Genomic DNA, 57,671 nt, shown 5'->3' with positions numbered 1-57,671 from the left:
CCCGCATGTTCAGCAGTGATCACAAAACACGGGATGGCTTCGGCAACTTGGCAAAAACGTCCTTTATGTTCAAAACGTGCACGAAAATTTGATGTCGCCATAAGTTGCATCAACTTTGGTACCACGCCGCCGGCAATATAAACGCCGCCATAGGTGTTCAGGTTTAGCGCTAAGTTGCCAGCAAAACTACCAAGACTCGCAAAAAATTGGTTCACGGTTTCAAGCGCCAAAGTATCGATGCCACTTAGCGCTCGCTGACCAATTTTCGCCGCACTCAAAGGCACCACATTACGTCCATGATAATCCGCTAGCGCTAAATACAACGTTTCCAGCCCCGGTCCCGATAACACACGCTCCGCCGAGACCCGCCCTACCCGATTATGGATAAAACGATGAATAGCCCATTCTTTCTCGTTGGTAGGCGCCCAATCGACGTGACCGCCTTCTCCCGGCAGCGGCATTACGCTCCCATCAGGCATGGTAATTAAATGGCCGACACCCAGCCCAGTACCCGCACCAAGTACCGCTTTTGGCGCTTTGGGCGTGATCTTTCCCCCGCCAATTTGCTTAAGCTCGTGAGGTTGTAAAGTCACGATACTCATGGCTGCCGCAGCAAAGTCATTCAATACTTTAAAGGTTTTCAAACCCATCGATTTACGTACACCGCGAATCGAGAACTGCCAATGATGATTCGTCATGTTAATTTCATCGGAATCCACGGGACAGGCAATCGCAATCGCGACATGTTCTAAAGGCACATCTTGTTCACGGCTATAGGCGGTCATAACATCGGTCAACGTCGGGTAATCCGCACAAGCGAACACCTGCACGCGATCGAGTTCAAAGGTGGTCAAGTTGATCCGGCAAAACCGCGCATTCGTCCCACCAATGTCCGCCACTACGGCACAGGTATCAGTTGGTAAGGTCTCAGTTTCATTTACCATATTGCTTCTTCTTGTTTTTATTGGTCTGAAAACAGTACACAAGCGCCCTCTTCGGCACCACTATAGTTCGCGCGGAATACCCCGAAAAGTTCACGTCCCATACCTTGGTGGCTATCACTAAGATCAAGTGTCGCTTGCGGACGTTGTGCAAGCTCATCGCGATCCACCAACACATCTAAGGTGCCGTTTAGCGCATCAAGACGCACCAGATCGCCGTCTTGAATCTTACCAATTACGCCGCCATCGACAGCTTCCGGAGTTACGTGAATGGCCGCAGGCACCTTACCAGATGCGCCTGACATGCGACCGTCAGTAACCAACGCCACTTTATAACCGCGTTTTTGGAGAACCCCAAGCGGCGGGGTCAATTTATGTAACTCAGGCATACCAATCGCCTGTGGACCTTGAAAACGTACCACGACCACACAGTCGCGATTCAATTCGCCAGCCTTAAAGCGTTGTTCAAGCTCGTGTTGGCTCGACATGACCACCGCCGGTGCGGTAATCATCTCGGTCCCTTCCGGAATCGCCGAAGTCTTCATTACCGCACGGCCTAAGTTGCCCGCTAAAACGGCAAGCCCACCATGGCTACTAAACGGTGCCTCGGCGCCGCGTAAAACATCGGTATCGTGTGATTCGGTTGGTCCATCACGCCATACTACTTTGCCATTTTCGAGTTCTGGCTTTTGCGTGTACCGGCGTAAGCCCGGGCCTGCTACCGTTTTTACATCTTCATGCAGGAGACCTGCATCGAGTAACGTGCGCACTAAAAAGGCCATCCCGCCAGCGCGTTGAAAATGGTTAATATCGGCGTCGCCATTCGGATAAATACGCGTTACCAAAGGTGTTACGCTGGAAATTTCGGCAAAATCATCCCAGTCAATCCGATAACCTGCCGCCCGTGCTATCGCAATCAAGTGCATAGTGTGATTCGTTGAGCCACCGGTCGCTAACAAACCAACGAGGCCATTAACAATACTCTTGGCGGTCACAATTTCACTGATCGGCGTGTAGTCTGTACCCAAATCGGTAATCCGCGTGACTTGCTGCCCCGCAATACGCGTCAAGGCCTCACGAAGTTCACTCCCCGGGTTCACAAATGAGGAACCAGGCAACTGTAAGCCCATGATTTCGACCACCAATTGATTTGAATTAGCGGTGCCATAAAAGGTGCAGGTACCTGGGCTATGATAAGACGCTGCTTCGGCCTCTAATAAATCGTCCTTGCTAACTTTGCCTTCAGCATAAAGTTCTCGTACACGGGCTTTTTCTTTATTGGTGATTCCTGAAGGCATCGGCCCTGCAGGAACAAATACGAAGGGTAAGTGGCCAAACCGCAGGGCTGCGATCAATAACCCCGGAACGATCTTGTCGCAAATGCCAAGCATTAAACCGCCGTCAAACATGTTATGTGACAAGCTTACCGCTGTGGCCATGGCGATCACGTCACGACTAATAAGACTAAGCTCCATGCCCGGTTGGCCCTGCGTTACGCCGTCACACATGGCGGGAACGCCACCAGCGACTTGCGCAACACTACCTACTTCACGAATGGCTGCTTTAAGCTTATCCGGATAATCATGGTACGGTTGATGCGCTGAAAGCATGTCGTTGTAAGCAGTTACGATGCCAATATTCGCTTTCGTTAAACTACGCAGTTCGCCTTTATCTTCTTTACCACAGGCGGCAAAACCGTGAGCGAGATTGCCGCACGACAACGCCCCGCGATGGGGGCCCTTGCTGCGCGCTGCAGCCATATGCTCAAGGTAGCGCTGACGATCCGCAGCACTGCGTTCTTCGATACGTTGGGTAACGCGCTCAATAACGGGATGCATAATTTACTCCTCTGGCACTGCCAGCATAACCTCAACCGGAACTTGCTGTTGCTGCAAAAAACGACTTACTGGAAAATCAGCTTCAGGCTGCATCGCCTGCTCAAGCACAGTTGCCTTGTTCGTTCCGGAAAGATGAAAATAAATGTGACGGCTGTTCAGCAAGCGCGCCAAACTTAAGGACATACGTTGATGCGGTGCTGTTGTAGGGGTTACCGCGGCCACCGAGTCAGCAGTCGAAAGCGCATGCTCAAGTTCCGCACTACAGGGGAACAGCGAAGCTGTGTGGCCGTCTTCGCCCATACCTAAGATCACCACATCGAAGCGTGGTAAGTCCGCCAACCGCTCGTTAACCTCGGTGACGGCTTGGTGTGCATCGCTCGCATCGGTCAATAAACTAATAAAGTTAGCCGCAGCTGCTTGGTGTTGTAAGAGATGTTGACGTACCAAACGCTCGTTACTTTGTGCATCAGTTGCCGGTAACCAACGTTCATCGGCTAACACGATAGTTATCCGCGGCCATGGCAGCACTTGCTTACTCAGTCGCTCGAACAACGGCACCGGCGTACGACCGCCAGATACCACTAAATAAGCGTGCCCGCGCTCAGCTACTGCACGCTCAAGTTCGCGACAAAGCTGCCGTGAGAACTGATCAATTAGGTCACTATCATGGTGAAATTTCTTTACTGCAACAGTCATGGTTAATCTCATTTACTACGTTGTATTTTGTTGCCGCTGATGCGCCGCTTCAATTACGCGTCGTCATCCCACTCACGGCCATCTTGCGCGAGTAAGGTTACTGAGGCGACCGGCCCCCATGTTCCAGCTTGGTAACTCTTCGGCAATTCACCTAAATGCGCCCATGCATCACGAATACCGTCGATCCAACGCCAGGCGTGTTCCACCTCTTCGCGCGACACGAACAAGTATTGGTTACCTTGAATAGCCTCAAGTAACAGGCGTTCATAGGCATCAGCGATACGCTTGTTCTCAAAGGTCTCGTAGAAACTTAGATCCAACGTGGTCGGCTTGAGTTGCATTTGCTTACCGAGTCCCGGAACCTTATTCATCATTTGAATTTCAACACCCTCATCAGGCTGCAAGCGAATGATCAAACGGTTTGGCGGAAGCTGAGTTAAGCTCTCATGAAAAATGTTGTGCGGCTGCCGCTTAAAGGTAATAACGACTTCGGTGCGCTTCTCGGGCATACGTTTACCTGTACGTAAGTAAAACGGTACTCCCGACCAACGCCAGTTATCGATGTGAGCTTTGAGCGCCACGAAGGTTTCGGTGGAGCTTTGTGGACGTGCACCCTCTTCTTCAAGATAACCGGGCACTTTGCTGTCGCCCACAAAGCCTGCTGTGTATTGCCCGCGAACGGTATCTTCTTGTACGTTTTCGGGCGTCACCGGCCGTAGCGAACGGAGAACTTTTAGCTTTTCTTCGCGAATATTCTCGGTATCTAAGCGCGTTGGAGGTTCCATCGCGATCAATGACAGCACTTGCAATAAATGGTTTTGTACCATGTCACGCAATTGTCCTGCGTCATCGTAATAGCTCCAACGCCCCTCAACACCTACCTGTTCCGCGGCGGTGATCTGAATGTGGTCAATCGTGTTGTGATTCCACTGATCCGAAAAAATCGAATTGGCAAAGCGCAGCGCTAATAAGTTCAGTACCGTTTCTTTACCAAGGTAGTGATCAATTCGGTAAACCTGAGATTCGTCAAAGTATTCGCCGACTTGCTTATTAATCGCGCAAGAGGATGGTAAGTCTTCGCCTAACGGTTTCTCGAGCACCACCCGTGCGGGTTGCTGAGTTAGACCGATGCTACTTAAGCCGTCGCAAATGGTAGAAAACAACTGCGGCGGCGTTGCCAGGTAACTAATCGGCGTGCGACCTTCGGTAACTTGCACTACGTCGGCAATGGCCTGATAAGCATCGATATTTTGCAAATCCACGTGGCAGTATTTTAGTTTTGCCGCAAAGCGTTCCCAAACCGCATCATCCACAGCTTCTTTGGTCATAAACTTTTGCAAGCTCGCGTGGACTTGTTGGCGATAGGCGTCATCATCCATGGCATCACGCGCCACACCCACCACTCGCGCTTTGGCGTGCAATAAGCCCGATTTTTCTAACTGGTAAAGCGCGGGCAACAACTTGCGACGAGCAAGATCACCTAAGGTTCCGAATAGAATCAAATCGCAACAGGCTGCGGATGTGGTCATTGGCTACCTCTTTAATGGGTCGTTTATTTTGTAATTTTCCAACAATTTGACGAAGATGCTAGCAATCTATTGCTATAAAATCCAATAAAATGTAATTTAATTACAAAACGAACTAGGATTAAGCTATGAATCTTCTCGAACAGTTGCAGCAAAGCTTACTTGAACTTAGTAAGTCCGAACGCAAGGTCGCCCAAGTTATCTTGGCCGACCCACAGTCGGCTATTCACCAAAGCATAGCAAGTTTGGCAGAACAAGCAGACGTTAGCGAACCCACAGTTAATCGATTTTGTCGCACCATGGGCGCTAAAGGTTATCCTGATTTTAAGCTGCTGCTTGCGCAGAGCTTGGTCAAGGGAACGCCCTACGTCAATCGCCATGTGGAACAAAATGACACCCTCGCCGACTATACCGCTAAAATTTTTGAATCCACGATGGCGGCGCTAAACGTCACCCGTAATCACGTTGACAATGAAGGCTTACAGCAGGCGATTGACGCACTTAATCAGGCGCAGAAGATCGCTTTTTTTGGATTAGGCGCATCGGCTTCAGTAGCACACGATGCCCACAATAAATTTCTTCGCTTCGAAACACCCGTACAATTTTCCGACGACGTATTGATGCAACGTATGGCGGCGATCAACGCCAAGGCTGGCGATGTGCTGATCTTTATTAGTCACACTGGTCGCACCAAGGCGCTGTGCGAAGTTGCTGCGCTGGCGAAGGCGAGCGACGCGACGGTTATAGGCTTAACCGCCGCAGATAGTCCATTAGCACGAGAAAGCAACATCGTGCTTTCAACTCAGGTTCCTGAAGACACCGACGTTTACATGCCAATGGCTTCTCGCATCGCACAATTGGTCATCATTGATGTCCTCGTAACCGGTTTTACCCTCGACAAGGGCCCTGCATTCCGCGACAAGCTGCGTCGCATTAAGGCCAGCTTACGTGATTCGCGTTACCAGAAAACGATAAAAGATAAGGAGTAATTATGACTATTCGCGTGGCCATTAATGGATTCGGGCGTATTGGTAAGAATATTGTACGCGCATGGCTTGAACGTAAGCTCGACGGCCAAATCCAAATCGTTGCGATCAACGACTTAGGAGACCCTAACGTACACGCTCACCTGCTGAAATTTGACTCTGTTCATGGTCCACTGGGTTATGAAGTCACCAGCAAGGACGACGCGTTACGGATTGGGGGCCATGAAATAAAGATGCTTAGCGAGCGCGACCCAAGCCAGTTACCGTGGCAACAACTTGGCATTGACGTGGTGTTCGAGTGTACCGGCTTGTTTACAGCGCGCGACAAAGCGGCGTTACATTTGCAAGCAGGTGCCCAAAAAGTTTTAGTTTCGGCACCAGCGAAAGGCGCAGATGCCACCATTGTATTTGGCGTCAACGAGCACTTATTAAATGCTACCCATGAAGTGATTTCGAACGCTTCATGCACAACTAACTGCTTAGCTCCTGTGGCAAAACCCCTGCATGATGCCCTCGGTATCGAAAACGGGTTGATGACCACCGTGCACGCCTATACCAATGATCAAAATCTCAACGATGCTTACCACAGCGATCCGCAACGCGCTCGCGCTGCTGCGCTATCGATGATTCCCTCAAAGACCGGTGCAGCAGCAGCTGTTGGCTTAGTCATTCCTGAACTGCACGGTAAGGTTGATGGTCTTGCCGTGCGCGTACCAACACCTAATGTTTCATTGGTTGATTTATCTTTTATTGCACAGCGCGATACCAGCGTTGAAGAAGTCAACCAGATCATTCGCGAAGCAGCGCAAGGCAAGCTGGGCAAAGTACTGAGCATCAACACCTTGCCATTAGTTTCCACGGACTTTAATCACAACCCAAGCTCTGCTGTCTTTGACGCAAGTCAAACGCGTGTGAGTGGCCGTCTGGTCAAGGTCATGGCCTGGTACGACAACGAATGGGGCTTTAGCCAACGCATGTTAGACACCACCCTCGCTTGGCTAAGCCAATCAAAACAAGCCCACCAGCCCGACGCTTACGCAGACTCGGCAGCACTCATTAACAATTAAATAAGGAAATTTATGCTTTCGTGATTGACGCAAAAAACTTCTTGTTCTATGTTATGAAAGCGCTTTCATAGAGCAGCTTAAAAAAGCATCAAAAGCTAATAATTACAAAAAGCAGTACAACATGAGTAATCAACCAGGAACTCAGTTATGTCTAACAGAACTCTAACCAAGAGCCCCATTGCGGCGCTCTTTTTGACCTTCGGCCTAGTCGGCTGTGGCGGTGGTGATGTCAAAACAACTTCAGATTTTGACGCCGTCGACACAACGGCTCCGGTAGATGATTGGCAACTTGTCTGGAGCGATGAATTCTCTGGCTCGAGTATCGACACCAATAAATGGAACTTTGAAGTGAACTGCGCGGGCGGCGGTAACCAAGAGCAACAGTGTTACACCGACAGCTCAGACAATGCCTACGTTTCCGATGATACCCTTAAGATTGTTGCCCTCCCCGCTGAAGAAGGTGCAGAAAAGCCTTACACCTCTGCACGGTTAAACAGCAAATATAAAGGTGACTTCACTTACGGTCGTATCGAAGTGCGCGCGAAAATGCCTTTCGGACAAGGCTCTTGGCCAGCAGTTTGGATGTTCCCGACCGATGAAGTTTATGGCGGATGGCCGAAGTCAGGCGAGATTGACATTGTTGAAGCGGTTAACCTGAAAGCTGCTGACGCTGACGGCAACCCCGAAGCGCACGTTTATGGTACGTTGCATTACGGCCGCGACGCGCCACAAAATTCTTCATCAGGTAAAGCGTATGCGCTCCCTGATGGTGCCAACCCAGCTGACGACTTCCATACCTACACCATCGAATGGCAGGAAGGCGAAATCCGTTGGTACGTTGACGGTTATCTGTATCAAACACAGATGGAGTCAAAAGTTCGTTACAACAGTAAAGGCGAGGCAGTTGGTTTAAGTCATCGCGGCTGGTTCGCTGAATTTTATGATCAAGCAACCGGTGAACTCGAAACGGTCTACAACGCAGCGCCGTTTGACCAACGCTTCCATCTGATCATGAACCTTGCCGTCGGTGGTACTTGGCCAGAGAACGTGAACGAGCTTGGTGTTGACCCTGAAGCGTTTGCGAACGGACAAACCTTTGAAATTGACTACGTTCGCGTTTACGAATGTGCCGCGAACCCAGATACTGGCCGTGGTTGTGAGACCATTCGCGCCGGTTACAAAGACGAAGAAACACTAGTTGAAGGCGAAGCTCCTATTCCATCACCTCCTTCAAGTGGTGTCGCAGAAAACCTTACGATTTTCGCTGGCACGCCTAACCCGAACTGGCCTGCATGGGATTGCTGTGGCGGTTCAACTCCAGAAATCGTAGATGATGCCGAAAAAGGCCCATCCTATCGTTTCACGGTTGGTGCAACTCCTACGGTTAACGGCTTTGTTTCACGTTCAGCATTTATCACCGATCCAAATGGCCAACCTTCGCCGTTTGACGCCTCGCCAATTATTGAAAATGGCTCGATTTCTTTTGACTTGAAAGTTGTATCGCAACCAGCTGCGGCAACAACCTGGTTGTTCAAAGTTGAAAGTAACGAAGGCTCGACTGCGGTTGAACTACCGATTAGCTCGAGTGAAGAAGGCGTTGCTCCGGTCGCCGGCGAGTGGCAAACCGTCACTTACCCATTACAAGCACTGGCAGATGCTGGTCTTGATGTGTCGGCCATTGACGTCATTATGGTGTTCCCAGCATGGGGCACTGGTGAAGGCGCTGAATACTTACTCAACAACGTTGAAATTGCGGCACCGGAAGGTCCATCACCAGAGTTAGTTCTGTTCGGTGATGCCGAAAATCCTGAGTGGCCTTTGTGGGATTGCTGTGGCGGAACTAATCCTGAAGTCGTGACTGATGAAGACCGTGGCCCCGTTGCTGAGTTCTCAATCGGCGCAACCCCAACCGTCATGGGCTTTAAACCAGCCGACGGCAGTGGCATTCAGTTTGACGCCAGCGATATTTTGATTGAAGGCGTGGTGCAATTCGACATGAAAGTCGTCAACCCACCAGCTAGCCAAGATGCGGTTTGGAAGTTCAAAATTGAAAGTGACGGCGCGTCAACCGCAGTTGAAGTAGATCTTGCCACTGGCAATGCCGGTAACTCACCTACTACGGGTGAATGGCAGACCTATACTTTTGGCCTGCAAGAGCTCGCTGACCTAGGTCTCGACGTTTCGGCAATTGACGTCATCATGATTTTCCCAGCTTGGGGCACGGGTGATGGCGCTGTCTATCGTGTCGACGAGGCGCGCATCTATAATCCGAGCGCTGGTAACGATGGTTTGACCGTTTTTGAAAACAACATCGCTAGCGGTTGGTCACTTTGGGACTGCTGTGCTGGCACCGAACCTAGCATCGTATCTGCTGATGCTCCGTACGGTTCTGTTGCACAATTTGAAATCCCTGGCTGGCCTGAGACGGTTCTTGGTTTCTTAGCTGACGAAGGCGTGAGCTACGATGCCTCGCCACTGGTTGCGAATGGTGCGATTAGTTTTGATATGCGTATTGTTTCGCAGCCTACTGCTGGGCCAACCGATTGGTTCTTTAAAGTTGAATCTACCGGTGCAGCTACTGCCGTCGAACTACCGCTGGCGTCAGGTAACTACGATACCGCACCAGTTGCTGGTGAATGGGCGCGTTACAACTTCCCGTTACAAGAGCTGTTTGACGCCGGACTCGATATTAGTGATATCAACGTACTCATGATCTTCCCTGCGTGGGGCACAGGTCAGGGCGTGGTGTATCAAATCGACAACGTGCAGATTGCTAACTTTTAACGCGTACAGCGCAAAAACGGACGATGATTAAAATGAAAAAAACAACGTTTATGAAAAGCCCTGTCGCGGCAGCTGTGTCAGTAGTTCTAACCGCTGGTTTGATGGCACCGCTCTATGCGCAAGAGGCTGATGCGAATCAGAACGAACAAGAGCAAGCGCAACAAGAGAATGTCGAAGTTCTAGAAGTCCGCGGTATCCGCGGTAGTCTTGCTCGCTCAACCGATTTTAAACGCAATAGCGATGGCGTCGTCGACGCCATTTCTGCCGAAGAAATCGGTAAGTTCCCAGATACTAACCTTGCGGAGTCGTTGCAACGTATTACCGGTGTTTCGGTAAGTCGAGTGAACGGCGAAGGTAGCCAAATCACCGTGCGTGGTTTTGGTCCTGATTTTAACTTGGTGACCCTTAACGGGCGCCAAATGCCAGGCACTGGTTATACCCGCTCGTACAACTTAGAAAACCTTTCATCGGTAGGTGTTCGCTCGCTTGAAGTTTATAAAACTGCCCGAGCGGCGACCCCTAGTGGCGGTTTAGGTGCGACGGTCAACATCGTGACCCGTCGTCCATTGGCCAGCCCAGGCCAAAACTTTACGGTCATGGGAAAAGGTATTCACGATAGCTCGGTCGAAACCGGTGATGACGTCACACCGGAAATCGCTGCGATTTACAGTGATACTTTTGCTGACGATCGTGTCGGTGTTGCCTTCACGGTTTCTCAATCGCGTCGTGACTTTCGCGTGCAGCAAGCCAATATTCAAGGTTGGCAGGCCAACGTAGGTCTACCCGACGATCTTGACCCAAGTAAAGTCATCGACCCACGCCCAATCGACGAAGAAGGTAACCGCGTTGGTAACCACTTCTTCCCGAAAGACATGAACTATGGCTTTGCTGATTTAGCCACAGAGCGTACGAACGGACAGTTGACCCTACAGTTCGCTCCGGTTGACGATTTGGTCATTACCACTGATTACACAGCTAGCCGCGCCCTCACCGGCCGTGAAGCCTTTGGTTGGGGGATTTGGAATGAATTCGGCGGCAACATTAATGCCTACGAACTCGACGAAAACGGTACGGCGGTATACGCCGATATCGCCGGTAACGATGCTTCGTTCACGGCAGAAAAAGGCACCACTGAAGTTAAAGCCAAATCCATTGGCCTCAATATCACTTATGATGTGAATGACGACTTGCGGCTCTGGTTTGACGCCCACGATTCAAGTAACTCGACCGACGACGGTGCTGACCCTGGCAGCGGCATGTTTGGTCAAGTGATCTTGGGCTCAGACCAGCTGCGTTCGAAGATCTACGATTTCCGTACCGGCGATATTCCACAAATGTTGGTCAACTGGAACAACGGTACCAATGTTCTTGCGCCGAGCGAAATCGACTCGAACTTCAGCCAGTTCTTCCGTCGCGAAGGTGAATCAAACGTCAAGCAGTACCAGTTGAAAGGTGATTGGTACAATTACAATACCTTTGATGTACCTTTAGTTAAGATTACTGCTGGTTTGTCACGCACCGATCAGGATCTTTCTGGTTACACCGCATGGAGTGGACTGCGTGGTGGTCCTGGCTTTAATCCATCGTTCACCGAGATTTTCCCTGATGGCATGTTTACGCTTAACCGCACTGGCGACTTCTTAGACCAGTTTGCCGGTGGCGGTAACAACTTGCTGACCAACTATTACTACACCTATGACTACGACGAAGCCGTCGCACGTCAAGCAGCGTATCTAACCGAAGAGTTGATGGGCAGTGACGCCTATATGCCGAACCCGTTCTTCGACGGTATCGACAGCAACAATTCACTGCGCGAAGTGACCGATGCGATTTTCATCCAGTCAGACTGGGAGTTTGAAATTGGTCGCTACCCTGTCGAGTTAAACTTTGGTTTGCGCTATGAACAAACGGACGTTACCAGCAACGTGGCACAACGTGTCGAGCGTCAAGTGAACTGGGTAAGTGCATCTGAATGGATCATGCAGTACGAGCCTTCCGACCAGGTAAACTTCCTCACCTTAACCGGTGAACATGATGTATTGCTTCCGATGCTCGATCTCAAAGTCGAATTTACCGATGAGCTAGTCGGCCGTTTCTCAACCGGCAAAACCATCGCTCGTGCACCACTTGGTGCATTAGCAGGAGGTCGCTCGTTGAGTGGTAGCCCGAAACCTGGTTCACGTTCAGGTTCAACAGGTAACCCTAACCTACTTCCGTACGAATCGACCAATATCGATTTAGCCCTTGAGTACTATTACGCTCCCGGTAGCTATGCGTCGGTAGGTTACTTCCGTAAGGAAGTCGACAACTTTGTTCAGAACACAATTACCGAGATCACTGTTGATGGACTTCGTGACATCTTCGAAGGACCGCGTTATCAACAAGCAGTTGCTTCTCTAGAAGGTCGTGGCGAACAAGCTACCAGTACAGCCATCTTTGACGAGATGATTGCGCTTGGCTTCGGTAATGGTGAAGGCGTGATTGAGCCAGCTGCGGACGATCCTTTGATTGTTTGGCAGGTGAGCCAGCCGTCAAATACCGATAGTAAAACTGTCGATGGTTTTGAGGTTGCAGTACAGCACCTATTCGGTGAGTCAGGCTTTGGTTTTGGCGTCAATGCCACTGTCGTTGACGGTGACGTGAAATTTGACGTGGATAGCTTAACTCAGCAAGCACCACTGACAGGTTTAAGTGACTCAGCTAACCTCCAGGCCTTCTACGAAGACCACGGTTGGTCAGTGAAACTCACCTATGCGTGGCGTGATAGTTACCTCATTGGTGTCGGCCAAGCTCAAGGCTCAGCCGATGCTCCACCACAATTCGCCAAATCTTATGGCCAGTGGGACATGAGCATTAACTATGACGTTACCGATAAATTTACGGTCTTTTTGGAAGGTATTAACCTGACGAACGAGACCGAAGAAGGGTACGGGCGCTACGAAGAACAGTTCCTCTTCGCACGCCAGTACGGTCCCCGTTATGTGTTTGGAGCGCGTTACAGCTTCTAACCACAACGGTGAGCAAACGAAACGAAACGGAAAAGGAACTACGAAAAAGCCCGCTTTATGCGGGCTTTTTTTATTGCTACTAAAGTTACAAACGAAGCGCTACAGACAGAGCGCTTCGTTGTCAGTGGTGGGTACAAGTCGAATGTCGTTGAAGCTTACCGACCATTCGTTTGCCGTGCTTAGACCAAAAATACCGCTGGCCTTCGCTAAATCAAAACCCTGCTCTTGCAAGCATTGAATGCTGAAATCAAGGGTCTGCCATTCGCTCTGAGGCAATACTTGAAGTGTCTCGCTAAGCGCTACAGATACACCGCATTGTTCGCCACAATACAGCTCCAGAGCTACATCATTCGGCACCTGAGCATCAACACGCAAGGTCACCTGTAAGGCACTATTTGCGGCGTCATAGGCACGTAAATCGCGTGGAAATGGCGTAACAAGGTTAAACCCTGCCAGCGCATCGCCACTGAACACGAACTGCCGTGCGTCTTCCTGCACCTGATCATCGAAGGTTTCACTGCGTATCGCGCCAAGTTCTTGAATACTGCTTTCCACGGCAGCACGTTGTTCACCACTGCGTAGTTCAAGCAACCAAGGCGACTTTACCGCGCGTTCAAACACCACAAGAGGGTCAACTTCACCAGTGCTTGCTAACTGCTCATTGAGAGCATCCGCAAGTAGCGCTTCGTCACCATAACTAAGCCCTGCTCCCACAGGCAGCAATGCTGAGCTGTCCTGAGGATCTGCGGGCCATGCGAACGGCAAACGACCGGTAACGTCATATTGCACGGCACCATCAGCGTCACGCAGCAACACATCTGCCACGCCTTGCCCTTCACTCCCAGGTAGCCACACCGCCATAAAAGCGTCAGAGGCATTAAGCTCAGGGTTTACCCACAGTGGCCGCCCAGAAATAAATAAGGTCACGACAGGGATGCCCTGCTCTTTCAGCTTTTGCAATAGCGCCAAGTCAGTAGCGTTGCCGCGCTGGTAATCAAGGTTATCAAGGTCACCATTACCTTCAGCATAAGGCTGCTCGCCAAACACGACGACAGCGACGTCGGGTTTTTCGCTAAACTCACCGTTCTCGCTGAGTACCGCTTCGCCACCGGCAGCAGCGACTTGGTCAGCGATACCTTGATAGATCGAAGTACCACCCGGGAAGTCTTCATTGGTGTTACCAGTACCTTGCCAGCTAATAGTCCAACCACCCGATTGCTGGCCGATATTATCTGCACCTGTGCCGGCAACCAAAATACGTTGGCTAGGATCTAATGGCAGTAACTGCCCTTCGTTTTTCAACAGAACCAGCGATTGACGCACCGCTTCACGCGCTACCGCACGATGGTCGTCAGCACCAATTAAATCCATACGCCCTGCTAACGGACGCTCGGCTGGGCTAGGTTTATCGAATAAACCAGCACGCATCTTCACCCGTAATATACGACGCACCGCATCATCAACGCGGCTTTGTGCAATCACACCGTCACGGACTTGTTGAATCAAGTTCTCATATAAGGGCTTCCATGCATCGGTTGGTACCATATACACATCAAGGCCTGCGTTAGCAGCCTGTGGACAATCGTAATTGCTACAGCCAGGAATTTGGCCGTGACCATTCCAGTCGCCTACTACGAAGCCATCAAAACCCATTTTGCCTTTTAATACGTCGGTTAACAGGTATTCATGACCGTGGATTTTTTCACTGTTCCAACTATTAAAGCTTGCCATAACGGTTTGTGCGCCGGCGTTTAAGCCGCCTACATAGCCTTGCGCATGCACGTCAAACAAGGTTTGTTCATCAACCTCGGTATTACCCTGATCGATGCCTGCAGTGGTACCACCGTCACCCACAAAGTGTTTCACCGTGCTGATCACATGTTGGTCGTCGAGAAAATTCTCGCCAACTTTACCTTGCAAACCCGTGACAATCGCCGCGGCATAATCACGCACAATAGCTGGATCTTCGGAGTAACTTTCATAGGTACGGCCCCAACGCAAGTCTTGCGCGGCAGCGACAGTTGGAGCGAACACCCAGTCAATGCCAGTCGCCATCACTTCACGCGCGGTGACATGGGCAATTTGCTCAATGAGGTCGGGGTTATTCGCAGCCCCTAAGCCGATATTGTGTGGGAAAATCGTTGCGCCAATAACGTTATTATGACCATGAACCGCATCGGTACCCCACATGGTAGGAATACTGGAGCCATCAAGACTGTCATCAACCGATGCCTGATACATCGCATCAGCTAAATCGATCCAGTCTTGCGGCGTAGCGTATTTATCGTTATTTGGGAAAGCCCCGCCACCATTCAAATACGAGCCAAAACCGTAACGCCGCATATCTTCTACGGTAATGTCCCGAATTTCTGGCTGGATCATTTGCGCAATTTTCTGCTCTAACGTCATTTGCTTGAGCATTTCTGTAATACGCGCTTCAGTTGCTTGGTCTAAAACAACCGGCGACTCAATTTTCGGCCAAATTGCATTAGCGTCCGCCGTTGCGTCGCTTGGCGCCTCTACTTTTTGTTCAGCGCAGCCACCTAAAGCTAAAACGATGGCTGCTGCGAGTAACTTCTTTGGGAATGGGCCCTGTGCCATTATGCTGCCTCCTGTGCCACTTTAAGCGCTCGTGGCTGGTAACCGCGCATGCCGTAGTAAGCGATGTACACGTAGCACAATAACGGAATGATGAACGACATTTGTACGCCCACTTGGTCGGCTAAGAAGCCTTGCGCAAGCGGTACCACTGCGCCACCAACAATCGCTAAACACAGAATGCCTGAGCCTTGACCACGACTTTGACCAAGATCCTGCAACGCCAAACTGAAAATAGTTGGGAACATGATTGAGTTACATAACCCGACAAATAGCAATGACCACATCGCCAAGGTGCCAGAGCTCGTCATTGTGGTTGCCACCAGCAGCACAGCCGCGACTGCATTAAATGCTAACACGCGGTTGCCGCTGAGTTTTTGCATAATCGCCGCACCTAAGAAGCGTCCAACCATAGCGCCACCGAAGTACCAAGAAATATAATGCGAAGCTTTCGAGGTACTCATGTCGCCAATCTCTGGCATTGCAATGTACATGGCCAAGAAGCTACCGATACCTACTTCTGCGCCAACATAAACAAAAATACCTAATGCACCCAGAACCAAATGCTTTTGCTTCCAAGCTGAGCCTTCTTTCGGTAATGCGAGTGCTGGGTCGACTTTACCCATGTCAGGTAGTTTGAGGCGCAAGAAGATAACTGCCATCAACACCAATGCACCAGCCAAAATAAAGTAAGGCAAACTCACGGTGTCTTTGGACACGCCTGTAACTTCCGGATCAGCTACCCCACCAAAAATGAGCCATGCACCAAAAAACGGTGCAACAGTTGTACCAAGAGAGTTAAAAGCTTGCGTCATTGTTAACCGGCTTGAGGCGGTTTTCTCGCTACCAAGCACAGTCACATAAGGATTTGCTGCTACTTGTAAAATGGTTACCCCGGAAGCCAAGACGAACAAGGCAAGTAAGAATAAACCATATACCTCGGCTTGCGCGGCAGGATAGAACAGTACGCAACCCGCACCGGCAATCATTAATCCCGTAACAATCCCCGACTTGTAGCCGATCTTACCAATCAGATACCCTGCCGGAACAGAAACAATAAAGTAAGCGCCGAAGAAACAGAACTGTATCAACATCGACTGCGCGTAGTTCAAATCAAACAGTAAGCGTAAATAAGGAATAAGAATGTCATTCAAGCAGGTAATAAAGCCCCACATGAAAAAAAGTGTGGTCAGCGCAGTCAACGCAAACCTGTAATTCGTGTTCTGTTGGGTCATAATCGCCTCAATCGTTATAATTTTTTGACCTTAGGCCGAATTATGGCCTATGATGAAAGCGCTTTCATTTATAGCATAATTGGACGGTTTCGCAATCCTTATGAAAAAAATAAGCCTACCACAGCATTCAAAAATGCTTACCTCAGACTTCGTCTTCGGCGTAGCCACTTCGTCATTCCAAATTGAGGGCGCAGCTAATGATCGCGAACCGAGCATTTGGGATACCTTCTGTGCCGAACCAGGCCGCATCAAAGATGCATCCAATGGCTTAGTTGCCTGTGAACATGTGAAGCATTGGCGCGACGACGTTGAACTGATTGCGAGCCTTGGTGTTGACGCCTATCGCTTCTCAGTAGCTTGGGGCCGAGTAATGAATGCCGATGGCAGTGTGAACCAAGCCGGTTTACAGTTTTATATCGACCTAGTGGACACTCTCATCAGTAAAGGTATTGCGCCTCACGTGACGCTCTATCACTGGGACCTTCCGCAATATCTGCAAGATCAGGGCGGCTGGTTAAATCGCGAAACTGCCCAGCGCTTTGCTGACTACGCCGAAGTCATGGCCAAAGCTTTGGGGAATAAAGTGGCGAGCTATGCCACTTTAAATGAGCCGTTTTGCAGTGCGTATTTGAGTTATGAAGCTGGTATTCATGCACCAGGCGTAAAAAACCGTCAACAAGGACGCCAAGCAGCTCATTATTTATTACTCGCTCATGGCCTTGCCCTACCACGATTGCGCAAACATGCGCCAAAAGCAGAACATGGCATCGTGCTTAATTTTAGCCCCTGTTTCGCGGCGACCGACGCCCCAGAGGACATTGCTGCGGCCAAACTCGCTCACAACTATCACAACTTGTGGTATCTACAGCCATTGCTAACTGGTAGTTATCCTGACTTGCGTCATGCTTTGCAAGCAGAGGACATGCCGGCGATTTCCGCTGGTGATATGGAGCTAATATCGCAACCAATCGATTTTCTTGGCGTCAATTACTACACCCGCACAGTTTTCCGAGAGAAAAATGGCTGGTTCTCAGATGTTCCGCCCACCACTCCACCGTTGACCACCATGGGCTGGGAAATCTACCCACAAGGCCTTACGGAAGTACTGGTTGACTTAAAGCGAAGTTTCACGAACTTTCCACCAATTTACATTACTGAAAACGGTGCAGCTTTTGCTGATAAATTAGTCAATAATGCAGTACACGATGAAGCCAGAATCGATTACTATCAGCAACATCTACTTGCGGTTCACAACTGTATTGAAGCAGGACTCGATATGCGCGGCTACTTTGCCTGGAGCTTACTCGATAACTTTGAATGGGCGGAAGGCTATACGCAACGCTTCGGTATCGTCTATGTCGACTACGCCACGCAACAGCGCATACTTAAAGACAGCGCTAAAGCACTGCAAAGTTTCTGGCGTAACCGCGCGGCGCAACTGCAAACGGTAGACGCAGTATGATTTCTCGGCGTGAAAAAGTAGCTTACGGGCTGGGTGACACCGCAAGTAACCTGATTTTTCAAACGGTGATGTTATTCCTCGCCTTTTTCTATACTGATATCTTTGGCATTTCGGCTGGCACGGTCGGCACCATGTTTTTGGTAGTGCGCCTGATCGATGCGATCACCGACCCGCTTATGGGGTTACTCGCTGACAAAACAAATACGCGCTGGGGGCAATTTCGCCCCTACTTGTTATGGCTCGTTATACCTTTCGCCGTCTGCAGCATCTTGGCCTTTACGACGCCGGATTTAGGCGCTACAGGCAAGGTCGTGTACGCCTATGTTACCTATACTCTACTGATGCTTGCCTACACAGCGATTAATATCCCCTACTCGGCGCTTGGCGGCGTATTAACCAAAGATCCCGACGAGCGCGTTTCAGTGCAATCCTATCGCTTTGTTTTCGGCATGTTAGGTGGCCTCATTGTTACATTACTCACCCTCCCTTTGGTCGATTGGTTTGGGCAAGGTGACAAAGCACAAGGGTATCAGTTAACGATTGCAGCCATGAGCGTACTAGGCGTATTGTTGTTTCTCCTCTGCTTTGCTGGCACCAAGGAACGCGTTCATCCGCCACATGACCAACAGCTTAATTTCGGCTCAGGGCTGAAAACACTTTGGCAAAATGACGCATTACGTACCCTAGCGATTGTCGCCGTCTTATTGCTGATTGGTATTGCGATTAAAAACACCCTCGCCATTTATTACGTCAAATATTATCTAATGCGCGAAGATTTGATTACCACGTTTGTGTCGATTGGCATGGTAGGCAATATTTTAGGTTGTGCGCTGGCCAACCCCTTAACGCGACGCATTGATAAAGTACAAGCCTATAAAGCCCTACAAATTATCGCTGCGGTGCTGTCAGCAGCGGCGTTCTTTGTGCCCGCTTCACAGTTAACTCTAGCTATTGTGCTCTATTTCTTCTGGAGTTTTTTCCTGCAAATGGCCACACCGATGTTGTGGGCGAAGATTGCCGATGTAGTCGACTTTGGCCAACGTGAATCTGGGTTACGAGCCAACGGCTTAGTCTACGCCTCGGTGGTGTTCTTTATTAAAATCGGCATCGCGCTTGGTGGCGCTATTGCCGGCTGGTGGTTAGCTATTTACAACTACCAAGCTGGACAAGCACAAACCGAACATACCCAACTGGGTATTCTGATTGCCTTCACATGGTTACCTGCCATAGCATCATTGCTTGTTGCTTGGGTCATGCGCGGGTACACTTTGAATCGTGCGCGCGTACAACAAATTGCCCGCGAATTAGAACAAAGTGCATAACGAGAATAACAAAGCATGGCAACCATCTATGAAGTCTCAAAATTAGCAGGCGTATCGTTAGCCACCGTTTCACGGGTGATTAACAATACGGCACCGGTCCGTGCATCAACAAAGGAAAAAGTTGAAGCGGCCATGCAAGAACTAGGCTACCGGCCAAATTCGGTTGCCCAATCACTGGCGAGTAATCGCTCCAATAGTATCGGCATCTTGGTTTCTGAGCTAGGCGGCCCATTTTATGGCGAACTATTGAGTCGCATCGAAAGTGAATTCCGCGCAGTTGGTAAACACGTTATTGTCGCTGCTGGACACAGTGACGCCGAACTCGAACGCGAAAGCATTGAGTTTCTGCGCAGCCGTAATTGCGATGCTTTAATTTTACATGTCGAGTCGGTAAGCGACGATTATCTGCGCGGGCTAGCCGACAGTGGCACGCCTTTTGTCGTGATTAACCGTCACGTCGCAGCCGTTGCGGACCGTTGTATTACCCTCGACAACGAACTAGGCGGTTATCTTGCCACCCACCACTTATTGGAACGCGGCCATCGCAGTATTGCCTATGTTTCAGGGCCGATGTGGAAACACGACGCAAGTGAACGTTACAAAGGCCACTTGCGAGCATTAAAAGAATTTTCCTTAGCTGAAGATAAAAGCTTGTTCTTCGAAGGTGACTTCCAAGAAACTGGGGGCGTACACGCGCTACACCACTTCCTTGATGCAAAAGCCAAGTTCACGGCGCTGGTTTGTGCTAACGACGAGATGGCATCAGGTGCAATTACTGTCGCCCACGAAGTCGGCCTTGAAGTACCTGCAGAGTTAGCAGTGGTCGGCTTCGATAACGTCAATTTTTCACATTACACGTATCCAAAGCTAACCACCGTCGATTATCCCATTGAGGCGATCGGTCAAATGGCTGCACGCTGGGTGCTCAAACACGTGTACCAACAACCTGTACCGGATTTAAAAGCGGTATTTCAGCCACAATTGATTCCACGCGACTCGGCATAGCACAAAAAAGCCCCGCATTGCATGCGGGGCTAAACGTCGTGCCGGGGGGGGCACTCACTGTGCGACCTTGCGGTGCGCGAGGTGACTAAATTAAGAAGCGTCTGACTTCTTTACTTTGATGTCATTTTCGACATCTTTGACACCGTCGATTCCACGAACAATTTTTTCTGCCGTATCAATGTCTTCTTCTTGCTCAACAAAGCCACTTAGTTGCACGACTCCGTCTTTCGTTTCAACATTGATTTCAAGCACATTCAAGGCATCACTTGCCAATATCGTCGCTTTTACTTTGGTTGTGAGCGCGGCATCACTCACGTACTCACCAGTTTCTTCCATGGCTTGCTCAGCTTTATTCTGCTGATCTTGAATCGCATCAAGATTCATCGCAAATACCGCAGGACCGAATGTCAAAGCAAAAACTGACGAAATAACTGTAGCTAAACGTAAGTTTTTCATGGGAACACCTCCAGTTGGTGACAAATTAAAATTTACTTACGCTTTCACTATAGCGAGCAAATTTTAACGTTGAAGGCGCTTTTCTGAGCTTTTACAAGCTCAAGTTTTTGTAAAGATGGTAGTTTTGAGTTAACGATAGGCGGGACTAGCTTCATTTATCGTCGCGGTGGGCGGTTGTTCTAGCCAGTTCTCCACAAGAAGGCCATCAACTCGATCAAATTCGCGACGGTTATTCGTAACTACCGTTAGATTTTGAGCACGCGCGTGTCCCGCGATCATCTGATCATAAGGACCAATTGGAGTTCCTTGTTGGGCAAGAATACTTCGGATGATGGCTGTTTGCGCTGCTGCTTGCACATCAAAATCTAATGTTTGAACACGCGCAAGAAAACTCGCTAACTTTTCACCATTGGCCACCCGTTGCATGGAGCGTTCAACGCCATAATAAAGTTCCATCACCGTGATACTGCTGACCGCGATCTGTCGCGAATGCTGTTCAAATATCGGTAACAAGAACGCTGGCCGATTCTTCATTAAGTAAATACAAAAGTTGGTGTCTAGTAGATAGTGCAGCATTACCAGCTTTCTCGCTCTTGCTCGGCGGGTTGATCACGTTCTGCCATGAAGTCATCACTCAACGGCTCAGCAGCAAACCATGAGGCCCATGATCGACGCGCCGGCGTAATAATTCGACTCTCACCCACGACCAGCACTTCAACTTCAGTAATGTCATCAGGAAATGCCACATCACGGGGAAGACGTACGGCCTGCGTACGGTTATTTTTGAAGATTTTAGTCTTGGTCATTGGCTATCACCATGAGTATATACAAAATGTATATACATACTAGCCGCCACTGCCAAACAAATCAATGTATGTCGGCACGTGTTCGGTTTCGTGCCTGTGCGAGGCAGTCACGCATGACTTGGTTATTGTAGCGTTGCACGATCCAAGTCCAGTTTTAGAAATCGGCCGAGACCGTGCTGCATAGCGCAACAACAAGGGTTGTTTAGTCGTCTACTTTTTGCCCTCGCAATTCATTACCGTTGATTTGAATCAGCATTTGCTTACCTTGGAACTGAACTCTGAACTCGTCAGTGTAGGTTAAACCAATCACATCAGCGCCTTTGGCAGCCATAAGCTCATCGTTTAAGAACAGCTTGTTCTCGAAGGCTTGCAGCGTCACCGTATCACCATCCATACCGATGTGCATTTTCAGCTGTTCGGGATCAAATTTGTAACTACCCAACTGTTTCGCAAAGTCTTGCGGCTTAGCAAGTTGATTTGCGTCGGGCGGCGTAATCGATTGTCCTTTCAAGGTCAGATAGATATCTGCCAACATATTTAAAATCGGTGTGTTACCCCAGTTCGAAGTGATGGAGATAAAATCTTTGCTCTCAGGCGCACGGATCATCACGCTTTTGGTGCCGTAGCCACTGCCCGCAGCAAAATGAAGTGTTTCATCACCAAATTTCTTAATACTCCATGCATAGCCCTCGGCGTCCGTTTCGCCACTGTGAATGTGTGGCGTAAACAATAACGCCGTAGTTTCGGCACTGAGTAACTGATTCGATTCAATCGCACGAACGTATTGATACAAGTCGCTTGGCGTCGAATAGAGACCACCGCCAGCATTACCTCCGTAATGTTTGCTACGTTGCGCAAATTCGAGCCCGGTACTACTCATGCGATACGGTGTTGCTTGCCGATCGACGACATTACGGCCTCGATAATAGCCGGTATTGTTGAGCTGCATGGGTTGTAACACCTGCTCTGTAATATAAGCCCCATAATCTTTCCCAGTGACCTGCTCTAGCAGAGCTCCCAACACGATAAGCCCTGAATTCGAGTAACCGTATTGACTGCCAGGGTTGAACAACAAGGTTTGTTGATCCACCAATCGCATCACCTGTTGTTTTAGCGTTAGCTCGTCATGAGCCTGTACTCCCGACTCGCGTGGCAAGCCTGAACTATGGGTCAGCAAATGGTGTATCGTTACCGTCTCTTTCCAGTCTGCGGTTAAATAAGGTAGGTACGTCCCAATCGATTTATGTAAATCCAGTTTGCCGTTCTCAACCAACAGCAGAATACCGAATGCCGTAAAGGTTTTTGAAATCGAATTGATTGAGTTACGGGTGGTGGGCGTATTCTCAATAGCAAAACTACGATTCGCCAAACCGTAACTCTTCTCATACAAAGGTTGATCGCCCTGCACCACTTTGACCGTGCCAGTAAAACCATAGGTCTGGTGGTAGGCTCCAACTAAAGCATCAATATCTGTTGCAGAATTAGCTTGCGCTAATGCAAACGACGGAAAACAAAACAGCGTGAGAGCGGCCGACGTGAGCAATGGGGTAACGAAAGATTTCATAAACAGTTCCTAATACCTAACTTTATCTTTGTGCAAAAGGTTATTCTCTTTGCATAAAGATAGCAACCTAAAATAGGCTCTCAGGAAGCTTTTGCTAACGCAAAAATGTAAGAAAATGCGATCTGCTAGCAACAGATCGCAGACAATTGATGGAAGTTGGAAGCGTTAAGTTAATTAGTAACCGGGTACTGTCCGAGTAATTGTTCAACCACTGGCGTCATCTTACTTTCAACACTCGCCCACTTGTTAAGTGCAAGACCACCTTTGCCGCGCAAGCGGTACTCGGCATAACCAATTTGAGTATTGTCCTTAAACAATGAAAGTTCCGCGTAACTCAAATAAGGCGTGATATCCCACGAACGTCGAGCGGTATAAAACATGATCACTTCACAATCATTAGGTTGCGCACCTGCGTTATAGATTTGAGTGCTAATGCCGCGCTGTTGAAAAATTTGAGTTACGGTATCTACAAATCCGTCAACGATGACTTTCGGGTTGCTTTCTATACAGACATGCTCAACTTTATGAGCGCGAGAGATTTGACTTACATCAATGGCAGTACAGCCAGTTAGACCAAACACTAATGCAAGAAAAAAGACTTTCTTCATGGCTTCATCCTTAAAGTTTATTTTTTGTTGTAATAAAAATAAAATTTTGCACCAAAGCCAGAAACAAAGTCAATTACCTTTGTTGTGTTGCAACCTAAATTCCGAAAAGCTCATGCCGGTCCAGCGGCGGAATGCTTTAGCGAAAGCTTGTTCGTCGCTGTAGCCAAGAAAATCGGCGAGGCTCGATTGCGTCGTTTGCGGTTGGCAAACTTGCTGCAAGGCGAGCTGCTTTTTCACTTGCTGTGAAAGTGCATTATAGCTGGTATGTGCGGCGGCTAGATGACGTGCCAACGTACGCTCGCTGACGGCAAGACTAGTGGCAAGTTGGGTTCGACTCAACCATGGCTGGCGTTGTAGCAATGCCTCGACACGTTCGGTCAGCGATTGCGGCTGTAGTTGCGCCAATTGTTGCTTCGCCAATTCGAGCATTTGCGTTTGTAGTGCAGGATTGACTTGCTGCTGACGAAACGACCAATCGCCTTCACTATAGGTGATCGTATTGTGCGCTTGTTCAAAACTTATGTCAGCAGTCCCAAAAGCCTGTTGGTAAAGCGCCATAGCGGTCTGTTGCGGATGTTTGAAATGCACCTGTACCGGCATGATCGACTTGCCCGCCACCCACTGTGCGCCACGCGCTATACTGGCAAAAATTGCCTCAATACGCAGCGCTACGGCGACATTGAAGTGGTCGTCGTAACCTACTTGCCAACCCTGTGCCGATTTAGCTTTGCTAAAAGTGCCTCCTTCACCAATCAACGACGAGTAGTTGACCAGACTTTCTACTGCAGTACTGAGTGAGGGTGAACTCAACAACAAAAAGCCAATGGTATCGAAGTGTTGTGGCTGCAGTGCCATGCCAATTTGCAGGCCTAACTCGGGGCGTTGCAGTTGTTCTAAGCTTTGCCAGAGTTCGTCTTGTAAAGCCAACGGCAAGCGTTGTTGACCCTGTTGTTGAGTCAACTGCTGACGCAACTTATCAGGCAACGTAACGCCGAGTTGCGTAAGCTGTTGCACGATTGCATGAGTGAAGCTTTGCGTAACACTCGCTTTAGTAAACGGACGTTTGACTTGGTTCATGACGCTTAAGATACCCGTTGTGGCCTAAATTAACCAGTTAATTGTCCGTTTAAAGCATGGCTTGATTCTGATCAATTGTTATTATCTTGCTATCTGATCTGCAGCAAGGAAGACATCACATGAATCCATGCGTCGTTATTGGCGCCGGCCCAATGGGCTTGTGCACGGTACGTCGGTTGCTTGAACAAAACCTTGAGGTCGTAGGCCTTGAGGCCCACAGTGACGTGGGCGGTTTATGGGACATCGATAGCCCCACCAGTACCATGTACGACTCGGCGCACCTGATTTCATCGAAGCGCATGACCGAATTCAAAGACTTTCCGATGGCAGACCATGTTGCGCCCTACCCGAAACATGATCAGATGGGCCAATACTTTCGCGATTATGCGAAGCACTTCGATTTGAAAAAGCATTACCGCTTTAACAGTTGGGTGGAAACCGTTGAGCCCACCGACGACCAGCAATGGCGTGTAGTGTATCGCTCGGGTGAGAACACCCACGAGATTATCGCCAGCAACGTGCTGCTCGCCAATGGCACGCTACACCACCCTAATCGCATCGATTTCAAAGGCGAGTTCAATGGCGAAATGCTACATAGTAGTGATTACCGCTATGCTAATTTATTCGCTGGCAAACGCGTTCTCATTATTGGCTGTGGCAATAGCGGCTGCGATATTGCGGTAGATGCGGTACACCGCGCCAAGAGTGTCGCTATGTCGGTACGCCGGGGCTATTACTTTTTGCCTAAATTCGTCGCTGGCCGCCCTATTGATACCTTAGGTGGTAAGGTGAAGTTGCCGTTGCGGCTGAAACAAAAAGTCGATGGCCTGCTGGTACGTTTGCTTTCGGGGAAACCCAGCAGCTTCGGCTTGCCCGACCCAGATTACCAAATGTACGAATCCCATCCGGTGATTAACTCGCTGTTTTTACACCACATTGGCCATGGTGACATTAACGTACGCCCAGATATAAAGCAGCTCACCGCCACTGGCGTGGAATACGTTGACGGTACCCACGAAGAATACGACTTAATCCTGCAAGCCACTGGTTACAAGTTACATTACCCATTTATCGACCGCGAACACTTAAACTGGCAAGGCCATGCACCGCAGCTTTACCTGAATGTTTTTAACCCACGCCACGACAACCTATACGTCATGGGCATGGTGGAAGCCTCAGGCTTAGGATGGCAAGGCAGTGACGACCAAGCGCAATTGGTTGCCGAAGTTATTCGTTTACAACGTGACAACCCCACTGCGTTTTCAAGCTTCCAAGACAAAGTGCGAGCGCAGGCTACGCAACGCATTGACGGTGGTATGAGTTACCTGCAAGTCGAACGAATGGCCTACTACGTGCACAAAGACACCTACCTGAAAGCGCTAAGCGATGAAATGCGCGCTCTAAAGGCCTCATAGATGTCAGCTACGTCACTACTCATCCTCAATGCTGTTCTGGCAATGATGATGTTCGGCATTGCGCTGAGTTTAACGCCTGCCGACTTTAAACGCGTGGTGCAAGAGCCTAAAGGCCCGCTGGTGGGCTTACTAGCACAATTTTTATTGCTACCGTTGATCACCTTTGCGGCAATATCCGTGGTACCTATGCCAGCAGAAATTGCCCTTGGCCTGCTGTTAGTCAGTTGCTGCCCTGGTGGCAGCTTTTCAAACATCATGACCCACTTAGCCAACGGTAACGCCGCCATGTCGGTAAGCATGACGGGTATCGCCAGCCTTTTAGCATCGTTACTGACACCCTTCAATTTCATGTTTTATGCCAGCCTGAATCCGCACACCGATGCGTTATTGAAGTCCATCGACGTGTCAACGTGGGACATGCTTACCATTGTGTTTTTCGTTTTGGCTGTGCCGTTGCTACTGGGGTTATGGTGTGCTCGGCAGTTTCCGGATTTTGCGCGCCGTAGCGAAGGGTTCTTTCGTATCGCCTCACTATTGGCTCTGTTCGGCTTTGTGGGCATCGCCTTAGTGCTGAATTGGGAGCGGTTTGTCGCGGGCGCCAGCATCTTCTTGTTAGCCGTAATAGTGCATAACGCCATCGCCATGGGTATTGGCTGGGGTTCCGCACGATCGTTGGGCTTGGCGGCTCCCGAGCGCCGCGCCGTTACGTTGGAGGTTGGCTTACAAAATTCCGGTCTTGGCCTGGGTATTATCTTCACCTACTTTTCTGCGCAAACTGAAATGGCGATCATCGCTGCCGCTTGGGGAATCTGGCATCTCATTTCAGGACTCAGTCTAACCCTGTTTTGGCAATGGCGGGATCGCCGTTTGGCTGTTGCCGGAGGTCGCGCATGAATTCAAACATGAAGGTACTGATTACCGGCAGCGAAGGTTACATTGGCCTAGCTTTAGTGCGTAAGCTTGTCAGCTCCTGTACAGTCGTTGGTGTCGACCTTCGACGTCAATCTGCGCCGGTCGATGGCTATACCTTTGTTGAGATGGATATCCGCGCAACAGAACTTGCCGAGTTGATGGCACGTGAGCAAATCACGCATGTCGTGCATCTTGCCAGCGTGATGCAGGCCAGTCCGAACCGCGAACGCGACTACGATATCGATGTAAACGGCACCCGTAACGTGTTGCAGGCCTGTACCCACGCAGGGGTTAGCCACCTCACCGTTACCAGTAGCGGCGCAGCTTATGGCTATCATGCCGACAACCCCGATTGGCTGAGCGAAGACGACGCGCTACGCGGCAACGCGACCTTTGCCTACAGTCACCACAAACGTTTGATTGAGGAATTGCTTACCGACTACCGTGTGCAGCACCCTGAATTGCAGCAGTTGGTGTTACGTCCGGGCACTGTTTTAGGACGCTCGACCAACAACCAGATCACCGCCCTGTTTAGACGCAAACGCTTGCTTGCCATTAAAGGTTCGCCTTCGCCTTTTGTATTTATTTGGGACCAAGACGTTATCGAGATTATTTACCAAGGCGTGCTGGGCGCAAAAGCTGGAGTCTATAACCTCGCGGGAGATGGCGCTATGACGATTAACGACATCGCTGCTGCGCTGGGTAAACCACTGCTTGTTTTGCCCGCGTGGCTGCTTAGCAGCGCTTTGCGTATCGGACACGCAATAGGTTTGACGCAATACAGCGCCGAGCAACTCGATTTTTTGCGGTACCGCCCAGTGTTGGACAACAGCGCTTTAAAAAGCGAATTTGGCTATACCCCGATGAAAACCAGCCATGAGGTGTTTGACTATTTTATTGAGCACAACCTCAAGGCGACGGAGCGCTCAGAATGACTGCTGAATCGTCTGTTGCATTGCCTGTCGTATTAATTACGGGAGCTGCATCTGGACTCGGCCTTGAACTCGCCCGAGCCTTGCAGCACCAGTATCAACTCGTCTTGGTGGATGTGAATGCCGATGGTTTACGCGCTTGTGCCGAGGAGTTTCCTGGCGCCCGCTGCTATCAGGTGGATTTGGCTGACGCTGGTGCCGTGGAGCTCTTGTGCGAACAACTAAAGGCGGACCTTTCCCGTTTGGAGCTATTGATCAATAACGCCGGTATCACCCACCGTTCGCTCTCACGGGTTACCTCTCGCGAAGTCTTGCAAAAGGTCATGGCCGTTGACTATTTCGCCCCTGTGCAACTCACCCAGGCGCTGCTGCCTTTATTGGAAACCGCCGGTAGCGGCGGCCGCATTGTGACCATTGGTTCGATGGCGGGTTGGATGCCAGTGATTGAACGTGCCGGCTACTGTGCGGCAAAGTCCGCCTTGCATCAATACTTTGAGGTGCTACGCGCCGAACTGGCCTGCACTTCGTCGTCTGTGCGCATCTTGCAGGTGTACCCCAGCTTTCTTGATACACCCATTGAAAACCATGCCTTGGATGGCAGTGGCGGCATCGCGCGTCATCCACGCTCCATGGTCGGCAAAATGCGCTCAAGTACTTGGATGGCGCAGCACATAGTGAAAGCTATAAAGGATGGCCGCGAACGCTTGTTCCCTGACAAATTCACCTACTTCGCTAGCGTGCTCTATCGCATCGCGCCTAAGCTCTACCAGCGTTTGATGCAGCGCAAATTTTCTCAGTCATAGTGGGACCAAAGTCGCAAAAGCTTCACCAACTGCAACTCTGGTAGCACCTGATACACCAAACGGTGTTGAATATTGATGCGCCGTGAATAGGCACCCGACAAATCCCCCAAAAGCTTTTCAAACGGTGGAGGACGGCGAAAAGGGTCTTCTGTAATTAATTCGAGTAGTTGCGTCGCGCTTTCTTTGAGGCCACTTGATGCGAGCTTTTTTGCATCACGTTGCGCTTGTTTTGTATAACATAACGTCCATGTCACCAGTCTAGCTCCTTATCACATTGATCAGTTGCCGTCGCCATTCCTTCCACGATAGATTCGCGCATCCCTGGAATGGAGAGTAAGTAAAGTGTTTCTTGAATTGCCGTCCAATCTTCCTCAGCAACTAACACGGCATTGTTGCGCTTGCCACTGATCACGACTGGCTCATGGGACTCAGCAGTTTCATCAATTAAGCGATAAAGATTACTACGGGCTTCAGTGGCCGTGATGGTTGTCATAGGGGCTCCTTAACAGCTGCCGAGACGATGAAATTAGTTTACTCCACTCTTGGCGTACGTCAATACGTACGTTGCAAGATTGATACGTAAGAGAGTACCGCATCATCACATAAGTTCGGGAGTGAATTGCACATCACAAGATCTTAACCTATGGTTTTCGCTGACGTTTATTTGTGAATTATTTCAAGAAAGGAGCCATACATCATGGAAGTCACACGTCTAGTAGAAACCATTAAATTAAGTCTCTATGCCGTTTTAATACTTGCCTTGCTACAGCCGAATGTAGCGATTAGCTCTGAAGAAGCAAAGCAGGCAAAACTTAAAGAAACCTTTGTACATGTCTTAGAGTTCGAAGAAAACGGCGAGCCTGAAAAAATTATCGCACTTCTACAACCGATGGCGGAAGACTACCCAAATGATGCTTACATTCCGTTTTGGCTCTTTGACAGTTACAGTGCTTTAGGACACTTCGAGCAAGCCGAACAGTGGTTAGCAAAAGCTATTGAACGCAGCGAAAAACTTGATGGCTCCATGTGGGCGCTGTTTTACCTTTTGTCTGGGAACGCAGAAGCGTTATACGCAGTACTAGAAGATTACCGCTCGCGCGAAACGGACTATTCTGCTGGTGTTTATACACAACTCGGTATAACTGCCTCAGCGTCTGGCAAGTATGAAGCAGCGAAGTATTTTTTCGATAAAAGCAAAGCGCTTACCGATGAACCGTTTCTCAATCTCCACTATGCACATGCTCTGCGTGAGCTGGGTCATGAACAACAAGCTGCGATGATTATCCAACAACGCGAAGAAGAAATGCGCAAGCTGCTAGCCGAAAAACCAGAAGATCAGCACGCAAACTTCGTGATGGCGGAACTGAGTGCGCTTGCCGGGGATGGAGAGTCAGCCGCCGCATATTTACACAAAGCCATTGGCGTGCGTCAACCGTACTACGTCTATTGGAGCATTAGTGAAGCTAGTCTCGGTGACAACTTGTGGAGTAAAGTCCGCCAGCAACCTTCGATGCAGAAATTTTTAGCGGAAAAGCGCAAGCAAATGCTCGCCTCGCGCGCGAAACTTGCCGAATAAATGCGGTTTACCCCTATTGGCGTACCTTTGTTCTAGCTCAATAGGGGCAGCCCGTTTATATCAAAAGAACCGCCTGCGTCTTTATCGTGGTATATGCATGATAGTTAATGGTTTTCTTGTGCTTGATACCTAGAATGGTAAGCATCCATTCAAGCAGTGTTCAAGCAGGACGAGACCGATGAAAACACCCATTGCTATTGCTGTCGCCGCCAGCATTTCTGGTGCATTACTCACGAGCTTTTCGAGCCAAGCCGGTGACCTTTCAGATATTCAACGAGCCATTACTGACGGTACCACCAACATTATGCTGCGCTACCGCGTTGAGCACGTTGACCAAGACGGCATCGACAAGGAAGCCAACGCCTCTACCCTGTTGACTCGACTTACTTATCAAAGTGCCGAGGTAGCCGGCTTCTTCACTACGATAGAATTCGACGATGTCAGCGCCATCGGCAACCAAAACTACAACAGCACCGTCAACGGCAACACCCAGTACCCTGTAGTCGCCGATCCCACCGGCACCGAAGTCAACCAAGCCTATTTGGGCTACCGCCAGAAAGGGCTGACCTTTTTTGCCGGCCGTCAGCGCATAAACCATGATAATCAACGGTTTATCGGTGGTGTGGGTTGGCGGCAGAATGAGCAGACCTATGATGGCTATCGCGTGCAGTATGCGCTCAGCGCAGAACTTACACTGGATTATAGCTATGTTTATAACGTGAATCGGATCTTTGGGGAGGGCAACCCTTCCTCCGATTTGGGTGGAAATCTGCACCTGCTCAATGCGAGTTACGGTGTGGCGGAAGGTCACAAGCTGACGGGTTTTGTTTACAAGCTGGATTTCGATACGGCGCTAGCGCTAGCGACGACGACTTACGGAGTGAACTACGATGGCAAGCTGGGCGCATTCAAGCTTCATGCTACCTATGCACGGCAGACCAAGACTGGTGATAACCCCAACGCATTCACAGCAGACTATTTCGCCGTCGATCTCAGCACCCAAGTAGCAGCAGTGAATCTTGGCATCGGCTACGAATCCTTAGGGAGTGACAACGGCGTTGGCTTCAGCACGCCACTGGCCACGCTGCACAAGTTTCAGGGCTTCATCGACAAGTTCCTCGGTACTCCGGCACAGGGCGTTAACGACTTATATGTGAAAGCTTCAGGGAAGATCGGGAAGTTAGGCTTGCGCGCTGCGTTGCATAAATTCGAATCCGACTTAGGTAACCTTGATTACGGCAATGAACTTAACCTAGTTGGTAGCTATCCATTGGCTAAAAACGTAGGTCTGCTAGTCAAGTACGCAGCGTATAACGCAGAAGACTTAGCGTCTGATACTCGTAAGTTATGGGGAATGTTAACGTTCAAGTTCTAAGCGTTTGTAGCACGAACCGCAGCAACAAGTTCATATCTACTCTTGTTGCTGCGATGCTTGAGATTATTTAATCCTTGCAGTTCAGCTTTTTTCGCACCGCAAGAATATCATCTAATAGGCTATCATCCGGCCCAGGCATGTTCTCGGAGGTAGCGGTCTGCAGTTCCTCGGCATCGTATTTCCACTGCGCCAGAACTTTACATTTTTCTGCGTCGGTTAGATCACTATCGGCCAGCACATCTTGCGGCTTTTTATAAACTTCAGCTGGGTCTTGTAGAATGTCTTCGAGCTTCATAACGCCTCCTTTAGCGAATTGCTCTAAAAACTTAGAGTTGATGTCGCTTTTCTACTAACTCAAGCCTAGTTCAAATTGCCGGATTCGTCATGTTTCCAATCCTTCATCGAGCGCGACATTAAACGTCGCTTTTGGCTTTCATCACGCAAAAAATGCTAGGCCAGATGCTGTCTTAGTTTGATCAGCCATGCTAACACAGCGCTATTATCGCCCTTTCGCACGTTGAGGTCAGGGTCCTCAAATTTAATGTATCTTGGACGACCATTTCTTCGGTTCGATGGCGTCGCCAATGTCACAATTTTCTTAAGTTCGTCAAGGTATTCACAGGTCGACTCTGTGTACAAAAACTTTAGTGAAGGCCGATTCGATTTGCTGACTTGAACGAGCACGTCAACGCCGTATATCGAAACGATAAACCCAATATAACCGTTACTTTCACCAGGGTCGTAAACTTTGAAATGCCCCTCAAAACTAGACACCTCAAAACCTGCGACACTAACTTGTTCACGCAGCTTTTGGAGAACCTCATAAGAACCCGCTTTTTCGAGTCCCTCATACCTCTCTGCACTGTAACTGCCATCATAGGAAGCTTGTTTCTTTTCGATATCAATCCCAGGTAGCTCGGCCAAGTTACCGAGTGGACGAATGAATTTAGCGCCATGCCCACGCACGATATTCGTCAAATTGTCAAAGCCGTAGACCCACTCGATTAAAGTTGCCTCTACCGCAAAGGCTTCGGATTTGGTGCGGTAACGGCCTAAAACAATTTGTTTGACCATGTCACCGCGCTCGCGAATTGCCCGAATTTTTTGTTGCTTCTCGGTCAAGGCATTTGTCGCTAATTCCTCGGCTGCTTCGTCGACATACTTCTCAAATTCCCGCACGAATTCCATTTCATGCGCTTTGGCGCGCTGCCCTGTGCCTTTACCGATATAAAAGACGCTATCGTCTATTGGATCGAGTAAAGCATAAACGTAATGTTCTAATAGACTTTCATTCATTAAAGCTTCCGAGGAATTTGATTCGCCGAGCATTGTTGATTCCTAACCTAATGATTTATAGCTTTATCATGACAGTTTTTGTGTCTCTTTACATCCGTTTCAAAATAAACCAGACTGAGGTCAAATCTTAACTAAAAAGAATAACGATAATGCTCGATACAATCCCTTACGCGCAAAGACAACGCCTCGCTTATATCGATTTTTGCTTACTGTTTCGCGGCTCGGTGCACCGCAATGACTTGGTACAACGCTTTGAAGTTGGCTTATCTGCCGGATCGCGTGATTTCGCAATGTACAAGGAGCTCGCGCCCGAAAACCTAACCTACAACACCAAAGAAAAACGCTATTTTCAGACCGAGCAGTTCGTGCCGCTATTTGAGCATGACGCCCAACGCACCTTGGTAAAACTAGCCAACGATATCTCCGATGGTTTCGATGCCATTGGCGACGTGCACTTTCCGGTGGAAGCACCATCGACACTTAACGTGCCCAACATCTTTATTGTCGCGCGCATTGTTCAGGCCATGCTGAATGGCAGAGCGATTAGTGTCAGCTATACCTCACTAAGTAGCGGAAACGTCACCCGTGAGCTGGTCCCCCACGCCATCGTCGACAATGGCCTGCGCTGGCACGTGCGCGCCTTCGACCGCAAATCAGAAAGCTTCCGCGACTTCGTTCTCACCCGCGTGCGTGCGGTCAACTTTGTCGACGCAGCGCCCGCTCCTCACGAAGAAGCCGAAGCCGACCACGAATGGCAACGCATGATCCCACTGCAACTCACGCCGCACCCACACAATATAGACTACCCCAAAGCCATCGAGATGGACTACGGCATGCGCAACAGCCTGCTCTCCGTCGAAGTCCGCGCCGCCATGGCTGGCTACCTGCTGCGCCGCTGGAACGTCGACTGCACCACCAACGCCGCACTGCGCGGCCCTGAATATCAGCTCTGGCTGCAAAACCGTACTACGTTGATGGATGTGGGGAATTTGGCGATTGCGCCTGGGTACGACTCAAAGGGTGAATGATGAAAAAAAGTATCCATCAGCTAAAAACAAGGCTTCGAGAGCTAGGTTACAAAAGCGGTGAAGGTCTTATCACGCATGATGGAAAACTAAATCCACCGGGAACGCTATTATTTGATAACTCGTATAAGGCCACCGTACACACCTTCCATGATCTTGACGCGATAAAGTGTTGTCCAGGGCTTTATCAGATTCACACCTTTGATGGTATCCCTTTAAAAGTTGGGATTGCCAAGAACCTACGCCAACGACTAAGGCAACATGCACGCTCTTTACAACGAAAATTGCAACCAACAAAGAGCGAGCCGATAGGTGACCCGAGCCACCTAAGATCAAAACAATCCATACTTGCCAAGCATCTCTATTTCGATCATTCACTTACAGCTAACTACGACCTTACAACCGAATTGGGACGTCAGACATTCTTAGCACATGAAGCCTACCTACTCATTACTTACACAGCAAGTCGAGACGAAGCTGAACGCCTTGAGAAGATCGCGGAGGCTACTGGGATTTGGCGGTACCAAGGTCGAGTACGGGTTATTGAGAATTGAGTGTCAGCAATGAGCGAAAAGCAGACATTGGGTGTGTTCTAATCAGCAGCATACTATATTGCAGCTCTTGTCTTTAAGTTTGCTGCAGGAATATGTGTCTACTAATATTAGGCTTTCTTTGCCACTCGGAACCGTTAAAGTTAGGGATGTTTGATTAGCCAATAACTCGAGAACATAATCCGGTCAATTCAATGGTTTGCTAAGAGTACACGCAATTTACAAAATTTATGCTGGACGAGGCACCGAGTATTGATGACTACCGAAGACTGGGCAAGGAATATCGTTGCCGACGAGTTGGGCATGAAGGTTGAAGTTTACGACGACGGCTCTGAGGCGGGAATGTATGATCTTATTATAGGGTCTGCAAGTGCTCCTGAATATGCTATTGAGTGTGTTGGCGCAGTTGATCCGGTCGCAACCGAAACATGGAATATAGGCCCAGCAAAAGGGCCCATTAAGGTTCATTAATCGGGAGACTGGATTGTTTCAATTAAAAAGTCAGCGAACATTAAATCACTCAAGCTAAGCATCGCAGCGGCTATTTGCGAATGTGAAGAGTTGGGTCTTATAGAATATTCGCCCGTTGATTGGCAAATGAGACGTTTTCATCCAGATATATTCAAGAAATTAGATGATTTGGGAATCACCTCCATTCATATGTATAGAGCGGGAGGCAATGGTGATGTTCACTTGTCGGTGGATGGTGGAGGTGGCCCAGTCAATCAAAATGGTAATGATGTAGCTGATTGGATTGGATGCTTTTTAAGTACTCCTGAAAAAGCGGATGTCGTAGAAAAACTCAGGAGATCAGAAGCAGCAGAAAAGCATGCTTTTATTCCAATTGTTCTCGGTGGGGCACCCTGGAAGGTCGAGTCTTACTTTTTCGGTGAAATGAGCCTCCCATGTACGGTCCCCAAATTACCCGAGCCAATTACAGGTGCATGGATTGTGCTAAACGGTAAAGGGTTACGGTACACAAAAAATCAGTGGCACGTATTCAATTACTAAGGCGCATATTAGTCTTAGGTAAAGCGACTATTTTTTCTCGTTGCGGCGTTAGTGTCGGCAATTGGCCAGAAGCTGAAGGACTGCAATGAGCGAATTGCGGACAAAAATGCGAGAAACTGATAGTTTTGTAGTGAACCCTACCTAAATGAGAGACTAATTCAGACCTAACATACTTTGATTTTCAACTCTTGGACTAAAAGATCATGATTCTTGCAGGAATAGATTTAGCTTGGACAGGAAAGAACCCAACTGCGATAGCGTACGGGAGTTTAGAAGGTGACACGCTTACCGTGACTAGTATTGCTCATGGTCTTATGACCCCCTCGCAGATTAGCAACGATTTACTTCAAGGAAAAGTGGCCGGTGTAGCGATTGATGCACCACTCATTATAAGAAATCAAACAGGAATGCGTGAGTGTGAACTTTCAATTGGGCGTGAATTCGGTTCCCGCAAAGCCTCTTGCATGCCGAGCAATTTAGAAAAATACCCAGACCATCCGGCGGTTGAGCTTTCATCACAATTAACATCTCTTGGGTTTAACCATCTAAACAGCAAAAATAAGTGGCAAGTAGAGTGTTATCCGCATCCAGCAATAATCAATATCTTTGGTCTGCCTGAGCGACTTAAATACAAAAAGAAAAAAGGTATGAGAGTGGCTGATCAACAATATGGTTTGCACCGCTTGGGTACTTTATTGCGAAGCTTGGCATCATCCAAAGTACTTAAATTAAAAATACCCAACTATATGCAGGTTACCGATTTTAAGTTTGACCAAGAGTACAATCTGTCTGGAAAGGCTTTAAAAGCCCATGAAGACAAACTCGACGCTATCGTCTGTCTGTATGTGGCAGCTTTACACGCTATAAAACAAACTGACCTTTACGGTTCCGCTAGTGATGGCTATATCGTCGTTCCTAAAGAGCAACATCATTTTAGTAATGACATTCAAGCAGAAGATTGGGAAATGGCTCCATGGGCCGTTGAGACAGCTTATAAATATTATTTAGTCGCCGAAAATGCATGGAAGATTGACGGCATAGTTAGCATGACGAATGCAGCTTTATCGATTGAGATTTTGCTGAAAAGTTACAGGTTAAAACCTACGAAGAATATTGGGGCAGAAAATGAGCGATACTCATGGCAAAGATTAAATCGTGATAAACATGATTTATGTAAGCTCTTCGATGACTTACCTACTTCAGTTCAGCGTAAACTAGCCACTTCGTTTGAAATCAAAATGCTTCACAAATATCGTAACTTCTTCACAAAATCTAGATACAGCTACGAAACAGATGCTGCCAACGGCCATAACCAAACCTTACAAAAAGTTGCTGGTGCAATGATTCGCAAGACTGTGGAAATCTACCGCAAACGCAACAGCAGCGATAGTTTTATACAAAGTTTTCCTTTTTAAATAATTATCTTTAGGGTTAAAGCTAACATTGTGCCTAACGTCCGCAAATGGCACAAAGCGGACTGGATCCGATTATCCTCATTGATATCGAGACGCGGTAATTAGCGAGCATCTTACCAACCCCAAAATCATTATTGATGATAACGAATCAAAGTGATGTAGTATCGCTAACATAGACTGATAACCTGAAACGCGAAATCAATGAAAACAATTGCCCTACTCGCTTTGTTACTTCTTAGTCCTTACACGTCGGCAGAAGGACCTGTTGAAATCCCCCGCAGCACTAAAGTCGAGCTCTCGGATCCACAAACGAATCGCATTTACCCAATCTATATAAAACTCCCGCGATCCTATGCGGCAAATCCAGACAAAGTGTATCCGGTAATTTACCTTACTGATGGGCTCTACAGTTTTCAGATTGCTTCTGGAGCCACGCGTTTTCCGATGAACAGCGGTGCCATGGACGAGGCGATTTTGGTCTCGATTTCCTACTCCAAAGGTTCTAAAGGTCCATCGAGTCGTATACGGGATTACACGCCGAGCGCGGCCAAGGACTGGAAGCTGCAGACTGGCAAAGCTGCTGAGCATGCGCAGTTTATACGCGAGACGGTTTTTCCTTATATGGCCCAACAGTATCGTGTTCACCCCGAACAACGCACCTATGCCGGAAACTCTTTGGGTGGCTTATTAGGCGCTTATCTGTTGTTCAAACACCCAACCATGTTCGACAGCTATATACTCGGGAGTCCGTCGGTTTGGTTCGACAACCATAAGCTCTTATCAATGACGATGGCCAAGTTGGAACAGCCCGTTCGCGTTTATCTATCCGTCGGAACGCTCGAGCGTCCGCAATATGGAGAACAGCAGGACATGGTCGATGGTGCAACACGATTAAATGACAAAATTCTCAACGAGGGTGGCGATAACCTCACCGTCAAATTCGTAATGATTGACGGCGCTAAACATGCGACCGCCTTCCCTACCACGCTAATCCAAGGCCTAGACTGGCTCTATGGGCTACCGCGATGACGCTTACGATGTGCTAACAATTAAATTCACTGCACCCGCGGCGACTCTGCGGTACAATATGCATCCTTACCCTAATTAGGTTGCACATTTATACATGACTTTTTCTGAACTCCAGCTTTGCCCTGAAATTCTTTCCGCCCTTACCCGCCAAGGTTATACCGAACCCACACCGATCCAAGCGCAGGCGATTCCGCCGGTGTTAGATGGCAAAGATGTGATGGCGGCGGCGCAGACAGGCACGGGTAAAACCGCAGGCTTTACGCTGCCGATTCTGGAAAAGTTGAAAGACGGCGAGCGAGCGACAGCAAATACCGCTCGGGTGTTAATTTTGACGCCAACCCGCGAGCTTGCTGCGCAGGTCGGTGAAAGCGTCGCGACCTATGGCGCGGGCTTAAATCTGAACTACGCCGTGGTGTTTGGCGGAGTGAAAATCAATCCGCAGATGATGAAGCTGCGCAAAGGCGTCGATATTTTGGTGGCAACGCCAGGCCGCTTAATGGATCTGTATCAGCAGAATGCGATTCGCTTCCCGCAGCTTGAAGTCTTGGTGCTCGATGAAGCCGACCGTATGCTCGACATGGGCTTCATCCATGACATCAAGAAAATCATCAAGTTACTGCCGGCGAAGCGTCAAACGCTAATGTTCTCGGCGACGTTCTCGAAAGATATTCGTGCACTCGCAAAAACCTTGGTGAACAATCCTGTCGAAGTTTCGGTAGCACCGCCTAATTCGACCGCTGAGCGCATCGAACAAACCATGTATACGGCAACCAAGAACGAAAAGCCGCGCATGCTGATGCAGCTGTTGCGTGACTTAAGCTTGCCGCAGGTGATTGTGTTCTCGCGTACGAAGCACGGCGCAAACAAGCTCGTGCGTCAGCTTAACGCTGATGGTTTTCTCGCAGCAGCCATCCACGGTAACAAAAGCCAAGGCGCGCGTACCAAAGCCCTTGCCGAGTTCAAATCTGGTGATGTAAACGTTTTAGTTGCCACCGACATCGCCGCCCGTGGTCTCGACATCGATAAACTACCGTACGTGATCAACTTCGACTTACCGCAAGTTGCTGAAGATTATGTCCATCGCATTGGCCGTACTGGCCGTGCTGGACAAACCGGTCATGCGGTTTCATTGGTGATGGACGAAGAATACAAAACTCTAAAAGCTATCGAAAAGCTCATCGGCCAGCCGATTGAGCGTAAGCAGTTGCAAGGTTTCAGCAACGTTGAGCTAACCGGCAAGACTCCACCGCCACCACGCGGCGGCCAACAGCAACGCCCTCCACGTAAACCACGCCGTGACGGCAAGCCAGGAGGCAACCGCGGCAAGCCACAGCAGCGCGGTGGCAACAAAGGCTAAATAATTAGCCTCAACAACTTGTTGTACTGGTCGTGCATGCGGTCGTCGATGCAGTGACGGCCGCCATCATCGCAGGCATCATGGTCGCTACCATCACCGCAGCTTGCACGCCGTCAATCACATCCGTAGCAATCGTGCCGAGTTCCTCGCCTTTGGCGATCTGTTCGATGCGTTGTTTGTGTTTTTTCAGCTCTTCTTTGCTAAAAACTTGGTCCAGCACATAGGCGCTTTTCGCTAACGCTACCATTAATGCGATTTTTGGATGGATCTCGAGCGGTTTATCTAGCACTAACCGACGCATTTCACGCTTCAAATGCTTTTCTGGCTCCGGATTGACCTCGGGATATATTTTCTGAGTAAAGAGCCACAACACTTTCTTTTCATCAGCTTTGATAATGCCGTCCGCAACTAATTGCTCAGCAATTTTGTGCTTAAGTTTACTGATCTGTGCTAGCGCCATTACCCAATTCTTCAACGTGTCTGGCTTTTTCTTATTGGCCATTTTGTCGAGCGCTTCATCCATGATGGGGTCACCTGTTGGCGAATCATCAAGTACATCAACTTTATCTTTGTTGTCTTTGTTCACTTGAATACGCTGTGATAACAACAGTTCTGCCAAAATTGCAGCCGCTCCAGTGTACTCAATGTAATGCCCTTCGTTGGTGCCTTTTTCGTCGTTTAATGCCAGCAGCATTAAGCCTTCATACAGCTTAATTTCCATAGTTGTCCCCTAACCAATACTTTTGGAATTCTTCCCACTTCTTTTGTTTCTTTGGGTCTCGCGGTCCAGATTTCTTGCGCTGATAGAAACGCACGCCGTCGGCATGAGCGGCCACTTCATAAGCGATATCTTTGAGCATGTCGAGCTCAGCAAGAACAAGTAGCACGGTTTCCAAAGCTACACTCCTGCCACGCTCAAGCCGCGAAATCGTCGCTCGACTCGAGCCAACGCGTTGTGCGAGCATGCGCTGGTCTAACCCGCAGCTGGAGCGCTTATGCTGAATCACATAGCCCAGATTTATGGCGAAGTTCTGCGCAAGTTTACTTATTTTCATAGCCTCAACCTCCTTGTTGATGCTTTAAGTCTAGCGCATAGCTACGCACCATGCGCAATGCAAAAACGTAACATGATGTGAGCATAGTTAGACATGAACTACATGAAACTTACGCATGACTCTATAGAGAACTGCAATTGAATCAAATGCGACTTAAGCGTGACTTGCAGATGATTTGTTGATGATTCACTGATGAATTACGAGTGAACTTCAACTGTTAACTACAAGTTAATCACCTATGTTAACCACCTATGTTAACCACAAGGAAAAGGAGTGCATCTGTGCGTCACGCCCAAAAATAAACAAGACGAGTGCTGCGGCAAAAGTAATTCAATACCGAGTTTCGGCCTCAATAATAACGCAATGACATATCTCTGTATAAAATCCGACGCAATCGAAAGTTTCTGCATCTAGTGTGACTCTTAGTTGAGGCTAATGAAGCCATGCCTATTATCCGTATCACGCGTGATGCAACATTTCTATATATCATTAAAAATGATGCACAGAGTGTTTATTGCCGCCTATTTGACGCTGCACTTCATGATTGAGTCAAATCTGAGGCACGTAAATCTAGATTTTAAATTTAGGCCTACCTACTCTAAAACGGCGCTAAAATCGGCAAGTGCGTTAAAAGCTGGAGCCGGGTTGCTGCAGGAATTCAAGTTCGGCGGACGTTGAAGCGCGGCCTAACAGCGCATTACGATGCGGGTAGCGGCCAAAACGTTCGATGATTTCTCGGTGTTTGATTTCAAATTCGTAGTTGGTTTCTAAACCTGGCTGATTAAACAAGCGCATGGCTTCGTCGTGCACTACCAACGACTCGCTATGCATGTAGGGCATATACAAGAACGCTCTCTGCTGCGCACTCATGGAGCTATCGACGCCAAGCGCGACAGCTTCTTGCGCTAATGCCAACGCCATCGGATCCTGGGCAAAAGCTCGCGCGTCGTCGCGATAAACGTTTCTTGAAAATTGGTCGAGGACCAAGATTTCCGCCAACCTTCCAAGCCCACCGGTGCCTTTACCAGCAGCATCAGCTTCACGCCACTGCCAACATTCCCCTGCCGCGCAGGCCGATAATAACGAGCTAAACCGTGACATGATCTGCCCATCTAGCGCATCGCTTTTGGCAAACCAGTCAGCGGGTGTAAGTTCGTCAAACCAGAATTGAAGAACGTCATTTGGGCGCATCGGGAGCTCCTGTACTGTCGAAATTCTAAGCATAGCTTTAGTCACGACAATAAAAAACCCCGCGGGCAAAAGCGCTGCCACACGGGGTAACGGGAGATTGTGAATGTGCTAAAGGTTTATGCTTCAGACTTCACTGTCAGTTCATTGCGAACGCTCTTCACGCCGTCAACATTACGCACGATACGTTCGATAGCGCTGATATCTGCTTCGCTTTCAACTTCACCACTCAGCGTTACTTCACCATCGGTGGTAGCAACGTTGATTTGCATGCCGCTAGCTTGCGACATCAAAGCACTTTTAACGTTAGCAGTGATAGCTGAATCACTGATGTGATCGCCAGCTTTTTCCATGCCCTGCTGTTGTGCAGTTTCTGGATCTTGTAAGGTAGTAGCCATTGCCACGGTACCGAACGTTAATGCCATTACTGAAGCGACTGATGTAAGTACGTTTGATAGTTTCATGGTAGTTCCTCCTAGTTGTTCCCAATTGCTTGGTGCAACTTCACTATAGTCATCTGTGCGACAGCTTAAAGCGCCTTTGCAGGGCTTTTGCTTTTTCAAGATTTGGTTAATTTCTGAGCATGCGTTATACCTATTGATACCCTAATAAGGAGATGACCCATGAAAGTTTCAACCTTAACACTCGCGCTGCTGCTCGCTTTACCTGCGGCTGCCTATGCGCAGGATCAAGACAAAGCTGAACAAAAGGAATTACCGGAAGCGGCAGCTAAAGGTCAAGCCACCGCTGAAGCCGCCCGTGCCGGCAAGTTTAAAGCTGGGAAAGCGCTCGCGGAAACCGTGAAGTCGAAAGCAGACGATCCTGACTTTCTGGACGAGGACTCGGACGACGATGGTTTAAGCGACGCGACTGAAAGTGCACATGAAGCGACTCACACTGTACAGCAGAAGGAAGGCGTCGATGCCACCAAGCGCAAACGCCCCGGCCGCGTCAAATACGCCGATATTACGCTGAAGAAAGGCTCCGCCGAAGCTGATGACGGAACCGAAACCGCTGAAAAGCCGAAAAAAGCTGACAAGAAGAAAGGCGATAACAACTAGCAAACCACGACTCCTGTGCTAACATTTGTGTGTACATATTAAACGAGCAAATGCTACGCAGGAGCAGTTATGGAGACTCGGATTCAATTCCGCATCGATGAAGAGACCAAGCGTCTAGCGCAAGAAATGGCTGAGAGTCAAGGGATGACGCTAAGTGAGGCTTGTCGTCGGCATACAGAGTTGTTGGCAGAACAACAGCGTTTAAAAAGCTCTCATGACGAGTGGTTAGCCGAAGAAGTTCAGAGAGCATACGCAAAACTCGAGCGCGGTGAAGCTGAATTTATCGGCGCTGACACTGCCAACGAGCGGATGACTATTTAAACGAAGCGATTCAACGCCTCGAAAATTTCCCAGAGCTAGGCGTGCAGCGCCCTCCTTTACCCGGTCGCTTGCTTGTTATCCCAACGCTATCTCTTTTGGTTCTTTACACCGCCGACGTAACACCACAAGCCACAACGATTTACGTACTACGGGTGCTGCACGATAAACAGCACCCGTTCTAAACAAACAGCAAACAGCGAATAGCAAACATCACTCTTATTGCAATTGAATGACCACTCCCGCCAACACGGCGAGCGCCACTTCACCTTGCTTACTGAGCAAGAAAGTCGCGTTTTGCCGTTGTTGGGGGCGTGATCCAGGGATGTCGCGCGAATTCACCAGCACTGGCAGGTGCGTGCGCACGTTCAGCATGGCTTTGTCACCACTAAAATGGGTGTAGCCTTGCTTGAGTAAATCTAGGTATTCGTGGTGTGACAACGCTAACGCATCGCCGGTAGCAGGCAACTCGTAGACCTTACCCGCTTGATAGACATAATCATTAGTGTCGTAACGGTCAAACGCTGGAAATACAGATAAGTCACCAACTTCGCGGATCGAGCCATTATTACGGGCATCACTGCTGCGGTTAATGCCAATATCAATACGATATTCGTGGCCACTATCGCGTACCAACACTTGCTCCAAAATCACATCTTTGAAGCTGTTTGAGTTATTCATTGGGATGCTGTTGTAGGGCTCTAAGGTTTGCTCCACATAGTCACCGCTGGCGATGCTGTCGATGGCTTCAATCAACATCGCCACATTCACTGCTCGTGCTTTTTGACGATTTGGATCTTTAGGGAAAGCCCCAGACTCTATTAGGATGGTACTAATGCCCATTGCCGCAAAGTTGTCACCAAATGCGCGCGGCGCAAAAGTATCGTTGTAACGCCCCATATGGCCGGGAATCATGCGATCTCCGACGGTTTTCAGTTCACCGATCAGTTGCATTGCGCGGCGACGTTGTGCGTTGATGTCTTTAGCGTGGTTAAACGCCGGCGCAAGTAAGGATATCGTCGCAGGTTTACCGGTGTTGCCGACTTCGTAGTATCGACTTTGGTCATGCAAGTTAAAACCAAAATCTGGCTGCAATAAGCGTCCTTGTGCCATCAATATACGGCCTTCCGGCGTCTGTTGCGCTCGTGCATCACGGTTCACGTCAATGCCCTGTACATTATAGCGTTGTGCTAGCTCCGCGCCGTCAGGGTTCACCATTGGCATCATGTGAAGCGTGATTTTATCCGCCCAATGCTCACGCCAGGTTGCGTCATTTTCAATCTTTTGCATCAAATCAAAGAGCACTGGAGTCGCGGTCGACTCATCGCCATGCATCTGCGACCACATAAAGACCACGGTGTCGCCGCTACCGACACTGAATCGATAAAGGGGTCTGCCCTCATAGGACTCCCCCACCTGTTCGCTCTGAATCACCTCACTACGCTGGACACGGCGGATGAGCGGCTCGATATCACTTAAGCGAATTTGCTGCTTGTCGAGGCCAGGTAACAACTCAACGCCGTTGTAATGGTCTTCGTGCGCCTGCGCTGCTAGGCTCAGCGTGATGATTGCACTGCTCGCGATCCTTACCACAAGGCTTTGAAAGCTTTTTTTCATTTTTTATTGCACTCTAGGGTTCAATTACTAATAAATTATTACTAGGATTGAGCGTAACGGTTACGTCGAATCGACGTCAACTGACAGTCGTTGAACAGGCACAAAACTAAGACCAACAAAAGGTGACCTTGTCATGGATCGCAGATCGTTTATGAAAACGCTGGCCGCAGGTGCGGTCGCAACCTCTGTTTTATCGCCGAGTGCGCTTGCTAATGCGCCTTTATTTCAACAAGGCAGTGGCCTTGGTGCTGGGCGTTTACCCAAGCGTCTAAAAAAAGGTGACACCGTGCGCATGGTTGCGCCCGCGAGTGCAGTATTAGATCGCCATCACGTGCTGATTGCCAAAGAATCATTTGAAGCCTTGGGCTTTAAAGTACAGCTTGGCGAACACGTGTTTGGTCGTCACGGTTATTTATCAGGTACCGATGCAGAGCGTGCTGCTGATGTAAACAAGGCTTTCGCAGATGATAGCGTTGATGCCGTGATTGCGGTACGTGGTGGCTGGGGCTGTAACCGTATTTTGCCGCTGCTTGACTACGATATGATTAACGCTAACAACAAGGTCTTGCTTGGTTACAGTGATATCACGTCGCTCATGAATGCGCTTTATGTGAAAACTGGCATGGTATCGTTTCACGGACCTAACGGCTTCTCGTATTGGGCTGACTTTCAGGCACAGCAATTCCGCGACGTGATCATGGACGGCAAGTCCACCACCATGCGCAACTACAAAGAAAAAGAAGAGACCTTGACCATGATGAGCAACCGTACGACAACGGTCCATGGTGGCAAGGCACAAGGCGTGTTGGTCGGCGGTAATCTGACCGTGCTGACCAGCTTATGTGGAACACCCTACTTCCCTGATCTGAAAGGTAAAATTTTAATGCTGGAAGATGTCGGTGAAAATATTTATCGCATTGACCGCTTCTTATCGCAGCTGCAACTTGCCGGGCACCTTGAAGGCGTTGCAGGCATCGTCTTTGGTCATTGTACCGAGTGCGACCCAGGTGCCGGCTTCGGGAGCTTTACCTTGCATGAGGTGTTCGAACACTACTTCAAGCCATTAGGTGTGCCCACCTACACTGGCGCCCAGTTTGGCCACATTCGCGACAACCATATTTTACCGGTTGGCCATGTAGTCGAACTCGACGCCGATGCAGCAACGCTTAAGTTACTTGGTTCTGCTGTAGCTTAAACGACGGGTATATCTGTGCCGAGCAGCTCCGCTAACGATGCTGCCGGCACACTTCCTTCGCGCGTTATCACGGGCTGTTTGCCGCGTAAGTCGATAATCGTTGATTTGGCACTTGCACTGCACTCGCCGCTATCTAACACTCCGTCGATTTTACCATCGAGCAACCCATGAGCATCTTGGGCAGTGCAATAGCTGTCACCGATGGACGGTGCGATAATACCAAGGTTGAACTTGCTAAGCAGTTCTCGCAACTGTTCTTGCGCCGGCACACGTAACGCAATACTGTGCCCGCCGCCAGTGACCAATGGCGATACGTGAGGATGCCGATGGAGCAACAATGTCAAGGCGCCTGGCCAATGCTCATCGACCAAGGTTTCAGCCACCTTAGGAATATCCACCGCCCAGTCCTTAAGCTGTCGCGCATGACCAAGATGGATAATTGATGGCTCGCCAACGGACCGTTCTAACACTGCATAGGCGTGTTTAACGGCTTCAACATTACTCGCATCGGCGGCCACACCGTAGGCAATGTCGGTGGGTAGCGCCACCACACCACCAAGTTCCAAGATGCGACCTACGTGGCGCAACTCCTTCGGGTTATCTGCATTAAATCGCAAGGTCATGTTGCGTCTCCTGTCGTTCTGCCAGCTTGTGCCAGCCATCGGCTGTGCGTTGTTGTAGTGTTCCGTTGCGGGGGTCCCACTGCCATAAGTACAACCATTCGTTGTCGATCAGTTCGCGCACCACGGTTTGCTCGGTGATCACGCGATCTATGGCTGTTGTTGGTGCGGCAATCACGACTGTTAGTCGCAACGGCTGGTGATACCAGTCTTTACCGTCGTGTAGGGATTGACGCGCTAACCCAATGCGTAAATCGCCGCCATTGCCTTCGAATACGCCGACGCCATCGGCGACGACGTTGTGCAGCAATTTATTGCCGCTACCGAAAGTCTGTGGCGCGGTCATTGACCCGTAATACTGCATATTGATCCAATGGGCGACGACCATAGGTGCGGTCATCAGTTGTGTCAGAACTGCTTGTTCGGGATCGCGTTCAGCATGATAGGTGTGTAAAAACGCGCGGGCGTCGAACTTCGCTTTTGCAGTTGCCTCACGAGGTGCAAAAATAATCGCAGCATTGCGCGCTAAGCCCCACTCTGGCCGGACTTCGGCCCAATTTGCCGCACGTTGTTGCAGCGCCTTCGCCGCTGTTGGGCGATCAGCCAACCTGCTTCGCTGTTCGTGTTGCGCAGCACTGCTGGCCTCAGCGAGCCATTGCTCGAGTTGGTCATGATGGACGTGTGTGTCACCGTCAGTAGTCAATAGGCGTAATTGCTGCTGCGTGGTGTCATGCAGTGCTGGGAGAAACTGCGTTTGCTGCGGGATCTCGATCCGATGCTCTACAGCCAAGACTTGCCGCACCGCTGGGTCATTAAATAATTGCACCAACACGCGCGCATTCACTTCACCGGATTGCGCTCCGCATGCGCCACAATCAAGACTGGCAGCATGAGGGTTATTGGTCACACAGGCAGTATGGCCAACAATAAGCACCTGTGGCGCAAACTTTTCAGTTAACCCCATGCCATTCAACGCATTGGCGGCAAGCCCCGCCAGCTCTGTAATAGAGGCTTGCTGTTGCCCTTGTTTTGTTATCAGCCAGTCGGTGTTGCGGATGACCTCGCTGCCAATCCGAGCTTGGGGCTTAGGCCAAAGGCTGCGCTCAAGCAATTTCCAGATTTTCGCCAGCCCACTCATTTCGACCCAACCATAAGCGCCGGCAGGGCTTTCGAGCGAGCGGTGCCAACTGCCTGCACGCCAACTGTGCGTGCGTTGCGCAATTGCGGCCTTATCTTGCGCTTGCGCAACTTGGAATTGCGGTGCTAATAGGCCCGGTAGCTGCGGCTTTGCTAAGGTGTCGCTAACTTGATATTCGACCGGCAAACCAAAGAAGCCAGCAAAACCGAAGGTTTCGATCCCCTCATGCTGCGCCTCTAACGCTCGGCGCATCGGCTCTGAGCGTACGTCAATGCAAAACACCGCCTGCAATGAGGGCTGCCCGACAACTTCGGAATCGCTCGCAGGAGCCTGCAAACCGGACAGTTGCTGGGCTAATTCTTGTTGGTAATTGAGCTCCAACGCACGCTGCCACACCCACAGCAACGCTTGTTCTTGCGCAGTTTGCTGACGACGCTGTGGCAACGCTTGATACGCGGCAACAAACCGCTGCTGCTGTTCGCTGTCGCTCAAGCGCCAACACACCAGCTCCCACGCCACACGAATCGCTAACAACTGGTCCAACTCGTCATAGACATTTTCGCTGTTTTCTAGCTCACGCGCCCAGCGCCGCTGGGCAAACACGCTCGCCCAACCATAAATATCGTGCAACGCAACTTGTAGCCACGCTTCTATATGGTCACGCTCAGCTAAAGGCAGTTCTTGCTCTACTTGTTGCCAAAGCTCGGCGCTACTACGCGGTAACTTCGCCAGCTCAGCTTCGACGCGGCGCTCGCCAACCAGCAGTTCAATGCCGCGGTCGTGACGAACAATATCAAGCCAAGCTAAATACAGGGCATCGGCACTGTCGGCACCATTGAATTGCTCTGGGTAATTGACCCACAAGGCACAGAATTGACTCAACTGGTGCACAATTTCGGTGCGCCAAGGCAAGGTACGAGTGCGTTGTTGTCCGCTGTTCATGACCTGCGCTACGGTTGGCAGGGCAGAACTGTCGTCGGCAAGACTACGTAGATCTCGCACTAAGCCTTGCACTGGGCGATCAACGCCGTGCTCTTGCGCTGCTTGCTGCAAATGCTCAGGCTGGATTTCCTGTAACCAGCGCTGTTGGTAATAAGCTGCGGGCATTAATAAACGCACGTTTCTGCGCGTCTGTTCACGTTCGGCAACCTCACGAATCGACGCACCACGCTCTTGCCACCAAGGGTTAACGGCAATGCTGCGCGGCAGTGGCCACACTGGTGCCACACGCTTACAAACGGCCTTGCCCAGTTGCTGTAAATCGATAGCACTCATGCTTGATCTCCTTCTTTTGCCACAGAGCCCGGGCTTGATGACGGTAAACGTAGCGGCCACACCCGCAAGCTAAAGCGCGTAGCCCACTCGTCTAGGTACAAACCAGCGTTTAAAGCGATAAACAAGCGATGTCCGAGGGCGCGACGCGGGCGATACAACAACCACAAATACACCGCTGCAATGCCGAGTAAAACCGCACACACCCATAGGTCAATACCGAGCAGGTACTGGCCTGATTGTGGCGTTGGCAAGAGCAACTTAAACAGCCAAGCACCGGCCACGTACAAACCCAACCAAAACGCAGCTATAGCAGCTGTTCGCAGACTATGACGGCGGCCAAAGTAATCCACTTCACTCGCTAGCCACAATGCCAGCGCCATACCCACGGCGAGCCAGGGGGCAAAGTACAGCTGTGTGGCAAACAGCCAAGCCGCCAATACCACCAATGCGAAGGCTAAGATAGTACCGAGCAGCAAGGCGCGTACCCGCGGCAAGGTTAACTGAGCAAACTGTTGCCGCTCGCCCTGCTCGACCACGCTGCCGGCGGAAAGAAATGAATACGCCTTGTAACAGGAATGCGCCAGCAAATGCAGCGCCGCCAACGCATAAAAACCAAGACTAATCTCCACCAACATGAGCGCCATCTGCGCTACGGTCGACCATGCCAAGCGTACTTTCACACTAATCCGCGTCATGGTTACCGACGCAGCTACGAGCATGCTTAACCCGGCAACAATCGCGAGTAACCAGCGCGCCCCCTCTGCGGGCGTTAACATCGGCGAGAATTGCAACAACAGATAACCACCCAAGTTGATTATCCCCGCATGCAGCAGCGCTGAGACTGGCGTCGGCGCTTCCACCACCTGCAATAACCAGCCATGTACAGGCAACTGCGCGCATTTCATCGCCGCCACGGTGACTAACAGCAACGCCAACCAGTTGCTCACGTTATGCTCGGTAATTTGCGACAATTCGCTAATCGCTTGGATGTCATAGACGAAGTAAAGACTCAGCAAGGTCGCGCCAAGCAGGGTTTCAGCGATACGGGCAAAGATAAACTTCTTGTGCGCGGCGAGCAGCGCACGTGGTCGTTCGGGATAGAACACCAGTAAGCGGTGAAGGGTCAAGCTAACGGCGACCCAACCCAACCAAAACAGTAAAAAATGGTCGGCAATAGCAGTCAGTAGGATGGCCGCAATGGTACTTACCAGGCGCCGCCAGAACTTACCGCTATCTTGCTCATCGCGGAATTGTACGGCCGCATAGCGCGTTACCACAAAACCAATAAAGCAAATCATGGCAGCAAAACCGGCACTCAACGGCGTAAGTGCGATTCCCCACCCTTGCAGCGGCGCTAAAAGATCCGTCGCCACGGCAATACAGCTCGCCAAAAACAATGTCATTAGCATAACCAGCACGATTTGCGTTCCACGCCACGGCATAAAACCTCCACCCCAAGGTAAAATTCACATGCGGCTATTCTGCAAGCACTGGAAGCATTATAAAAATACATATATTATTAAATTACGTTCACTTTTATAGAATGAATTGCTATGAACCGACTCAATTACCATCATCTGTACTATTTCTGGCGCGTGGCCAAGCAAGGCAATTTAACCGCGACCGCAGAAAAGCTGGCGATTTCGCAGTCGGCATTGTCAGCACAAATTAACCAGCTGGAACACAACATAGGTCAGCCGTTGTTCGCCCGCGAAGGTCGCACCTTGGTGTTAACAGAGTTGGGACATACGGTATTGAACTACGCCGAGGATATTTTCCAGCGCGGCGAAGAGCTGCAACAATTACTAAAGCGCGGTGTAATCACGCTGCCATCGTTACGGATAGGCATGCTCTCGAGTATGTCGCGTAACTTTATCGAGAGTTTTATGGAGCCCCTGCTTAAGGGCAAAACCGACGCCAGCTTTCGACTGCTCGCACGTCCTCAACCTGAGTTGTTAGATCTGCTGGCCCAGCACCAAATCGACGTGGTGCTCACCAATCGCGAAGTCTCGTTAAGTGATGACATTGCTTGGCAGTCGCAATTACTGTCGCGACAAGCTGTAAGTGTGATTGCACCTGCAGCGCGCTGCGACCTACCTGAGTACATCGACCCGGCCTACAAACACCAGCGCTGGGTAGTACCCGGCAGTGCTTCGCCCTTGCGGGCGGCGTTCGAAAGTTTTTGTACTCAGCACCAACTTGAACCGGAGATTGTTGCAGAAGTGGATGATATGGCCATGTTGCGTCTATTAGCGCGTGACAGCGGTGCTTTGGCGGCCATGCCCGCCGTTGTTGTGCGTGATGAGTTACAAAGTGGCGTGTTGAGCAAGCGTTTTGACGTTCCTAACGCCTTTGAGAACTTTTATGCAGTCACACTCAAACGTAAGTTCCAGCATCCGCTGTTGTCAGAACTGTTACAATCGCCCATGATCGATGCCATTCAACAAGCGACCGCGGAGCAACAAAGCGATGCCCACTAAATCCATGCAGAGCGAACATAGCTACACCCAGCTTGACCCACGCTTGAGTGCAAGCTGCGAACCTACACCCGTCATGCAGCCACAGTGGTTGGCAGTGAATACAGAATTAGCGGAGTATCTTGGTATCCCCGAAGACTTGTTCGGTAATGAACACGGGCTGCGGATTTTCGCTGGCAACGAAGTGCCGGACTGGGCGCAACCCGCAGCGTTAGGCTATGCCGGACATCAGTTTGCCAACTATGTACCGCAACTCGGCGATGGTCGTGCAGTATTACTAGCCGAAGTCACTGCCGCCGACGGCAAACGCTTTGATCTGCAATTAAAAGGCTCTGGCCGCACGCCGTTTTCACGTGGCGGCGATGGACGCTCGCCCATTGGACCTGTGCTCAGGGAATATGTAGTAAGCGAGGCCATGTACCGCCTTGGCGTTCCAACCACGCGTGCCTTAGCAGCAGTAGCAACAGGTGAGTTGGTACAACGGGAACAAGCAGAGCCTGGCGCAATACTCACCCGCGTGGCCAGCAGTCATCTGCGCGTCGGTACCGCCCAGTATGTGCTCGCCTTTAAAGATCGTGAGTTACTACACAGCTTTGCTGACTATGTTATCCAGCGCCATTACCCGGCTTGCGCCACTGCCGATCAGCCGTACCTAAGCTTATTGCAAGCTGTGATCGACCGCCAAGCACAACTTATCGCAAAATGGATGAGTTTAGGTTTCATCCACGGCGTGATGAACACCGACAACATGACGTTATCAGGCGAAACTATCGACTACGGGCCCTGTGCCTTTATGGAAGCCTACGACCCCGCTACGGTATTCAGTTCCATCGATCGACGTGGGCGTTACATGTACCAAAATCAACCGCCCATCGCCATGTGGAATCTTGCACGTTTCGCCGAAACACTATTACCGCTGTTGCACGCTGAGGGCGAAGCTAGTGAACCTGCTATTAAAGCAGCAACCGAAGCGGTAGAAGGCTTTGAGGCGCGCTATCTGCACTATTACTGGCAGGAAATGACGCGTAAACTAGGTCTCACGCCGGAAAGCCCGGGCGCCCAGCTCTTAGTGCAGGACTTTCTTGATTTACTGGCGCAGTACAAGATCGACTTCACCCTTGCGTTTCGCTACCTAAGTGATGAAGAACCGACACGCTTGGCGCAGCTCTTTACTAACGAACATCACTGGCGGCCATGGTACGACCGCTGGCAAGCCGCGTGGCCAAAGGGGTTTAGTCCGGAGCAATTACAACAGGTGAACCCAGCCTATATTCCACGCAATCACCGTATTCAAGAATTGATTGATGAGGCCATCAAGGAAGGTTCTTTAGCTAAGTTTAATCGCCTCAATAAAGTGCTGCGCGAGCCCTTCGTTGAACGCGACGAAAACCAAGATTTGATGGCTCCAGCAGCGGCGGGTGAACAGGTCACCCGCACTTTCTGTGGTACCTAACAACTGCACTTCACAACGGCTAAAGCGTACCGGTGTTAAGCTGCCAAATGCTGAAGTTTAGGAACGCAGCAAAAGTGACCCATGCCAAATAAGGCAGGAGCAATATCGCTGCTGCTTTATTCAAGCGCCAGTACAGCACAAGGGTGGCCACGATCGCGCCCCATAGTAGAATGATTTCAACAAAGCTGACCGCACCCAAGTACCAAGCAAAGAACAGCCAACTCCACAGCATATTCAAACCAAGCTGAACAAAGTTCACCTGCAATGCCCGCTTGGCCTTATCTTTAAAACCGAACTCGCGCCAAACAAGCCAAGCCGAAATCGCCATCATGGTATACAAAGCTGTCCACACCGGCCCAAATAACCATGCCGATGGCGCCCAACTTGGTAAAATTAATTCGCGATAAAACACCGGCGCATTAGCTGAGCCCCAACCGCCTATTGCCGCCACGACAAATGACAGCGCTAACCACGCTAACAATCCACCAATTTGTTTCATAACAGGCATAAGTTGTTCCTTGTTATCGTTAATGCTCTGCGAATCTTCTTTTTAGTCTAGCTAATTGCCCTTAAATTACGAATTTTCAGTAAATTAAGTTCAGGTTGTCAATTACCCAAAAGCGTCTAAGCTTATTTCCATAAAAACAACAAGAGAATACCCCATGACTGTCCTTACTAGCCCTATTGCCCAGCGCGAACGCATTCAAATGCTCGATGTGATTCGCGGCTTTGCCCTACTCGGCATCCTGTTGATGAACATCGAGTACTTTCAGCGCCCCATGACCGCCATGTTGTTTGGCCTTGACCAGTCGTTAGAAGGTATCGATAAAGCCGTTGGTTGGACCGTATTTACCTTTGTGCAAGGTAAGTTCTACACCATGTTTTCGCTGTTGTTCGGCATTGGCTTTGTGATTTTCTGTGACCGCGCCAAGGAAAAACAGCACCCGCGCCCTCGCCTCTTTTTTCTGCGACGCGCAGCCGTACTGGCGCTATTCGGTTGGCTGCATATCTACTTTTTCTGGGGCGGTGATATCTTACTCACTTATGCCATTTGCGCACTTTTCTTGGTGCTTTTTATTAATAAACCAGCACAGAGCTTATGGAAGTGGGGAATCGGTATTTATTTGCTCCCTATTATCGTTGTGTGGCTAGCGGCCATCGGCCTTCACTTCGCCTTACAAGATCCTGCTACAGCAAATGAAGTTCTTACCGATATGCGGCAAAGCCAAGCTGCGATCAAAGACTTTATTGTACAAGCGAACACGATCTACGCCGAAGGAAGCTGGCAACAAGTGATTGCCGTCCGTAGCGAGGAATTAAGTAAAATGTACGGCACCGGAGGTATGTTCTTCTTTTTGCCGACCTTATTGGGGATATTTTTAATCGGCGCGAGCTTTGCGCGCAGTGGCGTCTTCACTTCATTCGATAAACACCCCACGGCTTACAAACACCTACTCCGTTGGGGTCTACTGTTGGGCTTACCAGCAGCGCTATACACTGGGTTCTACAACACCAATCCGAACATGCTATTACCGAACCCTGACTCGGCATTTGGTTTCACCATCGCGGCGGTCGCCAGTCTTGGCTTATGTTTCGCTTACATGAGCCTCATCGCCCTCGCTTTACGCGGTGCGCAGCGCGCCAAACGCGAACATTGGCTTCGCCATCTCGCCCCCGCTGGCCGCATGGCACTCACGAACTACTTGATGCACTCGATTGTCTTTACCACCTTGTTTTATGGCTACGGTTTCGCGATGTATGGTGAAATCAGTCGCAGCATGGCGACAGCCTTCGCAATTGGCTTATGGCTGCTGCAATTGCCGATGAGCAAGTGGTGGCTCACCCGTTTTCGCTTCGGCCCGTGTGAGTGGCTCTGGCGCACGCTCACCTATGGCCAGCGCCAACCTTTTAAACGCTAAGTTAGGCTTTCAATTGGCTTAAGATAATACCAGCGGCCATCTTCGCGCACGAACTCAGACAATTCTTCGTGCTCGCCAACTTCGCCGTCAAACTGAAAGTAGGCACAAAAATGGACCCTGCCCTCGTCTCCGCTTTGTTCAGCGTTATAGATATCGAGTTGCATCCATTGAGGACTGTCACTGAAATCGAGCTCGCTAGGGCGGGTCGACGGGTGCCACGTCTCAAGCAGGTAGTCGGCCATACCCAGTGAAAAAGCGCTGTAACGCGAACGCATAAGCAGCTCGACATTCTTCGGCAACGCGACGCTTTCACCCGCGAAAAGCGGGTGAAAACGACCGCAGCACTTGCGATACAAGCCATTACCACAAGGGCATTTCTTCGGTGCTTTAAAGGCCATTAGAAGCAATCACCTGGCACCCGTACCCAACCTTCCATTAAGACCCGCGCGCTGCGGCTCATGATAGCTTTGGTGACGGTCCATTCGCCATTAACTTGCTTGGCTTCAGAGCCGACTTGCAAGGTGCCAGACGGGTGACCAAAGCGAATCGAGGTACGATCGCCGCCACCGGCAGCTAAGTTCACCAAGGTACCAGGCACAGCGGCAGCTGCAGCAATCGCCACGGCGGCTGTGCCCATCATGGCATGGTGAAGTTTGCCCATCGACATGGCACGGACCAGCACATCAATGTCAGTTGCATGAATTTGCTTACCGCTCGATGCCAAATAGTCTTGTGGCGGTGCGACAAAAGCAATCTTCGGCGTATGCTGACGATTCGCAGCTTCCGCTACATCGTCAATCAAGCCCATCTTCACTGCACCGTGAGCGCGTAAGCTTTCGAACATTTGCAAGGCCTGCGGATCTTCATTAATCGCGCCCTGTAGTTCGGTGCCGTTATAACCAATAGCATCGGCATTCACGAAAATGGTCGGAATACCAGCGTTGATAAAGGTTGCTTGGAGCTCACCTAGACCCGGCACGACAAAGCTGTCAACCACATTCCCAGTGGGGAACATTGCGCCTTCACCAGCCGCGGGGTCCATAAACTCCACCTGCACTTCAGCGGCTGGAAAGGTCACGCCGTCTAGCTCAAAGTCACCGGTTTCTTGCACTTCACCATTGGTCATTGGTACCCGCGCAACGATGGTTTTCTCAATGTTGGCTTGCCAAATACGCACGGTGCAAATGCCGTTTTCTGGGACTTGTGCCGGATCAATTAAGCCATTACTGATGGCGAACGAACCTACGGCAGCGGTTAAGTTACCGCAGTTACCGCTCCAATCGATAAAAGGCTTATCAATCGAGACCTGACCAAACAAGTAATCAACGTCGTGATCAGGACTTTTCGAACGCGACAGAATCACCGTTTTACTGGTACTTGAGGTTGCGCCGCCCATCCCGTCGGTGTGCTTAGCGTAAGGATCAGGGCTACCGATCACGCGCAACAACAGCTGGTCGCGTGCGGCGCCAGGTTGTTGCGCCTCAGCAGGCAAATCATCGAGACGAAAAAACACCCCTTTCGAGGTCCCGCCACGCATGTAGGTGGCGGGAATTTTGATTTGCGGGGCAAAAACCTTATCAGAACTCATAGGCTTAGCTCGCTTCTGCTTCAAGAAAGTCCTGCGCGAAACGTTGCAAGACACCACCGGCCTCGTAAATCGACACTTCTTCAAAGGTATCAAGGCGACATTTCACTGGTACTTCTAGGCTTTCGCCGTTGGCCCGATGAATAGTTAAGGTCATGGTCGCACCTGGAGCGATGTCACCTTTCACATCATAGGTTTCGGTACCGTCAAGGTTAAGTGTTTTGCGCGTAGTGCCAGCGGCAAACTCCAGCGGCAGAACCCCCATACCAATCAGGTTGGTACGGTGAATGCGCTCAAAGCCTTCAGCGACAATGCACTCAACACCAGCCAGGCGCACACCTTTAGCAGCCCAGTCACGTGATGAACCTTGACCGTAGTCAGCACCCGCAACAATAATCAACGGCTGCTTGCGTTCCATGTAGGTTTCAATAGCTTCCCACATGCGCATCACTTTGCCTTCCGGCTCGACGCGCGCCAGTGAACCTTGAATCACTTCACCTTTCTCGTCCCGTACCATTTCGTTAAACAGTTTCGGGTTAGCAAAAGTCGCGCGTTGCGCAGTTAAGTGATCACCACGGTGAGTGGCGTAAGAGTTAAAGTCTTCCTCGGGCACACCCATTTTGGCTAGATATTCACCGGCAGCACTGTCAGCCAAAATCGCATTCGATGGCGACAAATGGTCGGTGGTGATGTTGTCACCCAGCACCGCTAATGGACGCAAGCCTTTAAGCTTGTTCGCAGCGGCCATTTGCCCTTCCCAATACGGTGGACGGCGAATATAGGTACTCATCGGACGCCAGTCATACAGCGGGTTGTTCTGCTCGCCATAATCGACCGACAAGCTAAACATTGGGTCGTACACTTTGCGGAATTGCTCTGGTTTCACCGAAGCTTTTACAATCGCATCGATTTCTTCATCGCTCGGCCAAATATCTTTCAAGGTAATTGGATGACCTTCGTCATCAAAGCCAAGTGGATCTTTCTCAATATCAAAGCGAATCGTCCCCGCAATTGCATAAGCGACCACCAACGGTGGTGACGCTAAAAACGCTTGCTTCGCATAAGGATGGATACGCCCGTCAAAGTTACGGTTA

55 protein-coding genes (2 of these 55 running past the window's edge) are annotated in these 57,671 nt (G+C 49.8%); 27 read left to right on the top strand and 28 right to left on the bottom strand.

Features of this window, described 5'->3' with window-relative positions; translation table 11 throughout:
* The 4 genes in view from glk to zwf are tightly spaced (at most 53 nt apart) and all read right to left on the bottom strand, a layout consistent with a single transcriptional unit that may run on beyond the window.
* A protein-coding gene (gene glk, locus CWI70_RS01865) for a glucokinase (protein ID WP_126770041.1) crosses the window boundary here: on the bottom strand, nt 1-944 show its 5' portion. 52 nt of this gene lie to the left of the window's left edge; 944 of the gene's 996 nt are visible here — the first part of the coding sequence; its start codon is at nt 942-944; its stop codon lies off the left edge, out of view.
* Between the two features lie 17 nt (nt 945-961).
* Nucleotides 962-2,779: a phosphogluconate dehydratase gene (gene edd, locus CWI70_RS01860; protein ID WP_126770039.1), complete on the bottom strand. Its 1,818-nt coding sequence runs from the start codon at nt 2,777-2,779 to the stop codon at nt 962-964.
* A 3-nt stretch (nt 2,780-2,782) separates the two neighbouring features.
* Complete coding sequence (gene pgl, locus CWI70_RS01855) at nt 2,783-3,475, bottom strand: 6-phosphogluconolactonase (RefSeq protein ID WP_126770037.1); 693 nt, start codon at nt 3,473-3,475, stop codon at nt 2,783-2,785.
* Between the two features lie 53 nt (nt 3,476-3,528).
* Nucleotides 3,529-5,004 (bottom strand): glucose-6-phosphate dehydrogenase, encoded by a 1,476-nt coding sequence (gene zwf / locus CWI70_RS01850; protein ID WP_126770035.1) that lies wholly within the window; start codon nt 5,002-5,004, stop codon nt 3,529-3,531.
* A 125-nt stretch (nt 5,005-5,129) separates the two neighbouring features.
* Here zwf and hexR point away from each other — a divergent pair, with 125 nt between their 5' ends.
* From hexR to CWI70_RS01830, 4 genes are all read left to right on the top strand, one after another.
* Entirely contained in the window at nt 5,130-5,990 is an 861-nt protein-coding gene (gene hexR / locus CWI70_RS01845) for a transcriptional regulator HexR (RefSeq protein WP_126770033.1), read from the top strand.
* Nucleotides 5,991-5,992: 2 nt separating this feature from the next.
* On the top strand, nt 5,993-7,054 hold the full coding sequence (gene gap / locus CWI70_RS01840; RefSeq protein ID WP_126770031.1) for a type I glyceraldehyde-3-phosphate dehydrogenase: 1,062 nt from the start codon (nt 5,993-5,995) through the stop codon (nt 7,052-7,054).
* Between the two features lie 147 nt (nt 7,055-7,201).
* On the top strand, nt 7,202-9,838 hold the full coding sequence (locus CWI70_RS01835; RefSeq protein WP_126770029.1) for a glycoside hydrolase family 16 protein: 2,637 nt from the start codon (nt 7,202-7,204) through the stop codon (nt 9,836-9,838).
* A 32-nt stretch (nt 9,839-9,870) separates the two neighbouring features.
* A complete protein-coding gene (locus CWI70_RS01830; RefSeq protein WP_126770027.1) occupies nt 9,871-12,846 on the top strand; it encodes a TonB-dependent receptor in 2,976 nt (991 codons plus the stop codon).
* Nucleotides 12,847-12,945: 99 nt separating this feature from the next.
* Here the strand turns inward: CWI70_RS01830 and CWI70_RS01825 are convergent, their stop codons facing one another.
* Nucleotides 12,946-15,447: a glycoside hydrolase family 3 protein gene (locus tag CWI70_RS01825; RefSeq protein ID WP_126770025.1), complete on the bottom strand. Its 2,502-nt coding sequence runs from the start codon at nt 15,445-15,447 to the stop codon at nt 12,946-12,948.
* Nucleotides 15,447-16,679, bottom strand: a complete 1,233-nt coding sequence (locus CWI70_RS01820; RefSeq protein WP_126770023.1) for a sugar MFS transporter — start codon at nt 16,677-16,679, stop codon at nt 15,447-15,449. Before CWI70_RS01820 ends, CWI70_RS01825 begins: the two co-directional genes overlap by 1 nt.
* A 100-nt stretch (nt 16,680-16,779) precedes the next feature.
* On the opposite strand from CWI70_RS01820, the gene CWI70_RS01815 reads away from it, so the two are divergent.
* Genes CWI70_RS01815 through CWI70_RS01805 form a run of 3 tightly spaced genes read left to right on the top strand, consistent with a single transcriptional unit; the run spans nt 16,780 to nt 20,468 of the window.
* Nucleotides 16,780-18,141, top strand: a complete 1,362-nt coding sequence (locus CWI70_RS01815; protein WP_126770021.1) for a GH1 family beta-glucosidase — start codon at nt 16,780-16,782, stop codon at nt 18,139-18,141.
* Nucleotides 18,138-19,463 carry a glycoside-pentoside-hexuronide (GPH):cation symporter gene (locus CWI70_RS01810; RefSeq protein WP_126770019.1) on the top strand — a complete coding sequence of 442 codons (1,326 nt, stop codon included), beginning with the start codon at nt 18,138-18,140 and terminating at the stop codon, nt 19,461-19,463. Before CWI70_RS01815 ends, CWI70_RS01810 begins: the two co-directional genes overlap by 4 nt.
* A gap of 15 nt (nt 19,464-19,478) precedes the next feature.
* Nucleotides 19,479-20,468, top strand: coding sequence for a LacI family DNA-binding transcriptional regulator (locus CWI70_RS01805; protein ID WP_126770017.1), 990 nt, complete (start codon nt 19,479-19,481; stop codon nt 20,466-20,468).
* Nucleotides 20,469-20,558: 90 nt separating this feature from the next.
* Here CWI70_RS01805 and CWI70_RS01800 read toward each other — a convergent pair whose 3' ends face one another.
* The 6 genes from CWI70_RS01800 to CWI70_RS01775 form a co-directional block, all read right to left on the bottom strand.
* The gene (locus CWI70_RS01800; protein WP_126770015.1) at nt 20,559-20,924 is read right to left on the bottom strand and encodes a BON domain-containing protein; all 366 of its coding nucleotides are present in this window, start codon (nt 20,922-20,924) and stop codon (nt 20,559-20,561) included.
* A 129-nt stretch (nt 20,925-21,053) separates the two neighbouring features.
* Entirely contained in the window at nt 21,054-21,500 is a 447-nt protein-coding gene (gene vapC, locus CWI70_RS01795) for a type II toxin-antitoxin system tRNA(fMet)-specific endonuclease VapC (protein ID WP_126770013.1), read from the bottom strand.
* Nucleotides 21,500-21,730: a type II toxin-antitoxin system VapB family antitoxin gene (gene vapB / locus CWI70_RS01790; RefSeq protein ID WP_126770011.1), complete on the bottom strand. Its 231-nt coding sequence runs from the start codon at nt 21,728-21,730 to the stop codon at nt 21,500-21,502. The genes vapC and vapB overlap by 1 nt, the downstream gene beginning before the upstream one ends.
* 202 nt (nt 21,731-21,932) lie before the next feature.
* Nucleotides 21,933-23,294 (bottom strand): serine hydrolase domain-containing protein, encoded by a 1,362-nt coding sequence (locus tag CWI70_RS01785; protein WP_126770009.1) that lies wholly within the window; start codon nt 23,292-23,294, stop codon nt 21,933-21,935.
* Between the two features lie 170 nt (nt 23,295-23,464).
* Complete coding sequence (locus CWI70_RS01780) at nt 23,465-23,902, bottom strand: Sbal_3080 family lipoprotein (protein WP_126770008.1); 438 nt, start codon at nt 23,900-23,902, stop codon at nt 23,465-23,467.
* 69 nt (nt 23,903-23,971) lie between these two features.
* Nucleotides 23,972-24,979: an AraC family transcriptional regulator gene (locus CWI70_RS01775; protein ID WP_126770006.1), complete on the bottom strand. Its 1,008-nt coding sequence runs from the start codon at nt 24,977-24,979 to the stop codon at nt 23,972-23,974.
* Between the two features lie 119 nt (nt 24,980-25,098).
* Here CWI70_RS01775 and CWI70_RS01770 point away from each other — a divergent pair, with 119 nt between their 5' ends.
* Genes CWI70_RS01770 through CWI70_RS01755 form a run of 4 tightly spaced genes read left to right on the top strand, consistent with a single transcriptional unit; the run spans nt 25,099 to nt 29,041 of the window.
* Nucleotides 25,099-26,394, top strand: a complete 1,296-nt coding sequence (locus CWI70_RS01770) for a flavin-containing monooxygenase (RefSeq protein WP_126770004.1) — start codon at nt 25,099-25,101, stop codon at nt 26,392-26,394.
* Entirely contained in the window at nt 26,395-27,288 is an 894-nt protein-coding gene (locus CWI70_RS01765; protein WP_126770002.1) for a bile acid:sodium symporter family protein, read from the top strand.
* The gene (locus CWI70_RS01760; RefSeq protein ID WP_126770000.1) at nt 27,285-28,241 is read left to right on the top strand and encodes an SDR family oxidoreductase; all 957 of its coding nucleotides are present in this window, start codon (nt 27,285-27,287) and stop codon (nt 28,239-28,241) included. The genes CWI70_RS01765 and CWI70_RS01760 overlap by 4 nt, the downstream gene beginning before the upstream one ends.
* Nucleotides 28,238-29,041: an SDR family NAD(P)-dependent oxidoreductase gene (locus CWI70_RS01755; RefSeq protein ID WP_126769998.1), complete on the top strand. Its 804-nt coding sequence runs from the start codon at nt 28,238-28,240 to the stop codon at nt 29,039-29,041. Before CWI70_RS01760 ends, CWI70_RS01755 begins: the two co-directional genes overlap by 4 nt.
* Here the strand turns inward: CWI70_RS01755 and CWI70_RS01750 are convergent.
* Nucleotides 29,032-29,295 (bottom strand): Txe/YoeB family addiction module toxin, encoded by a 264-nt coding sequence (locus CWI70_RS01750; RefSeq protein ID WP_126769997.1) that lies wholly within the window; start codon nt 29,293-29,295, stop codon nt 29,032-29,034. The genes CWI70_RS01755 and CWI70_RS01750 overlap by 10 nt on opposite strands.
* Nucleotides 29,292-29,534, bottom strand: coding sequence for a type II toxin-antitoxin system Phd/YefM family antitoxin (locus tag CWI70_RS01745; RefSeq protein WP_126769995.1), 243 nt, complete (start codon nt 29,532-29,534; stop codon nt 29,292-29,294). The genes CWI70_RS01750 and CWI70_RS01745 overlap by 4 nt, the downstream gene beginning before the upstream one ends.
* A 204-nt stretch (nt 29,535-29,738) precedes the next feature.
* On the opposite strand from CWI70_RS01745, the gene CWI70_RS01740 reads away from it, so the two are divergent.
* The gene (locus CWI70_RS01740; RefSeq protein ID WP_126769993.1) at nt 29,739-30,617 is read left to right on the top strand and encodes a tetratricopeptide repeat protein; all 879 of its coding nucleotides are present in this window, start codon (nt 29,739-29,741) and stop codon (nt 30,615-30,617) included.
* Nucleotides 30,618-30,795: 178 nt separating this feature from the next.
* Entirely contained in the window at nt 30,796-31,992 is a 1,197-nt protein-coding gene (locus CWI70_RS01735; RefSeq protein ID WP_126769991.1) for an alginate export family protein, read from the top strand.
* A 67-nt stretch (nt 31,993-32,059) separates the two neighbouring features.
* On the opposite strand, the gene CWI70_RS01730 is transcribed toward CWI70_RS01735, so the two are convergent.
* Both CWI70_RS01730 and CWI70_RS01725 read right to left on the bottom strand, forming a co-directional pair.
* Nucleotides 32,060-32,287 (bottom strand): hypothetical protein, encoded by a 228-nt coding sequence (locus CWI70_RS01730; RefSeq protein ID WP_126769989.1) that lies wholly within the window; start codon nt 32,285-32,287, stop codon nt 32,060-32,062.
* Between the two features lie 155 nt (nt 32,288-32,442).
* Nucleotides 32,443-33,288, bottom strand: coding sequence for a GIY-YIG nuclease family protein (locus CWI70_RS01725; RefSeq protein WP_126769987.1), 846 nt, complete (start codon nt 33,286-33,288; stop codon nt 32,443-32,445).
* Nucleotides 33,289-33,437: 149 nt separating this feature from the next.
* Here CWI70_RS01725 and CWI70_RS01720 point away from each other — a divergent pair, with 149 nt between their 5' ends.
* The 7 genes from CWI70_RS01720 to CWI70_RS01690 all read left to right on the top strand — a co-directional run bounded on the left by CWI70_RS01720 (nt 33,438) and on the right by CWI70_RS01690 (nt 39,676).
* Nucleotides 33,438-34,316, top strand: coding sequence for a WYL domain-containing protein (locus tag CWI70_RS01720; RefSeq protein WP_126769985.1), 879 nt, complete (start codon nt 33,438-33,440; stop codon nt 34,314-34,316).
* Nucleotides 34,316-34,867: a GIY-YIG nuclease family protein gene (locus CWI70_RS01715; RefSeq protein ID WP_198677635.1), complete on the top strand. Its 552-nt coding sequence runs from the start codon at nt 34,316-34,318 to the stop codon at nt 34,865-34,867. The genes CWI70_RS01720 and CWI70_RS01715 overlap by 1 nt, the downstream gene beginning before the upstream one ends.
* Before the next feature lie 252 nt (nt 34,868-35,119).
* Nucleotides 35,120-35,335: a hypothetical protein gene (locus CWI70_RS01710; RefSeq protein ID WP_126769983.1), complete on the top strand. Its 216-nt coding sequence runs from the start codon at nt 35,120-35,122 to the stop codon at nt 35,333-35,335.
* 126 nt (nt 35,336-35,461) lie between these two features.
* The gene (locus CWI70_RS01705; protein WP_126769981.1) at nt 35,462-35,875 is read left to right on the top strand and encodes a hypothetical protein; all 414 of its coding nucleotides are present in this window, start codon (nt 35,462-35,464) and stop codon (nt 35,873-35,875) included.
* A 203-nt stretch (nt 35,876-36,078) separates the two neighbouring features.
* Nucleotides 36,079-37,290, top strand: a complete 1,212-nt coding sequence (locus CWI70_RS01700; RefSeq protein WP_126769980.1) for a DUF429 domain-containing protein — start codon at nt 36,079-36,081, stop codon at nt 37,288-37,290.
* Nucleotides 37,291-37,491: 201 nt separating this feature from the next.
* Nucleotides 37,492-38,319, top strand: a complete 828-nt coding sequence (locus CWI70_RS01695; protein WP_126769978.1) for an alpha/beta hydrolase — start codon at nt 37,492-37,494, stop codon at nt 38,317-38,319.
* A gap of 94 nt (nt 38,320-38,413) precedes the next feature.
* A complete protein-coding gene (locus CWI70_RS01690; RefSeq protein ID WP_126769976.1) occupies nt 38,414-39,676 on the top strand; it encodes a DEAD/DEAH box helicase in 1,263 nt (420 codons plus the stop codon).
* A gap of 10 nt (nt 39,677-39,686) precedes the next feature.
* Here CWI70_RS01690 and CWI70_RS01685 read toward each other — a convergent pair whose 3' ends face one another.
* The 4 genes from CWI70_RS01685 to CWI70_RS01670 form a co-directional block, all read right to left on the bottom strand.
* Entirely contained in the window at nt 39,687-40,397 is a 711-nt protein-coding gene (locus CWI70_RS01685; protein WP_126769974.1) for a GOLPH3/VPS74 family protein, read from the bottom strand.
* Nucleotides 40,387-40,731, bottom strand: coding sequence for a helix-turn-helix domain-containing protein (locus CWI70_RS01680; RefSeq protein WP_126769972.1), 345 nt, complete (start codon nt 40,729-40,731; stop codon nt 40,387-40,389). The genes CWI70_RS01685 and CWI70_RS01680 overlap by 11 nt, the downstream gene beginning before the upstream one ends.
* Nucleotides 40,732-41,358: 627 nt before the next feature.
* The gene (locus CWI70_RS01675) at nt 41,359-41,922 is read right to left on the bottom strand and encodes a DUF924 family protein (protein WP_126769970.1); all 564 of its coding nucleotides are present in this window, start codon (nt 41,920-41,922) and stop codon (nt 41,359-41,361) included.
* Nucleotides 41,923-42,038: 116 nt separating this feature from the next.
* Nucleotides 42,039-42,383, bottom strand: a complete 345-nt coding sequence (locus CWI70_RS01670; RefSeq protein WP_126769968.1) for a BON domain-containing protein — start codon at nt 42,381-42,383, stop codon at nt 42,039-42,041.
* Between the two features lie 159 nt (nt 42,384-42,542).
* Between CWI70_RS01670 and CWI70_RS01665 the strand changes: the two genes are divergently transcribed.
* The 3 genes from CWI70_RS01665 to CWI70_RS12525 all read left to right on the top strand — a co-directional run bounded on the left by CWI70_RS01665 (nt 42,543) and on the right by CWI70_RS12525 (nt 43,483).
* Nucleotides 42,543-42,980: a hypothetical protein gene (locus CWI70_RS01665; protein WP_126769966.1), complete on the top strand. Its 438-nt coding sequence runs from the start codon at nt 42,543-42,545 to the stop codon at nt 42,978-42,980.
* A 69-nt stretch (nt 42,981-43,049) separates the two neighbouring features.
* Nucleotides 43,050-43,301, top strand: coding sequence for a type II toxin-antitoxin system RelB/DinJ family antitoxin (locus CWI70_RS01660; protein WP_126769965.1), 252 nt, complete (start codon nt 43,050-43,052; stop codon nt 43,299-43,301).
* A gap of 8 nt (nt 43,302-43,309) precedes the next feature.
* Nucleotides 43,310-43,483 (top strand): type II toxin-antitoxin system RelE/ParE family toxin, encoded by a 174-nt coding sequence (locus CWI70_RS12525; RefSeq protein WP_126772635.1) that lies wholly within the window; start codon nt 43,310-43,312, stop codon nt 43,481-43,483.
* A gap of 34 nt (nt 43,484-43,517) precedes the next feature.
* On the opposite strand, the gene CWI70_RS01650 is transcribed toward CWI70_RS12525, so the two are convergent.
* On the bottom strand, nt 43,518-44,915 hold the full coding sequence (locus CWI70_RS01650) for a M14 family zinc carboxypeptidase (RefSeq protein WP_126769963.1): 1,398 nt from the start codon (nt 44,913-44,915) through the stop codon (nt 43,518-43,520).
* Nucleotides 44,916-45,048: 133 nt separating this feature from the next.
* Here CWI70_RS01650 and CWI70_RS01645 point away from each other — a divergent pair, with 133 nt between their 5' ends.
* Nucleotides 45,049-46,110, top strand: coding sequence for a S66 peptidase family protein (locus CWI70_RS01645; RefSeq protein WP_126769961.1), 1,062 nt, complete (start codon nt 45,049-45,051; stop codon nt 46,108-46,110).
* Here the strand turns inward: CWI70_RS01645 and CWI70_RS01640 are convergent.
* From CWI70_RS01640 to CWI70_RS01630, 3 genes are read right to left on the bottom strand one after another with little or no spacing between them, the layout of a single operon-like run.
* The gene (locus CWI70_RS01640; protein ID WP_157980845.1) at nt 46,107-46,733 is read right to left on the bottom strand and encodes an L-threonylcarbamoyladenylate synthase; all 627 of its coding nucleotides are present in this window, start codon (nt 46,731-46,733) and stop codon (nt 46,107-46,109) included. The genes CWI70_RS01645 and CWI70_RS01640 overlap by 4 nt on opposite strands.
* Nucleotides 46,717-49,143: a DUF2309 domain-containing protein gene (locus CWI70_RS01635; protein ID WP_126769957.1), complete on the bottom strand. Its 2,427-nt coding sequence runs from the start codon at nt 49,141-49,143 to the stop codon at nt 46,717-46,719. Before CWI70_RS01635 ends, CWI70_RS01640 begins: the two co-directional genes overlap by 17 nt.
* The gene (locus CWI70_RS01630; protein WP_126769955.1) at nt 49,140-50,585 is read right to left on the bottom strand and encodes an NADH-quinone oxidoreductase subunit L; all 1,446 of its coding nucleotides are present in this window, start codon (nt 50,583-50,585) and stop codon (nt 49,140-49,142) included. Before CWI70_RS01630 ends, CWI70_RS01635 begins: the two co-directional genes overlap by 4 nt.
* 111 nt (nt 50,586-50,696) lie before the next feature.
* Here CWI70_RS01630 and CWI70_RS01625 point away from each other — a divergent pair, with 111 nt between their 5' ends.
* On the top strand, nt 50,697-51,623 hold the full coding sequence (locus CWI70_RS01625; RefSeq protein WP_126769953.1) for a LysR family transcriptional regulator: 927 nt from the start codon (nt 50,697-50,699) through the stop codon (nt 51,621-51,623).
* Nucleotides 51,613-53,073: a protein adenylyltransferase SelO gene (locus tag CWI70_RS01620; protein WP_241967801.1), complete on the top strand. Its 1,461-nt coding sequence runs from the start codon at nt 51,613-51,615 to the stop codon at nt 53,071-53,073. Before CWI70_RS01625 ends, CWI70_RS01620 begins: the two co-directional genes overlap by 11 nt.
* 19 nt (nt 53,074-53,092) lie before the next feature.
* Here the strand turns inward: CWI70_RS01620 and CWI70_RS01615 are convergent, their stop codons facing one another.
* Complete coding sequence (locus CWI70_RS01615) at nt 53,093-53,581, bottom strand: TspO/MBR family protein (RefSeq protein WP_126769951.1); 489 nt, start codon at nt 53,579-53,581, stop codon at nt 53,093-53,095.
* A gap of 154 nt (nt 53,582-53,735) precedes the next feature.
* Here CWI70_RS01615 and CWI70_RS01610 point away from each other — a divergent pair, with 154 nt between their 5' ends.
* Complete coding sequence (locus tag CWI70_RS01610) at nt 53,736-54,992, top strand: DUF418 domain-containing protein (RefSeq protein WP_126769949.1); 1,257 nt, start codon at nt 53,736-53,738, stop codon at nt 54,990-54,992.
* Here the strand turns inward: CWI70_RS01610 and CWI70_RS01605 are convergent.
* The 3 genes in view from CWI70_RS01605 to acnD are tightly spaced (at most 4 nt apart) and all read right to left on the bottom strand, a layout consistent with a single transcriptional unit that may run on beyond the window.
* Complete coding sequence (locus tag CWI70_RS01605) at nt 54,989-55,390, bottom strand: YchJ family protein (protein ID WP_126769947.1); 402 nt, start codon at nt 55,388-55,390, stop codon at nt 54,989-54,991. The two genes, CWI70_RS01610 and CWI70_RS01605, sit on opposite strands and share 4 nt — an antisense overlap.
* On the bottom strand, nt 55,390-56,580 hold the full coding sequence (prpF, locus tag CWI70_RS01600; RefSeq protein ID WP_126769945.1) for a 2-methylaconitate cis-trans isomerase PrpF: 1,191 nt from the start codon (nt 56,578-56,580) through the stop codon (nt 55,390-55,392). The genes CWI70_RS01605 and prpF overlap by 1 nt, the downstream gene beginning before the upstream one ends.
* Nucleotides 56,581-56,584: 4 nt before the next feature.
* Nucleotides 56,585-57,671: the 3' portion of a Fe/S-dependent 2-methylisocitrate dehydratase AcnD gene (acnD, locus tag CWI70_RS01595; RefSeq protein ID WP_126772631.1), read on the bottom strand. Its footprint extends 1,514 nt past the window's final position; 1,087 of the gene's 2,601 nt are visible here — the last part of the coding sequence; its start codon lies beyond the right edge, outside the window; its stop codon occupies nt 56,585-56,587.

The sequence above is a fragment of the Pseudidiomarina homiensis genome (assembly GCF_003987225.1).
Taxonomy (GTDB): Bacteria; Pseudomonadota; Gammaproteobacteria; order Enterobacterales; family Alteromonadaceae; genus Pseudidiomarina; species Pseudidiomarina homiensis.
Note: the sequence above shows the minus strand (reverse complement) of the source record. Positions and strands in the feature narration are given on the sequence as shown.

Coding starts and splice junctions, on each gene's coding strand:
- edd (WP_126770039.1), bottom strand. CDS start 2,779: ATGCATCCCGTTATTGAGCGCGTTACCCAACGTATCGAAGAACGCAGT.
- pgl (WP_126770037.1), bottom strand. CDS start 3,475: ATGACTGTTGCAGTAAAGAAATTTCACCATGATAGTGACCTAATTGAT.
- zwf (WP_126770035.1), bottom strand. CDS start 5,004: ATGACCACATCCGCAGCCTGTTGCGATTTGATTCTATTCGGAACCTTA.
- hexR (WP_126770033.1), top strand. CDS start 5,130: ATGAATCTTCTCGAACAGTTGCAGCAAAGCTTACTTGAACTTAGTAAG.
- gap (WP_126770031.1), top strand. CDS start 5,993: ATGACTATTCGCGTGGCCATTAATGGATTCGGGCGTATTGGTAAGAAT.
- CWI70_RS01835 (WP_126770029.1), top strand. CDS start 7,202: ATGTCTAACAGAACTCTAACCAAGAGCCCCATTGCGGCGCTCTTTTTG.
- CWI70_RS01830 (WP_126770027.1), top strand. CDS start 9,871: ATGAAAAAAACAACGTTTATGAAAAGCCCTGTCGCGGCAGCTGTGTCA.
- CWI70_RS01825 (WP_126770025.1), bottom strand. CDS start 15,447: ATGGCACAGGGCCCATTCCCAAAGAAGTTACTCGCAGCAGCCATCGTT.
- CWI70_RS01820 (WP_126770023.1), bottom strand. CDS start 16,679: ATGACCCAACAGAACACGAATTACAGGTTTGCGTTGACTGCGCTGACC.
- CWI70_RS01815 (WP_126770021.1), top strand. CDS start 16,780: ATGAAAAAAATAAGCCTACCACAGCATTCAAAAATGCTTACCTCAGAC.
- CWI70_RS01810 (WP_126770019.1), top strand. CDS start 18,138: ATGATTTCTCGGCGTGAAAAAGTAGCTTACGGGCTGGGTGACACCGCA.
- CWI70_RS01805 (WP_126770017.1), top strand. CDS start 19,479: ATGGCAACCATCTATGAAGTCTCAAAATTAGCAGGCGTATCGTTAGCC.
- CWI70_RS01800 (WP_126770015.1), bottom strand. CDS start 20,924: ATGAAAAACTTACGTTTAGCTACAGTTATTTCGTCAGTTTTTGCTTTG.
- vapC (WP_126770013.1), bottom strand. CDS start 21,500: ATGCTGCACTATCTACTAGACACCAACTTTTGTATTTACTTAATGAAG.
- vapB (WP_126770011.1), bottom strand. CDS start 21,730: ATGACCAAGACTAAAATCTTCAAAAATAACCGTACGCAGGCCGTACGT.
- CWI70_RS01785 (WP_126770009.1), bottom strand. CDS start 23,294: ATGAAATCTTTCGTTACCCCATTGCTCACGTCGGCCGCTCTCACGCTG.
- CWI70_RS01780 (WP_126770008.1), bottom strand. CDS start 23,902: ATGAAGAAAGTCTTTTTTCTTGCATTAGTGTTTGGTCTAACTGGCTGT.
- CWI70_RS01775 (WP_126770006.1), bottom strand. CDS start 24,979: ATGAACCAAGTCAAACGTCCGTTTACTAAAGCGAGTGTTACGCAAAGC.
- CWI70_RS01770 (WP_126770004.1), top strand. CDS start 25,099: ATGAATCCATGCGTCGTTATTGGCGCCGGCCCAATGGGCTTGTGCACG.
- CWI70_RS01765 (WP_126770002.1), top strand. CDS start 26,395: ATGTCAGCTACGTCACTACTCATCCTCAATGCTGTTCTGGCAATGATG.
- CWI70_RS01760 (WP_126770000.1), top strand. CDS start 27,285: ATGAATTCAAACATGAAGGTACTGATTACCGGCAGCGAAGGTTACATT.
- CWI70_RS01755 (WP_126769998.1), top strand. CDS start 28,238: ATGACTGCTGAATCGTCTGTTGCATTGCCTGTCGTATTAATTACGGGA.
- CWI70_RS01745 (WP_126769995.1), bottom strand. CDS start 29,534: ATGACAACCATCACGGCCACTGAAGCCCGTAGTAATCTTTATCGCTTA.
- CWI70_RS01740 (WP_126769993.1), top strand. CDS start 29,739: ATGGAAGTCACACGTCTAGTAGAAACCATTAAATTAAGTCTCTATGCC.
- CWI70_RS01735 (WP_126769991.1), top strand. CDS start 30,796: ATGAAAACACCCATTGCTATTGCTGTCGCCGCCAGCATTTCTGGTGCA.
- CWI70_RS01730 (WP_126769989.1), bottom strand. CDS start 32,287: ATGAAGCTCGAAGACATTCTACAAGACCCAGCTGAAGTTTATAAAAAG.
- CWI70_RS01725 (WP_126769987.1), bottom strand. CDS start 33,288: ATGAATGAAAGTCTATTAGAACATTACGTTTATGCTTTACTCGATCCA.
- CWI70_RS01720 (WP_126769985.1), top strand. CDS start 33,438: ATGCTCGATACAATCCCTTACGCGCAAAGACAACGCCTCGCTTATATC.
- CWI70_RS01715 (WP_198677635.1), top strand. CDS start 34,316: ATGAAAAAAAGTATCCATCAGCTAAAAACAAGGCTTCGAGAGCTAGGT.
- CWI70_RS01710 (WP_126769983.1), top strand. CDS start 35,120: ATGACTACCGAAGACTGGGCAAGGAATATCGTTGCCGACGAGTTGGGC.
- CWI70_RS01705 (WP_126769981.1), top strand. CDS start 35,462: ATGAGACGTTTTCATCCAGATATATTCAAGAAATTAGATGATTTGGGA.
- CWI70_RS01700 (WP_126769980.1), top strand. CDS start 36,079: ATGATTCTTGCAGGAATAGATTTAGCTTGGACAGGAAAGAACCCAACT.
- CWI70_RS01695 (WP_126769978.1), top strand. CDS start 37,492: ATGAAAACAATTGCCCTACTCGCTTTGTTACTTCTTAGTCCTTACACG.
- CWI70_RS01690 (WP_126769976.1), top strand. CDS start 38,414: ATGACTTTTTCTGAACTCCAGCTTTGCCCTGAAATTCTTTCCGCCCTT.
- CWI70_RS01685 (WP_126769974.1), bottom strand. CDS start 40,397: ATGGAAATTAAGCTGTATGAAGGCTTAATGCTGCTGGCATTAAACGAC.
- CWI70_RS01680 (WP_126769972.1), bottom strand. CDS start 40,731: ATGAAAATAAGTAAACTTGCGCAGAACTTCGCCATAAATCTGGGCTAT.
- CWI70_RS01675 (WP_126769970.1), bottom strand. CDS start 41,922: ATGCGCCCAAATGACGTTCTTCAATTCTGGTTTGACGAACTTACACCC.
- CWI70_RS01670 (WP_126769968.1), bottom strand. CDS start 42,383: ATGAAACTATCAAACGTACTTACATCAGTCGCTTCAGTAATGGCATTA.
- CWI70_RS01665 (WP_126769966.1), top strand. CDS start 42,543: ATGAAAGTTTCAACCTTAACACTCGCGCTGCTGCTCGCTTTACCTGCG.
- CWI70_RS01660 (WP_126769965.1), top strand. CDS start 43,050: ATGGAGACTCGGATTCAATTCCGCATCGATGAAGAGACCAAGCGTCTA.
- CWI70_RS01650 (WP_126769963.1), bottom strand. CDS start 44,915: ATGAAAAAAAGCTTTCAAAGCCTTGTGGTAAGGATCGCGAGCAGTGCA.
- CWI70_RS01645 (WP_126769961.1), top strand. CDS start 45,049: ATGGATCGCAGATCGTTTATGAAAACGCTGGCCGCAGGTGCGGTCGCA.
- CWI70_RS01640 (WP_157980845.1), bottom strand. CDS start 46,733: ATGACCTTGCGATTTAATGCAGATAACCCGAAGGAGTTGCGCCACGTA.
- CWI70_RS01635 (WP_126769957.1), bottom strand. CDS start 49,143: ATGAGTGCTATCGATTTACAGCAACTGGGCAAGGCCGTTTGTAAGCGT.
- CWI70_RS01630 (WP_126769955.1), bottom strand. CDS start 50,585: ATGCCGTGGCGTGGAACGCAAATCGTGCTGGTTATGCTAATGACATTG.
- CWI70_RS01625 (WP_126769953.1), top strand. CDS start 50,697: ATGAACCGACTCAATTACCATCATCTGTACTATTTCTGGCGCGTGGCC.
- CWI70_RS01620 (WP_241967801.1), top strand. CDS start 51,613: ATGCCCACTAAATCCATGCAGAGCGAACATAGCTACACCCAGCTTGAC.
- CWI70_RS01615 (WP_126769951.1), bottom strand. CDS start 53,581: ATGCCTGTTATGAAACAAATTGGTGGATTGTTAGCGTGGTTAGCGCTG.
- CWI70_RS01610 (WP_126769949.1), top strand. CDS start 53,736: ATGACTGTCCTTACTAGCCCTATTGCCCAGCGCGAACGCATTCAAATG.
- CWI70_RS01605 (WP_126769947.1), bottom strand. CDS start 55,390: ATGGCCTTTAAAGCACCGAAGAAATGCCCTTGTGGTAATGGCTTGTAT.
- prpF (WP_126769945.1), bottom strand. CDS start 56,580: ATGAGTTCTGATAAGGTTTTTGCCCCGCAAATCAAAATTCCCGCCACC.